The sequence below is a fragment of the Pseudomonas sp. PSPC2-3 genome (assembly GCF_049898265.1).
Taxonomy (GTDB): Bacteria; Pseudomonadota; Gammaproteobacteria; order Pseudomonadales; family Pseudomonadaceae; genus Aquipseudomonas; species Aquipseudomonas veronii.
The window spans coordinates 57,672-112,835 of record NZ_JAFCXJ010000013.1 but is presented as its reverse complement, the minus strand read 5'-3'; the positions used below and the strand labels follow the sequence as shown (position 1 = coordinate 112,835).

The window sequence follows — 55,164 nt, the reverse complement described above, 5'->3', positions numbered from 1 at the left end:
CCCCCCACGCGAAAAGACAGATCGGTTTGCACCCGCGCCTGGATATCGCCGGTCAGCGTAACGGCCACCGCGTAGTCCGTCGGCTGCACGGCCTGCACGAACACCCGCGCATGCTGCTTGGGCTCGGCTTTTTCCTGGCCGCAGCCGCTCAGCAGCGCCAACAGGCCAAGTGCGAAAATAACTGTCGAAGGGTGACCGCCCATGCAGGCTCCTTTACGTGATGCCAACTTGCCGGAGTGTAGGCGACTACGACCTTTTAGCAGGGTTCCATGTGCATGGATGGCGCCCAACGCCAATGGTTCCGAAGCTAAACGAACGCCCACGCTCAAGACGCCGGATCGCCCGGCCTTTATTGGCATAAACCGTCGATTTTTGATACCGAAATATCACATTGATATCGCCCAACACGATAGCTACCAGATTCGCGGGGTTGGCGAGTGACGGCTATGGTTGTGGGGTCTGTGATTCGAGGGAATGAACAATGAACGAAGCGAAACCGATTGATCCGCAGGAGCTGGTGAAATGGTTGGTGGCATTGCGCAGGGCGATCAACGCCCGAGTGCGGTGAAACGCTGAAAATCCACGGTGAGATAAAAATCAAATGTGGGAGGGGGCTTGCCCCCGATAGCGGTATGACAGTCACCGATGCATTGACTGAACCACTGCTATCGGGGGCAAGCCCCCTCCCACAATTCTGAGCGCATTCCAAATTCCACCCATAAAAAAACGCCGACGCTATGCAAGCCGTCGGCGTTTAAACCTTGAAAGGTTTTACCGCTCGATCAGAACGCCGGCACAACCGCGCCGTTGTATTTCTTCTCGATGAACGCTTTGACTTCCGGGCTGGTCAGGGCCTTGGCCAGTTTCTGGATAGCAGCGCTGTCCTTGTTGTCCGGGCGCGCCACCAGGAAGTTCACATACGGCGATTTGGCGTCTTCGATGATCAACGCGTCCCTGGCCGGGTTGAGGCCGGCTTCCAGGGCGTAGTTGGTGTTGATCAGGTCCAGGTCAACCTGGTCCAGCACACGTGGCAGCAGGGCTGATTCCAGCTCTTTGAACTTCAGGTTCTTCGGGTTGCTGGCAATGTCTTTTGGCGTCGCCAGCGCATTGGTCGGGTCTTTCAGGGTGATCACACCGGCCTTCTGCAGCAGCAACAGGGCACGGCCGCTGTTGGAGCCTTCGTTCGGAATGGCCACGGTGGCGCCATCTTTGAGCTCCGAGATGTTTTTGATTTTCTTCGAGTAACCGCCGAAGGGTTCAACGTGTACGCCCACCACGGTGACCAGGTTGGTGCCTTTACCTTTGTTGAAGTTTTCCAGGTACGGCAGGGTCTGGAAGTAGTTGGCGTCCAGACGCTTCTCGGCCACCTGCACGTTGGGCTGTACGTAGTCGGTGAAGACTTTGATTTCCAGATCCACGCCTTCTTTGGCGAGGGTCGGCTTGACCAGCTCGAGGATCTCGGCGTGCGGGATCGGGGTAGCGGCCACTATCAGTTTTTCGTTGGCCTGGGCGAAGCCCGCAGTCAGGGCAGCCGCCAGTGCGGTAAACAACAGAACCTTTTTCATGAGTGTCCTTATCGACATTCCGGGGCGTCTCTGACGACCGTATTGGGGTGGAGTGCCAGCGAAGTGCTATCGCGGCGTGAGAGTGACAATACCTAGATTTTTTATTCCCGAACAATACCTTTTATTCAGGTTGATATTCCATTTTGCTCATGTAGGAATTTGCGCAAGGTTTCCCGTTCGGCCGCACTGGCGCTTTCGAATATCCGTTGCACCTGCTCCAGCGGCGAACCGGCGGTCGGCAGGTTCAAATGCTCCGGCAAGATTTCGTCGCCGCTGCTGACCAGCAAGGCAAAGTGGATGACGTTCTCCAGCTCGCGGGTATTGCCCGGCCAGCTGTGGTGTTCCAGCACGCGCTGGGCCGCGTCGCTGATCAGCGGCACCGGCAGGTCCAGGCGCTGGCTGTAGATGCCGAGGAAGTATTCGGCCAGGGACAGGATGTCGCCGACCCGCTCGCGCAAGGCCGGCAGGTCCAGTTGGCCTTCGCTGAGGTAATGGAACAGGCGCTCATTGAACTTGCCTGCGGCCACGGCCTGGGCCAGGTCGATGCTGGTCGCCGCCACCAGGCGCACGTCCACCGGGCTTGGTTGCTGCGCGCCGACGCGGGTGACTTCGTGGTTTTCCAGGGCGGCGAGCAATTTGACCTGGATCGGCAACGGCAAGTCGCCGATCTCATCCAGGTACAAGGTGCCGCCGTTGGCCGAGCCGAACCAGCCGGCCCGGCTGCTCGCCGCGCCACTGTGGGCGCCGGCGGCGTAGCCGAACAGCTCGGCATCGGCATAGGTCGGGCTGATCGCGCCGCAATTGACCGAGACAAACAGCCCGGCGCGGTCGCTGCCCCGATGGATATGCCGCGCCAGCAACTCTTTGCCGCTGCCGGTCTCGCCACGGATCAACACCGGCAAGGCGCGGGGCGCGAGGTGTTCCAGCGCTTCGCGCAGTTGCCGCGAACGCGGGTCGACGAACACCAGTGCCTTGGCGCGGATGCTCAGCGGGCTTTTTTCGGCGTCGGGGAAGGTCAGCAGCGGCTGACCGAAGGTTTCATGCAGACTCATGGCAGGCTCCCGCCCCCAATCCGCTCAGGGACGGGGCGTTGAAAAAGGTTCAGGCCGTGCGCCGGGCGTGATGCTCCAGGCGGCTTTGCAGGCGATAGAGATACGCGAAACCCTGCTCCCAGCGCTGGTGGCCGGACTTCACATTGATATGCCCGGCACCGGACAAAATGCCGGCTTCAGCGCCCCAGTCGCGCGCCAGCTCCATGGCCCTGGGGGCGCTGACGGCACTGTCGTTGTCGGAGCTGACCACCTGGCTGGGAAACGGCAGCAGGTCGCGTGGAATCGGCGCGAAGTTACGCAGCGCGGGGGCACAGGCCGGGCGTTCGACATCCGCCGGCGCCACCAGCAACGCCCCGCGCACCTGCCGCAAAAACTGCAGCGGGGCAGTGGCAGCCCAGTGGGCCACGGTGATGCAGCCCAGGCTATGGGCGATCAGAATCACTGGCGTGCTGTCGGCGGCGATCGCCTCGGCCAGCGCGGCCACCCAGTCTTCGCGACGCGGCGTCAGCCAATCGGCCTGCTCCACCCGGGCGCTGTTGGGCAGGCTGTTCTGCCAATGCGTTTGCCAATGATCTTCTGGCGATCCTTGCCAGCCCGGCACGATCAGGTAACGAATCGATTCGCTGTGCATGGGTGTGCCCTCCTGCAGCGTTTAACGTTGCTGGACAGTATAGGGACGGGGTTTATATTCGTTAAGGAATAAGAAGCTATTTATTAATAACTAAAAAATCAAACTATGGGAGGGGCGGTGTATCAGCTAGCGCATTCATCAATTGATCCACCGTCATCGGGGCAAGCTCCCTCCCACATTTAACAGCCGGGCTTGCCCGCGATCGCGAGAGCCCAGGCCACACATCTATCAGCGCCCGCGATCGCGACGCAGTAGTTTTTTCACGCGCATGACCAGCGCCTTGTCTTCAAACGGCTTGAGTAAATAATCATCCTCATGCAATTCCAAGTCGCGCAGACGGTCTTCGATCCCACCCGGGCTGGTCAGAAACAACACCGGCGTCTCGCCCTTGTGCCGAATCGCCTGCTGCAGTGTCCAGGCATTCAGCCCCGGCAGCATCACGTCCAGAATCACCAGGTCGTACTCGTTGCCCTCGACAAGCCGCTGGGCGGCCATGCCGTTGGCCGCGACTTCCACGGAATAACCGGCCTCGTTCAAACCCTGGGCCATCCGCTGTGCTTCTTCGGATTCATGTTCCACTAACAGCACGCGCATAACACACCTCGATTGATCAGACCTGCAGGCTAACACCCTCAGGTGTGCGCCGCCTCACGCAGGCGCTGTGCATCGAGGATTTCGATCTCGCCATAGCCCAGGCGCACGATGCCCTGGGCTTGCAGGTCCTTGAGCAAGGCGTTGGTGGTCTGGCGCGACAGGCTCAACATCGCCGCCAGGTCTTCCTGGGGTAACTGCAGCCGGCGTTTTGAGGGCTCGATGTCGCCGTACCCTTCAATGATCATCAACAAACGATGGGCCAGCCGCACCGAGGCGGGCATCAGGCTGAGCTGTTCGAGGCCGATGAAACTCAGGCGCAACTTTTGGCTCATCAACAAGGCCAAGTCGCGCCAGTACTGCGGGGTTTCATCGAGAATGTCGAGCAATGCCTGCTGGGGCACCTGCAACAGCTTGCACGGCCCGACCGCACAGGCGTCGTGGGTGCGCGGCAGGCCGTCGAACAGGCAGATTTCACCGAACCAGTAGGGCGACTCCACCAGGCTGAGCAGCGCTTCCTTGCCCTGCTCGTTCACCGCGCTGATCCGCAAACTGCCGTCGAGCACCGCATACAAGCCGCAGGGCTGGTCACCGCGCTTGAACAGGTATTGCCCCGCCGTCAGCAGCCGCAGCCGCGCGTGGGCCAGCAGACTATGCTGAAAAGCGCCGGGCAAGTGGCTGAACCAGTGCCCGGCAGCCAGCCGGGGTCGCCATTGCTCTGCGTTCATGAGAACTCCGAAGATTGTCGCCCAACTGACAGTTAGGCGAAGGCTGACAGGGCATGATCAAACATCCTACAGGAGGAATAACAATGAAAAGCCTCGTCGACCACCTCAGTCAATACGCCGCCTACCACCGCGACCCGCGCAATATCGCCAGCCACTTTATCGGCATCCCGCTGATCGTGGTCGCCGTCGCCGCGTTGCTTTCACGCCCGGAGTGGCCGCTGGCCGGGCTCTGGCTGTCGCCGGCGCTGATCGTTGCGCTGCTTGCGGCGTGGTTCTACCTGCGCCTGGAACTCGTGCTGGGCGTGCTGATGAGCGTGCTGATGGGCTTGTCGGTGTGGGCCGGGCATGTACTGGCGGCGCAAAGCACGCCGGTCTGGCTCAGCGGCGGTATCGGTATGTTCGTGGTGGGTTGGGTGATTCAGTTTGTCGGGCATTACTACGAAGGCAAGAAGCCGGCGTTTGTGGATGACGTGTCGGGGCTGATCGTCGGGCCGTTGTTTGTGGTGGCGGAGTTGGCGTTTTTGCTGGGGTTGCGGCACGAGCTCAAAGAGCAGATTGAACGCCGCTCCGGGCCAGTCGCTCGCCGCGATCTGAAGCCGAGAGAAGTCTGAATGTGGGAGGGGGCTTGCCCCCGATTGCAGTGGGTCAGTCACTGAAGATATTGACTGATACACCGCTATCGGGGGCAAGCCCCCTCCCACATTTGTTATTGCAGTGTGTTCAGGCTTTTTGCCAGACCTTGGGTTTGAAGAACAAGGTCTCGCCCCGCGCCAGGCCGATCAGGCTGTCGTGGTCTTTCACCACTTCGGCTTCGATCAGTTCGCTCTGGCCTTCGACTTTCAACGTCACCCGCGTGGTCGCCCCCAGCGGCCGGATATCGCGCACTTCGGCGGCATGGTGGTCTTCCAGTTCATGGCGCGACAGCGACACTTCGTGGGGGCGGAACAGCACGTGTTGGTCGCCCCCCAGGTGCAGGCGGTTGGAGTCGCCGAGGAAGTGGTAGACGAAATCGCTGGCCGGGTTTTCGTAGACGTCGCCCGGTGAGCCGATCTGCTCGATCACGCCCTTGTTCATCACCACGATACGGTCGGCAACTTCCATCGCCTCTTCCTGGTCGTGGGTCACGAACACCGAGGTCAGGTTGATATCTTCGTGCAGGCGCGCCAGCCAGCGGCGCAGCTCTTTGCGCACCTTGGCGTCGAGGGCGCCGAAGGGTTCGTCGAGCAGCAGCACTTTGGGCTCCACCGCCAGGGCGCGGGCCAGGGCGATGCGCTGGCGTTGGCCGCCGGAGAGTTGTTCCGGGTAGCGGTCGGACAGCCAGTCCAGTTGCACCATGTTCAACAGTTCGTGGACTTTGACCGCGATCTGGCTTTCGTTCGGGCGCTGGTTTTTCGGCTTCATGCGCAGGCCGAAGGCGACGTTATCGAACACGGTCATGTGGCGGAACAGCGCGTAGTGCTGGAACACAAACCCGACGTTGCGATCACGCACGTCGTGGCCGGAGACGTCTTCACCGTGGAACACGATGCTGCCGGTATCCGGGGTTTCGAGACCGGCGATGATGCGCAGCAAGGTGGTCTTGCCGCAGCCGGAGGGCCCCAGCAACGCCACCAGCTCGCCACTCTGGATGTCCAGGTTGATGCTGTTCAGGGCCTTGAAGGCGTTGAAGTTCTTGCTGACATTACGGACTTCGATGGACATGGATTATTCCTCAGCCGCAGCTGCGCGCAGGCGGTTGATACGGTTCTCGCTCCACTGCTTGAGCAGCAGGATGAAGAGCGCCAGGATCAGCAACAGACTCGCCACCGCAAACGCGGCGACGTGGTTGTATTCGTTGTAGAGAATCTCGACGTGCAGCGGCAACGTGTTGGTCACGCCGCGAATGTGGCCGGACACCACCGACACCGCGCCGAACTCACCCATCGCCCGCGCGGTACACAGCACCACGCCGTAGATCAGGCCCCATTTGATATTCGGCACGGTGACATGCCAGAACATCTGCCAGCCATTGGCGCCAAGCAGCCGCGCGGCTTCTTCTTCCTGGGTGCCTTGTTCCTGCATCAGCGGGATCAGCTCCCGGGCCACGAACGGCACGGTGACGAAGATGGTCGCCAGCACGATGCCGGGCAAGGCGAACACGATCTGGATGTCATGCGCCTGCAGCCACGGCCCAAAGAAGCCCTGGGCGCCGAACATCAGCACATAGACCAGGCCCGCGATCACCGGCGACACCGAGAACGGCAGGTCGATCAGCGTCACCAGGATGCTCTTGCCACGGAACGAGTACTTGCTCACGCACCATGCGGCGCTGACGCCGAACACCACGTTGAGCGGCACCGAGATCAGCACGGCGACCACCGTGAGCTTGAGCGCCGACAGCGCATCGGGCTCGAGGATCGCGGTGAAGAACGCGCCGAGGCCATTCTTCAAGCCCTGGGACACCACGATAAACAGCGGCAGCACCAGGAACAGGAAGAACACCAGCCAGCCCAGGCTGATCAGGATGCGCCGCGACAGCGCACTGCCACGCCGGGCAGCGTTGGCCGAGGACGCGGCGGAGATAGACGATTGGGACATGTTCCGCGCCTCCTTATGGGTGTTCGATGCGCCGCTGCAGCAAATTGATCAGCAGCAGCAACACGAAGGAAACCACCAGCATCAGCACACCGATGGAGGTGGCGCCGTGGTAGTCGTACTGGTCGAGCTTGACCATGATCAGCAGCGGCAGGATCTCGGTCTTCATCGGCATGTTGCCGGCGATGAAGATCACCGAACCGTACTCACCGACGCCACGGGCAAACGCCAGGGCGAAGCCGGTCAGCCAGGCAGGCAGCAACGCGGGCACGAGGATGTAGCGGAACACCTGCAACGGCTTGGCGCCCAGGCAGGCGGCGGCTTCTTCGATTTCCCGGGGGATATCGGCGAGGACCGGCTGCACCGTGCGGACCACGAACGGCAACGTGACGAAGGTCAGCGCCAGGGTGATGCCCAAGGGGCTGTAGGCGATCTTGAAGCCCAGGTCGGCGGCGAACTGGCCGACCAGGCCGGTCGGGGTGTACAGCGCGGTCAGCGCGATACCGGCGACGGCCGTGGGCAGGGCGAACGGCAGGTCGATCATCGCATCGATGATCTTGCGCCCGGGGAAGGTGTAGCGCACCAGCACCCAGGCCAGCAGCGTGCCGATCAGGCCATTGATCAGCGCGGCGTACAGCGCGGTGCTGAAGCTCAACTTCAATGCCGCCAGCACACGCGGTGCGGTGATGATGTTCCAGAACTGATCCCAGGTAAGTTGAGCGGCGTGTACAAACATCGCCGCGAGGGGGATGAGTACGATCAGGCTGAGGTACACCACGGTGTAGCCCAGCGTCAGCCCGAAGCCGGGTATGACGGGGGAAATACGACGCGACATAAAAGTCCTTGGTTAGCAGGTCTGACACACAAAACCCGCAGGTGAATGCGTGCTCTGTAGGAGCGGGCTTACCCGCGAAAAACGTCAACGATAACGCGCACAATCTGGGTGCACGCGGTGCCTGGACCTTCTTCGCGAGCAAGCTCGCTCCTACAGAGGGCGGTGTTTTTATTGCGCCGAGTAGATCTGGTCGAACACGCCACCGTCGTTAAAGAATTTCGGCTGCGCAGTTTTCCAGCCGCCGAAGTCTTTGTCGATAGTCACCAAATCCAGCTTCGGGAACTGCTGGGCGTATTTGGCGGCGATTTTCTCATCGCGTGGGCGGTAGAAGTTCTTCGCCGCAATCTCCTGGCCAGCCGGGCTGTACAGGTGCTTGAGGTACTCGGTAGCGATCTCGGTGTTGCCCTTTTTCTCGGCGTTCTTGTCGACCACGGCCACAGGCGGCTCGGCGAGGATCGACAGGGACGGTACGACGATGTCGAACTTGTCGGCGCCGCCGTTTTCTTTCAATGCCAGGAACGCCTCGTTTTCCCAGGCCAGCAACACGTCACCCTGACCGTTGTTGACGAAGGTGATGGTCGAACCGCGCGCCCCGGTGTCGAGGACCGGTACGTGCTTGAACAGCTCTTTGACGTATTCCTGCGCCTTGGCTTCGCTGCCACCGGCTTTCAGGCCATAGGCCCAGGCGGCGAGGAAGTTCCAGCGCGCACCGCCGGAGGTTTTCGGGTTCGGGGTGATGACCGCCACGTCTTTCTTGATCAGGTCGCCCCAGTCCTTGATGCCTTTGGGGTTGCCCTTGCGCACCAGGAACACGATGGTCGAGGTGTACGGGGTGCTCGCATCCGGCAGGCGGGTCTGCCAGTTTTCCGGCAGGGTCTTGCCCAACTTGGCGATTTCGTCGATATCGCCGGCCAGGGCCAGGGTCACGACGTCGGCACGCAGGCCGTCGATCACCGCACGGCCCTGTTTGCCCGAGCCGCCGTGGGATTGCTGGATCTTGACGCTGTCGCCGGGGTGGGACTGTTTCCAGTAGCTGGTGAACTCAGCGTTGTAGTCCTGGTACAGCTCACGGGTCGGGTCATACGAGACGTTGAGCAACTCGTAGTCCTTGGCAACGGCAGACCCGGCAAACACGGCGCTGGCCAAGGCAGCCAGGGCGTAACGGCGAATCGACGACATAGAAAGCTCCTGAAATTCCGGGGTGTTGGCTGACGACTGCAGGAGCGAGCTGGCTCGCGAAAAACGTCAACGATAACGCTGCACATCAGGTGCAACGCGTTGCCTTCAAGCTTTTCGCGAGCAAGCTCGCGCCTACAGGGGCATTTTTTATAGTGATGGGTCTATCGCCGCTCTTGCTCAGGCCGGTTTGTTACCCGGGTTCTGCAGGCGGAATTTTTCTTTGCGTTCGATCTGTACTACTTGAGCGTTGTGTACAGTGATTTCCACCGCGCCAAAGCGCAGATCGCGCAACGCGCTCTGGATCTCACGCAAAATGGCTGCTTCGTCCTGGCCGTCGACGCTACGTAGAGATGCGCTCATGATCTCGCTCCTGAAATGAAAAGTGCCGCGCAGTGGCGGCACTGCTTGCGGCGTGAGGGCGATAGTAGATAAGCGCGGATATTCTTAAAAATACTATTTAAGAATGTTTATATAACCAGAAAGAATTTTCTGGCCGGACGTGGGGTTACGACGGCGTTTTGTGGCCAAGTGCCAAAATCGAGCCTGGCGAATATCCAACTGTGGGAGGGGGCTTGCTCCCTCCCACAGTTGACTGCATTTCAACTCTGGATGGCGGGTGCCCGGTCCCAGTCGATTTCACACGCTGGCATCGGGCGGCCAAACCAATAGCCCTGGCCCATGTCGCATTTTTGCTCCAGCAGGAACCGCGCCTGTTCCACCTGTTCGATCCCTTCGGCGTGTACCTGCATGCCCATGCTTTTCGCCAGGGCGATCACCACGCGCACGATGGCGGCGTCGTCTTCATCCCACGGCACCCCGGCGACAAAGCCCTGGTCGATCTTGAGCTTCTGCACCGGCAGGCGCTTGAGACGCAGCAGCGACGAATAGCCGGTGCCAAAGTCGTCAATGGCCAGGCGCAGGCCCAGCTCGCGCAGGCGGTGCAGTTGTTCCAGGGCCACTTCGGGGTCTTCCATCACCGCGCTTTCGGTGACTTCCAGCTCCAGGTAAGCCGGGTCCAGGCCAGTGTCGTGCAGCACCTTGGCGACTTGCTCATACAACTCGCGTCGCGCAAACAAGCGACTGGACACGTTGATCGCGATAAACCTCAACGGCACGCCGTCCTCCAGCCACTGGCACATCTGGGCGCAAGCCTCGTGCATGACCCAGGCGTCGATATCGGCAATCAACCCGGTGCGTTCGGCGATGGGGATGAACTCGACCGGCGGCACCAGGCCGCGCTCCGGGTGTTGCCAGCGCACCAGGGCTTCGACGCCGATCAGGCGGCTGGTGTGCAGGTCGTGAACCGGCTGGTAGTAGACACGCAGCTCCTGCTGGTCGAGGGCGCGGCGCAGTTCGCCGGCAATTTCCACGCGGTTCTGCGCGTGGGCAGTCAACTCTTCGGTGTACAACGCGTAGCCTTCACGGCCGACGCTCTTGGCCTTGAACAACGCGGAATCGGCGTTACGCAACAACTGCTGGGCACTCAGCGCGTCGCTGGGAAACAGGCTGATGCCAACGCTCGCACTGATAAACAATTGGTGGCCGTCGAAATTGAACGGAAGTTTCATCGCATCGAGCATGCGTTGCGCGAGCGCGGCGGCCTGCACCACCTGTGGACAGTTTTCCGCCAACACCGCGAATTCGTCCCCGCCCAGCCGCGCCAGCGTCACGCCGGTGCCGAATTGGCTTCTCAGGCGTTCACCGACCAATTTGAGCAACTGGTCGCCGACGTTATGGCCCAGGCTGTCGTTGATGATCTTGAAGTGGTCCAGGTCGAGCAGCAGCAACGCACAGCCGCGTTTATGCACTTGCGCCGAAGCCAGGGCCTGCTCGGCGCGGTCGGTGAACAGCAGGCGGTTGGGCAGGTCGGTCAGCGGGTCGTGGTGCGCGAGGTGCGCCAGTTCGTGCTCGGAATCCTTGATGGCGCTGATATCGGAAAACACCGCGACGTAATGGCTGACATGGCCGAGGTCGTCGTGAATCACCCGGATGGTTTGCCACTGTGGATAAATCTCGCCGCTTTTGCGCCGGTTCCAGATTTCCCCGCTCCACTCGCCGGTTTGCTCCAGGGCCAGGAACATCTGCTGGTAAAAACTCGACGAATGGCGGCCTGACTTGAACAAGCTGGGTTGCTCGCCCATGACATCTTCGCGCCGATAGCCGGTGATCGCCATAAAGGCCCGGTTCACATGGACGATCTGCCCCTTGGCATCGGTGACCAGCACCCCTTCACGGGTGCAATCGAACACGGCAGCGGCCTGGCGCAGGCGCTCACGACTCTCTTTGAGCGGTTGCTGCAATTCGTTGACGCGCGCAAAGCGCGCGCACATCAGGTAAATCACCAGGGCGCTGAGGGCCACCCACACATAGCCGCGCAGCTGCAGCCACTGATTTAACTCAACCGGGTCATCGAGGAACTTGATCAATACCCGGTGAGTAAGCACAACCCACAGCAGCGAAACCAGCAGATATACCAACCCCGCACGCCGGGCACCTCGGTATGAGAACAACATATGGCCAGTAATCCTTACTAAAAAGCTAGATTCGCCCTACAAAGGTTACGGATTATAGAATAAGAAACATCCCGTCACTCCTATCTGAAAGGTCGGCTGGTTTTCTCTGTGAGCTTAGTGATAATGCGTGAGCTGTTTTTTTCTTTTTCTGAGGGCCATACAGCCTATGTGGTACAACGGTTTTCTTGACCTGTCAGCCTGGCAACTGGTGGCAGTCACCCTGTTGATGACCCACGTGACCATTATTGGGGTCACCGTCTATCTGCACCGCTATTCAGCCCATCGCTCCCTGGAGCTCAATGCCGGCCTGAAACACTTCTTCCGCTTCTGGCTGTGGCTGACCACGGCGCAGAACACCCGCGAGTGGACCGCCATCCACCGTAAGCATCACGCCAAATGCGAAACCGTCGACGACCCGCACAGCCCCGTCATTAAAGGCCTGTCTACCGTATTGCGCAAAGGTGCCGAGCTCTATCGCGCCGAAGCGGAGAACCCCGAGACCCTGCGCATCTACGGCAAGAACTGCCCGGACGACTGGATCGAACGCAAACTCTACACGCCCTACCCGCTCTTGGGTGTGGCAATCATGGGTGTGATCGACCTTCTGCTGTTCGGCACCATCGGCATCACCATCTGGGCGATCCAGATGATGTGGATTCCATTCTGGGCCGCCGGTGTGATCAACGGCCTCGGCCACGCCGTGGGCTATCGCAACTTCGAATGCCGGGACGCGGCGACCAACCTGGTGCCGTGGGGCATCATCGTGGGCGGCGAAGAGCTGCACAACAACCACCACACCTACCCCAACTCCGCCAAACTGTCGGTGAAGAAATGGGAGTTCGACCTCGGCTGGGCGTGGATCAAGCTGTTCAGCCTGCTGCGCCTGGCCAAGGTGCAGCGCGTCGCGCCGATCGCCCACCGTGTCGAAGGCAAGGGCCACCTGGACATGGACACCGCCATGGCGATCCTCAACAACCGTTTCCAGATCATGGCCCAGTACCGCAAGCTGGTGATCGGCCCGCTGGTCAAGCAGGAACTGGAGAAGGTCGATCACTCGGTGCGCCATCAGTTCCACCGTGCCAAGCGCCTGCTGTCGCGGGAAACCAGCCTGCTGGATGACCGCCACCACCTGCGTATCCAGAGCATGCTGGAACACAGCCAAGCCCTGAAAGTGATCTACGAAAAGCGTCTGGCCCTGCAGCAGATCTGGCTCAAGACCAGCTCCAACGGCCACGATATGCTGGCCGCGATCAAGGAATGGGTGCATGAGGCCGAGGCCAGCGGCATCCAGTCCCTGCGCGATTTTGCCCACCAATTGAAGACCTACTCGTTGCGCCCTGCAACGGTGTGAACACGCGGAGGGGGAAGGCTTGCCTTCCCCTTTGATCGCTTTTTTGACGCCATTCTCCAGACACCCATAAATCCGTCACAATCGCCCCCAATGACGGAACTTAGACGCAATTCGCCCCTCTCAAACAACACTTCGCCATCATGGTGGCCCCTTGTTGTGACCGCTGCTGAACCCTGCGGCGCGCCCAGAGAGAGTTGTGCCGATGGTCCAAGAAAAAACGCACCTGCCCGATCCCCCCACCGCTGAACCCCCACGCCCCGCAGCCGCAGCAACCTTGCTGGCGTTGATGCACGCCCAGGGCGAGGTCGAGCGGCTGAGTGAGCGTGAGCAACTACTCAGTTCCCTGCTGGTCAGCGTGAATGCGGTGCTATGGGCCATCGACTGGGCGTCGCGACGCGTGCTGTATGTGAGCCCGGCGTATGAGCGGGTGTTTGGCCGTTCCGCCGGCATGCTGCTGGCCGACCACCGGGAATGGCGCAACAGCATTCACCCCGAAGACCTCGACTACGCCGAACACAGCCTGGCCCGCGTACTCGAACAAGGCGCCGTGGAAGACCGCGAGTACCGCATCATCACGGCCGGCGGGCAGATTCGCTGGCTCAGCGACAAGTGCTACATCAACCAGCAGGCCGAACCGGGCGAGCCGTTGATCGTGGTCGGCATGGCCGAGGACATCACCGACAAGAAACAGTTGGAGCTGGAGTTGCACCGCCTGGCCACCACCGACGTGCTGACCCAGAGCAGCAACCGCCGACACTTTTTCGAATGCGCCAACCAGGCCTTCGACAGCGCCCGCGCCCAGGCTGCGCCGCTGGCATTCCTGCTGCTGGACATCGATGACTTCAAGGACGTCAACGACACCTACGGCCACTTGGAGGGCGATCAGGTGTTGCGGCGCATTGCCGAGAGCGGTCGTGGCGTACTGCGCCGTGGCGACCTGTTCGGGCGCATTGGCGGCGAAGAGTTCGCCGCCGTGCTGCCCGGTTGCGCGCCGGAGATGGCGCTGCAAGTCGCTGAGCGGCTTGGCAAGGAAATCCAGGCGTTGAGCTTCAGCTATGAAGGCCACGCATTCACCGTGACGGTCAGCCAGGGCCTGGCCAACCTCAACGAGCAAGACTCGACCCTGAACAACCTGTTCGCCCGCGCGGATGGCGCCATGTACGAAGCCAAGCGCCTGGGCAAAAACCGCGTGGTTGCTGGCTAGAGAATCAACACAGAGCAAATGTGGGAGGGAACCTGCCCCCTCCCACATCTGAATTTCATAGCCTTTAGGCCTTGCGCAACCTCATCAGCTCCGACAGCCCCATTTTCAACAAGCGCGCGGTCTTGCTCCTGGCCAGCGCTTCCAGCCCTTCATGCTCGGTCAACCGCGCCATCTGCGCCGCCAGGTTCATCACCAGCGCCTCCCGCGAATACACCCCGCCTTCCAGGGAGTAGATCGCCGCGATCAACTGACGCAGTTCCAGCGGCAAGCGCCAACGCGTGCGCAACGCCGAACCGTAGGCGGCACCAAAGGCGTGCAGCGACTCGCCAATCGCTTCGTCATCCAGCGCCCCGCCACCCTGGCGCCAGTCTTCCAGGCAGCGCAACAACGCCAGGTCGCCGAGCCGATGCAGGATGCCCGCGCTGTAACAGCGCTCGTGGTCCAGCTCCAGCATGCGCGCCAGGCGGCGGGCGTAGTCGGCGGTGTCCTGGGACAACTGCCAGTGACGCTCGGCATACGCCACCAGGCCTGGATCACCCAATACCACGTTGTGCTTGAGCGCCAGGCCGAGTATCAGGTTCATGCTTTGCCCGGCCTGCAGCTTGTGCAACGCCGCCGACAGGGTCTGCACCGGCGTGCCGTGATGGCCGGCGCTGTTGGCGGCGGCGATCAGCACGGCGGTGATCTGCGGGTCCATACACACGCGGTCTTCCAGGCACTTGAGGTCCAGGCCCTCCGGCCCGAGGCTGTCTTGCACGGCGGCCTTCACATCGACCCACAGCGGCGCGCCATCGCAGGCGTCGCGGCGGCGCTCGAGGAACACCGACAAGGTCATGCCCGGCGCCAGTCGCGGCACTTCGCAGTACACGCTTTCGCCTTCGTTGAGCAGCAGGTCTTGCAGGCGCTGGGTCAGGCCGTCCATGTTCAGCGGTTTGGTCAGATACGCCGTGGGCGCCAAGGGCAAGGCCTCACGCACACTGGCGCTGTCATTGCGACTGCTCAAGAGGATGAACGGCAACGCGGGCGAGCGACGCTGCTGACGCACATTGCGCAACAGGCTCAGGCCATCGATGCCCGGCAGTTCCCAATCCGCCACGATCAGGTCGTAGGCTTTGTCGCGCAGCAGCGTAGCCGCTTGCCGGCCATCGCCACACATATCCAGCCGTGCGTCGCAACGCACATTCAACAACACCTGCTTGAGCAGGTCCCGCGACCAAGGGTCTGCCTCAGCAATCAACACCCGGGGTACAGCGGGTAAATCCACAGCACTCATCCTGCACGCTCCATCTGCAATGCCTGCACCTTAGACAATGCGGCGGCCTACGTACAATGAACAACCACTGAATGTGCTGCATCAGGTAAAAAAAAACCCGCCGAAGCGGGTTTTTTCTATCGATCGGTTCAGCCCGGGCTTACAGCTCGGAGAAGCACTCTTCGATGATTGCCAAGCCTTTGTCCAGTTGCTCGTCCGGCGCGGTCAGCGGCACCAGGATGCGCAACACGTTGCCGTAAGGGCCGCAGGACAGCAGGATCAAGCCTTTCTCACGCGCCTTGGCCACTACAGCGGCAACGGCAGCAGCGTTTGGCTTGTGGGTGTCGCCACCTTCGAACAGCTCGATCGCGATCATCGCGCCCAGGGCACGCACGTCGCCGATCACCGGGTACTTGGCCTGGATGGCCTTGAGGCCGGAAACCAGACGCTCGCCGACGGCTTTGCAGCGATCCAGCAGGTGCTCTTCTTCGAACACTTCCAGCACGGCCAGGGCCGCGGCGCAAGCGATCGGGCTACCGGCGTAGGTGCCGCCGAGGCCGCCTGGCGCGATGGCATCCATGTATTCGGCCTTGCCGCACACACCGGCCAACGGGAAACCGCCGGCGATGGATTTGGCGAAGGTGGTCAGGTCGGCAGTCACGCCCATCTGTTCCATGGCGAAGAACGTACCGGTACGGCCGGCACCGGTTTGCACTTCGTCGGCGATCAGCAGGATGCCGTGCTTGTCGCACAGTTCGCGCAGGCGCTTCATGAAAGGTTTAGGCGCGACGTAGAAACCGCCTTCGCCCTGCACCGGCTCGATGATGATGGCAGCGATATCACGCGGCTCGGCATCGTTCTTGAAGATGCGTTCGATGCTGGCAATGGAGTCGTCGACGCTCACGCCATGCAGTTCGTTCGGGTACAGCGCGCGGAAGATGCCGCCTGGCATCAGGCCCATGCCGGCCGAGTAAGGCACGACTTTACCGGTGAGGCCCAAGGTCATCATGGTGCGACCGTGGTACGCGCCGGTGAACGCGATGATGCCGGCACGGCCAGTGGCAGCGCGGGCGATTTTCACGGCGTTCTCAACCGCTTCGGAACCGGTGGTGACCAGCAGGGTTTTCTTGGCGAAATCACCTGGGACCTTGGCGTTGATTTTTTCGCACAGTTCCACGTAAGGCTCGTAGGCCAGTACCTGGAAGCAGGTGTGGGTCAGCTTGTTCAGTTGCTCGGTCACAGCCGCGATGATTTTCGGGTGTACGTGGCCGGTGTTCAGCACGGCGATACCGCCGGCGAAGTCGATGAACTCGCGACCTTCAACGTCGGTCACGGTGGCGTTCTTCGCGGACTCGGCGAAGATCGGGTGAATCTGGCCAACACCGCGCGGTACAGCGGCTTCACGGCGTTTCATCAGGGAAGCGTTGGTCTTGCTCATAAAGTCCTCATTCGCCACTCATCGGGTGGCGTTGTTCAAGGAATACGTGGCGGGGGGCAACTACGGCAGCATGCGATGATCGACTGACACAGCGTTCCCGGCCACTACGAATAACGGTGTAAAACACGCAAAGGGTCAGCGCTCTCGTGCCCTTTGCGTTTGCAGCAATGCCTTGCCGGGCTTAGATGCCCAGGCAGAGGTATTTGATTTCCAGGTAATCCTCGATCCCGTACTTGGAACCTTCACGGCCCAGGCCCGAAGCCTTGATACCGCCGAACGGCGCCACTTCGTTGGAGATCAACCCGGTGTTGACGCCGACCATGCCGTATTCCAGGGCTTCGGCCACACGGAACACACGGCTCAGGTCACGCGCATAGAAGTAGGACGCGAGGCCGAACTCGGTGTCGTTGGACATCGCGATCACTTCGGCTTCGTCCTTGAAACGGAACAGCGGCGCCAGTGGGCCGAAGGTTTCTTCCTTCGCCACAGCGGCATTTTTCGGCACGTTGGTCAGGATGGTCGGCTCGAAGAAGTTACCTTCCATGACCTTGCCGCCCGCCAGCAGCGTGGCGCCTTTGGCCAGCGCGTCCGCAATGTGTTCCTGGACCTTGGCCACGGCTTTGCCGTCGATCAGCGGGCCGGTGGTGGTGCCGTCTTCCAGACCGTTGCCGATCTTGAGCTTGGCCACCGCCACTTTGAGTTTTTCCGCGAACGCGTCGTACACCGCGTCTTGAACGTACAGACGGTTGGCGCAGACGCAGGTCTGGCCGTTGTTGCGGTACTTGGAGATGATCGCGCCTTCGACGGCCTTATCCAGGTCAGCGTCGTCGAACACGATGAACGGAGCGTTGCCGCCCAGCTCCAGGGACACTTTCTTGATGTCCTTGGCGCATTCGGCCATCAACTGGCGACCGATTTCGGTCGAGCCGGTGAAGGACAATTTACGCACGATCGGGTTGCTGGTCAGCTCGCTGCCGATATCGCCGGCGCTGCCGGAGACCACGCTGAACACGCCTTTCGGAATGCCGGCACGCTGCGCCAGTTCAGCCAGGGCGAACGCCGAGAACGGCGTTTGCGAGGCAGGCTTGAGCACCATGGTGCAACCGGCGGCCAGGGCCGGGCCGGCTTTACGCGTGATCATCGCGGCGGGGAAGTTCCACGGCGTGATCGCAGCGGTCACGCCGATCGGTTGCTTGATCACGATCAGACGCTTGTCCGGCTGGTGGCCGGGAATCACATCACCGTAGATGCGCTTGGCTTCTTCGGCGAACCACTCGATAAAGGAGGCGGCGTAGACAATTTCGCCCTTGGCTTCGGCCAGCGGCTTGCCCTGTTCCAGGGTCATCAGGCGCGCCAGGTCTTCCTGGTTCTCGATGATCAGCTCGAACCAGCGGCGCAGCTTGTTGGCGCGCTCCTTGGCGGTCAGCGCACGCCAGGCCGGCAGCGCTTTGTCCGCCGCTTCGATGGCGCGGCGGGTTTCAGCGGCGCCCATCTTCGGCACGGTGCCGAGAATCTCGCCCGTGGCGGGGTTGTTGACCTTGATGGTCTGACCGTTGTCCGCATCGACCCAAGCCCCATCGATAAAGGCTTGCTGGCGGAACAACTGGGCATCTTTAAGCTGCATGTCGGCTTTCCTTAACAGCACCGCGCGCGCGCGGAGCGAATTAGAGTTGTTGAAAGGCGCCTTTGGGGGCTGCCGTCAGGGAAATCAGCCCCTGCGTGCAAGCAAGTGGAGAGCGCACGGGAGACAGAGCGTTTGAAATCTCAAACGAATCCTAGGATCAAAGGGGGTACAGGGCAATAGGATGTTCGAAAAAAAGAACAAAAACCGCTTATTTGCCGGATTTATCAGATCAACGACCTCAAGCCCCGCACCCCACCACCGAGCCACAGCGCCCGACGCAAGGCCCCAACACAGACAATTCCCACCCGCCAGCAGCCAAAAACCAGCATGGACGCCCAAGGTCGACATGGGTATGATGTCGCCCGCACAAGCATCCGTAGCTCAGCTGGATAGAGTACTGCCCTCCGAAGGCAGGGGTCGTGGGTTCGAATCCCGCCGGGTGCACCACTGAATTCAAGGCTTACAGCCTATTACGCCCAGCAGCAGAAACCCCCGTGACAGCAGGGTGACAGCAGCAGGCGAATAAAAAGCCCCGCCGGGCGATGCTCTGGCGGGGCTTTTTTGTTTGCGGCCGGGTTCGATTCGATAACCCAGAAGTAACCGGCTGGGTTCTGCAGGTCAGGCGGTGGCCAGGTCTCTGATCCTAAGTACGGTGGTGGTGGAGCAGTTGGCGTGCCGGGCCGTCGCGCGAATGCCCAGGCCGGCGCCGAGTAGTTCGGTCACGCGCTTGTGCAGATCGGCGTCCACCGGGCGCCCCTGGTACTTGCCGGCGGCCTTGGCCTTCTCGATGCCCTGGGCCTGACGGTCGCGGCGCTGCTCGTAATCCTTGCGCGCGATCGCGGCCATCATTTCCACCAGCATTGAGTTGATGGCTCCCAGCATCCGCCCGGTGAACTCGTCGCCCTTGGTGTCCTGCATTCCCTGGTGACTGGTAGGCAGGTCGAGCGCGACGATGCGCAGCCCCTTGGAGTCGATCGCGGCCTTGAGCTTTTGCCAATCCTCCACCGGGAGACGGGATAGCCGGTCAATGGATTCCACCAGCAGCACGTCACCCTTGCGCGCATCTTTCAGCAGACGCAGCAGTTCCGGCCGGTCGGCGGTGGCGCCGCTGGCGTTCTCCAAGTACACGCTGGCGATGACCTTGTTATGGTCGCTGGCGAACTGCTCGAGCGAGGCGCGGGCGCGGCCGGCGTCTTGCTCTTCGGTGGATGCTCGGAGGTATGCGCGGATGAACATGATGGGTGCCTGTATCAGTTAGGGCGTTCTACTAATACTGTTGCACTTTGGATGTTACTTATCAAGCGAAAAGCCCGAGTAAGGCAAAATAAGCCTGTATCTGGATAGGCATACCCAATAAACGTGTAGTCTCAAGAATCTTGCCATCACCCAGAGAGAAAGCTTTTGGCTCCTAAATTTATTGCCCCTGGCTACAAGCTTGAAGCGTTTACTTGCCTTCATCCCGATTGCTCGACTATCGCAACAATGGAGTGGTCGTCTATGAGCGGGTATCAGGACGGCGGGCATCTCACTTTCCCCTTTCTAGTGTGCAGGTGCAGTCACTGCAAAAAAGACAGCTTATGGGCGGAAAGGAGGGTTGGGCCCGGCTTTTTAATTTTCCCGCCAACTCTCCCTGCGGTAGAGGCGCATGAGGCGCTACCGGAAGACTGCAGGCTTGACTTTGAAGAGGCCCGTGCAATTTGTGAACTGTCTCCTCGCGGCGCGGCGGCAATACTCCGGCTGTGCCTACAAAAGCTCTTGAGACACCTTGGTGGAAGCGGTGATCATATCGACACCGACATTAAACTCCTGGTCTCGCAGGGGCTGGATTCTCATATTCAGCAGGCTTTGGATGTTATTCGAGTAACCGGAAATAACGCTGTCCACCCCTTGGAAATGAATCTTGAGGACGACCATGACAGCGTGACGGTTCTGTTTGAAATGATTAATTTCATCGTCGAGGAGCGCATCAGTCGGCCTCTCAGGACGCAGGATCGATTCGCTAACCTTCCCGAGAAAGCACGTTTGGCAATCGAGAAGCGGGATAAGCCGAAGGCTTAGATGCGAGCAAGTTCGCGCGCATTAGATATCACGAAATTGTGGGACATCTCGGATGGCTCAAATCCGAGCCATCGCCGGGCGAGTGGTGGAAACGCCACAGCGTGTAGGTTTCAACACACTGTGTTGTTTTCGACACGGTGGCGGTTCAAAGAGTGGTCGGTAGGATGTCTACGTCTGCTTCGCTGCTGATGAAGGCACGGTAATTTTTCACCTGGCCAGCGCCGAGAGAAACCTCTCGCTCCCGACGATCCGCGGCGGTACCACAGAGGCCTCCACCGATCACACCGGCGCCCAGCACGATGTTGCCGGCCGGGATCTTGAAGGTGGCCTTCTCCTTGGTCGCCAGCCTGGCCACCAGCTTGCCGTCGACATAGATCCCCATGTCACAACCCGAACTGACAAAGCCGGAATCTCTCACCACAGTGAGTGTGGCGTAGGGCGTAGCGGGGAGCGTCTGATACGAATAAACGCTGCTGGCACTGGCCTGCTTTGCTTGATCGACAGGGACGGCAGATGTCGAGCAGCCCACCAGCAAGGCGGTTAATACGAGAGGGGCAATTGTCCTTTGCATGGGGTTCTTCTCCGTAAAATGAGGAATGTACCATTCCCGGGTTGAAGCCGCCTTAAGGGCGGCTTCGGTGCTTCAGGTATTGGCTACATCTGGTCTTCGGCGTAGATCGCGGCACTGATGATCGCGCCTCCTACCCGCCGCTTGCCGTAGCAGAGCGGTACCGGGTTACCGGATGCCGTGGTGTTCTTGGCGCTACCGAAGGCGTAGCCAGGTGTGTTCTCTGGTGCCGCGCTGGTCTTTAGGCCGCCGGCCTGGGGGCTGAGCATTTGGATAACGCCGCCGATGGCCACAACCGCTCCCATCTTCATCATCGGTACGCCCACGGCACCGCCACCCATTGCTGTTACGACCGCACCCACAACGATTAGCACGGCGCCGACTATCGTCTGCAATGATCCGGCACGCTTACTCCCCGTAATCACCGGGACAATCCGAATTTCTCTATTCCCGCCCAGGCCAAGTTCATCTTCGCCGACATTCCTCCTATTGCGAAAAATAGCGAATTCAAGCCCTTTGGATTTGGCCCTGCACAGATCGTCGGCGAACCCGGGGTGGTTTACATCTATGGCCCTCACCGACTCTCGAACATCTCCATGACTGGAAAGGACAAAGGTATGCTTTCGCCCGTATTTCTTTGCAAGTGACCCGCCCAAAAAGATAGTGGTCCGCGGCGAATAATCGATTGCTGTAGCGGCCATGAGGCCTCCTATGGATTGGTCGAAGGAGCTGGAAGCCCAAGGCGGATGGCGAGCACTGCGCGCGACATACGCGCCTGATCGATGGTCAATTGCTCCTGGCGCGGGTCGTAGTTCCATACCCGGTTGTGAATCGTCTCGCTGGCCCGGGCGCCGCGGAATGTTCCTCTTAGCAGATCGGCCGAAACCCTGGCCTCTTCCTCGGTGAAGAAGGGGCCGTCGATGGTCACTTGCTGCCCACCACTGACGTGCTGTACCTCCCACACCGTGTAACCAGCCTCTGGCCCCTGGATCAGCTCGTAGGGTTTGAATTTCTGTGTGCTGCAGGCCTCTGTGAAGCGCTCTTGAAAAGTCACTTGCTGGTGCTCCGGATCGTTGGTGCGGTCGTTTTTTCGTCAAAAACGGCACTGAGTGTGTCTTCTTTGCGGGCCTCGCCTCCGCCGGCGGCCTCCGCGACTAGCTCATCCATAAGGTCACTGATTGCGCGCACGTCCCTGTTGAATTGGGTGGTCCCGGTCTGCTGGCGCAGCTTGGCCACCTGGCTACGGATGCTCATCGCTGCATACCCTCCATCTGCTGGCGGAGCTCTTCGACGGCCTTCTGTAGCTCCGCTACCTCGATCACTCGCGCGACGGCGCCCAGGCCCTCAATGAGAGAGCGGCCTTGATCGGGAGGAAGGTTGCCGGCCGCCACCGCCCGCAAGATCGACTTGGCGGCGCTGGGCAGGTCGGTGTCGTCAAGGTCGAAGCTGACCACCTCGGCGGTGGCCTTCACTGGCGGTACCAGTCGCTCAAGGATCAGGCGGCACGCCTGCATATCGCCCTTCTTGGCGGCGGCCAGGATCTTTTTCGTTACTGCGTCGGCACCCGCCGCGAGCTTCTCCCGGATGGCCTGGGTTTGGCCTGAGCGCCCCCCCGGGTTGCCGGAATGGCCGGGTGCGAATCTCCCCCCGGCAACTCGGCCCGGCACCGCCTCTGCTGGTGGCAACGGCTTGGCCAATGATTAAGCCCCTTCGCCTTGGATCTGCTTTTTGAGCGCTTCGTCCGCAGCGTCCTCTTCTTGCTTGAGCCGCTCCAGGCGGTCCTGGATGCGCTCAATGGTCGACTCAGCAGGGCCTTGCACAAGCTCCTTTGCAGCTTCTCCAGCCGCATCAACACGGTCGTCGAGACTGATCCCAGCGTCGGCGCTGATCAGGCCGAAGGCTGTCTTGAGCGCGTCTTGTGCGGCGTCTGCTGCTTCGGTCAGGTCGGCGATCTCTTGCGCTTCACGGGGATTGGCGCGTACCAGGGCCTCCTTGGTGATTCGGGCGTACCACTCGCTACTGACGCCGCTCAGTTCGCGAGGCAGGCGAAGTGCGGCATCCACGTAAGCCTTGTCAGTGCCAGCCAGAAGTGTGGCGTTGCGCTCTGCTGGCTCCATGGCGCGCAACTGAGCAGCCAAGGCCAGGTCGATTTGGACGGCGACAGGGTCGTTATCCCGGTACGGTTTAACGGCGGTCAACTTGTCGGCGCGCTCTTTGACCTTTTCCTTGTACTTCTGAAAGTCGCGCTGCAACTGCCCCAGGAAGTACAGCCGATCCTTCGCGGTTGCGCGGATGTCTTCCTGCTTCGCACTATCTGAGCGGCGGTCGTCGTTGATGATGCCCATAGCCGCGATCTGCAGGCCATCGACGTGATTTCGGGCCTCGCGAGCGACTGCGTACAGGTCTGCAAATGGGCCGGTTTCGGGGAATTTCCACATCCCTACAAGGCGGCTTTTACCACCAGATTCAGCGCGAAGTGTTTTCATTTGGGTTTGTCTCTCTAATTGAGGTGGCGGGCTTTGCGCCCGAGTGGAGGCTAGGCCGCTTCGGATTTATCAGGAGATGCTTTTGCGGTGGTGCGAGTGGGCATTTTCGCAAGCCATTCGCGAAGCGCTTCGGAGCCTTCGCAGCCCGATCGCCACTTCTCAAAGCGACCGGTGTACCCATTCGAATTGGCGACCATACCGCTCAGTGCGACACCGGCATTGGAGGCGGTGGCCAGCACGTCATCGTAGATCGCCAGCATCTGCTTGAGCCCTTCGATGTCTTCGGCGCGCGAGGCGGCAATGCCTGCGCGCGAAAGGCTGTCAGCCGCCTCTGGCGATAGCCCGGAGAGCATTGGGTTTGCCCTGAGCACCGCCTCTACAACGTCGGGGTGACTGCCTGCGCGTGCCTCCGCGACTAGTCGCTGGCGCTCTTCCGGCTTAAGGCTCCGCACGATGGCTCGTAGCTCCTGATCAGCCAGGAAGCCAACAACGTCCGAGCTTGCGCGAGGCGTGACCGGAGCAAAGCCGTTGACCACTGTTTGGGCCAGCGTCAGCATATCCTTTGCCGCCTTTTCCATAGCCGGCATCAAGGCAGGAACGATCCCGTCAATCTGCTCCTTGCCCTTGCGCTCGATGGCCGCGGCGTTCAGGTCTTTATTTCCGCGAATCGAGAGAATTTCTTCTCCAAGGTCCTTGAAAGTCTCCAGCGCCAAGCCCTGCAAATGGCGAACCGACTTCAGCAAGCCGCCGGCCTGCCAGGTGCCTTTCGTGCCATCGGATCGCCGAATATTGAATGTTCGGGCCTCTACCTGAGAGTGCTCGTATTCGGAGTAATGGAGGTTGGCCAAGCCAACTTTGAGGACGGAGCGTTTGCCGATTTTCATTGAGTTACCTTTGATGTGTGGGCCGATTAAGCGGCGTCGACGTGAAGCGGGCGGTTCTCAACAAGCGCGATCAGCAGAGCGCTTGCCTGGACGCTTCCTTGTTCGGCGGCCGAACGTAGGCGGCCCCACGCGGCATTGATTTCGGCGCGGGTGGGTTTGGTTTGTGGGCCACGGGGTTTGGTAGTGCTGGCGCTGACTGACATGATCAATCCTCTGTGAGCTGTTGAAAGCCTTGCAAAGCTCACATTAGGCAGTATCTGGCCGCATATCCAGTGCTTTTAGGGTGCACCTCAGGTGCTACACAGAACGGGATTGAATGGGACTGAAATAGTTGGTTTTGGCAGGATTGGAGAGGGGGATTTTGTTGCATTAAGTCGGCATCAGCCAAAATGATACAGGGCCGGGTTTCCGGCTCAGTCCGAACTCAGATTGAGGATGGAGCGGGGAGGGCTGACATCCCATTTCGGTAGGTCAGGCTCTCGCGCCACGTTTTGCAAGATATGAAAACGTGGCGCGGATTTGATGTGTCCAGATTTGGACGCATCTCGGTATTCGCTGATCGGTCGTCGAGCAGTCGTCGAATGGTCGTCGATTTGTGTTCATCCCCCATTGGGGTTGGGCTTTCATGGGGTGTTTCCCCAATGGGGGAATACCTGCTCCGACCTGCTGTCAGGCGTCCTTGTGCGGCGCCAGGACGAATTCAACCTCAACACGGCCGGCTGGCTCGGATTTTTCCGCGTCGGTCCTGGCCCTGCGACTGGTGTAGATGTCGCCACACTCTTTGGCAGCCTGCTCCAGTAGCTTCATGGCCATCACAATGTGTCCGCGCGCCTCGGCCTCTTCATGCATCCGCCCAAGCGCACGCAACCTCATGGACCGGTTAGCGATCGGCTCCTTGACCACCTCAGACCTGAAACCGTTCCTGGTGTCTTCAAACAGCGTCACCCAGCGCTTTGCCAGGCCCTTGCTGCTCTTGCGGGTTGGGTCGTGGGCTTCGACGTGCTGCCGCGACACGACCACGCCGAAACCCTCCATGACGGCCGTTGCGACCTGTGAGGGTGAGTCGAAGCACGCCAGGGACTGGACGATAAAGGCTTTGATTTCGTTGTTAAGCGCGGCCATGGGCTGGAATCTGTCTAGGGTCTGTCAAGAATCCTCATGGTTGCCCAGGCGGCGCGCAAAGGCAATGCCGGTGAGCGCACGTTAGATAACGGTGAAGTAACGTTAGAAGCGTTACCTGGATCTGTCGGGATATCCGACACTTCTGGCTCCTCACTTTTGAGGAGTCGCCGTTTTTGGATCGTCCTGCAGTCAGACGATACGGTCCGACTCGGCCCAAACGGTCTGTCACGCAACGCTGGGGCTGAGTACCGAGAAAATCGGAACCACCCCCGATCTGCCAGATAGACCAAACCGTCTCACTGAGACCAAATCGTCACACGGCGAGATAATTCACTGCATTTTTGCGTGTATGTAGAGTTTTCACCTGGCACTGCGTCGAGATACCCTGAGAAGTCAGGATATCTCTGGAGCCCCTATGTCAGTCATCGATTGCGATTACCTGCCAGACCCATCCAAGACCACGTTCCCGCCAGAACTGGCGCTGCTGATCGTGCGCAAGGCTGCATCCATGGCCGAGGCGTTCGAACAGCAGGCCCTGGACCAACTGACCAAGGACGCTATCTCAGCAATATCCGCCGGTGCTGATCCGCGCCAGGTCATCCGGCAGATGCGGTTGTAACTTCCCCCAGTGGGGAGTGTCGTTTCCAGGAACGAACCCCTTTTACGACTTGCTCGCGAAACTACCGGCATTACGGTAGATGCCACGCAAACCCGTGTTATCTCGGCTAGGCAGATCCCCCAGATTTGGGGGCTGCAATTATTTTGCACACACCCATTGCGTAACTAGTAACGCTGGTATATCTTTACCCCATCGTAACTAGTAACAGGGAGGCAAGATGACAGACGAAGCCAAACCCCCGCGGTCAGCAGCAGCCAGGCAGCGGGACTACAAAGAACGCCAGCGGGCGGCCGGCTACAAGCTGACAGCAGTGTGGATTCACGAAGAGACGGAGCAGGAGGGCAAGCAGGCGGCACGCGACGGGAAGCCACTCAAGCCGATGGAGTCGAAAGACCCCTTGAGCTGGGCGGCGGGTTGGATCAGCGAGAAGGGTAAGCAGTAACTGGCGGAATGTTTCGCCGATTGATCGGCTGAGAAATTAGCCGATCGATTGGCAAAGGATTTTGCCGATCTTGAAGAGGTGCCAACCCGGTGTGCAACCACCGGGCCGGCTATCACACGACGCAACTTCAAAGGTAATCGTCATGCAATTTAAACAGAATACCATCCAAATTCTGGATGCGCGCGGCCAGATCATCGCCACCATGGCGCTGCCGGCCAACATCAAGCTCACTGAGCTGGCCCCGTTGAAGATCCTGGGCGACATCAGCTTCAAGGTTCTGCCGGGCGCCGCCCCATCACGCGGGATCTGCTTAGGGGGTGTCGTATGAGCAACCTCCCGGCTGTTTTGGTGCTTGAAGGCGAGGTCGTGCGCGACGTGTTCATCAGCTCCGAAGAAATGGCGCGTATGAATAAGGCTCGCGCCACTTTCAAAGAACTGCACGCAATACTCATGGGTCATGTGATCCCGGCACTTGGCGGTTTCGATAACCCGGTCGCCACTGAGATCGAGCGCCGTCTCGAAACTATCACTTTTGCCAGCCGTAACTTCCTCTACCCGTATCGTTACTCTGGCGCTGCGCACGATGCTGTAAGTGTTGGGGGTGACCTATGAGCGTCCAGGCCCGCACCATCCAAGAAGTTGCACATGACGCGTTGGAGGACCTAGAAGTCGCCCAGATCGCCCTACGCCAGGTCGAGGCCGTCCTCTACGCCGCATTGGCGGATAAGGGTATCAGTCAGCACGTCCGCAACTTGGTAGACGTCGCTTGGAAATTGGCCGCCGACGGCGCCAACACCGCCGACTGCAACCGCGAGGAAATCACGGCCGCGCTGGCCGGGTGTGCCGCCTTGGGCGCTGGGGGTGCCGAATGAACACGCCAATCAAAACCCGCGAGGACCTTAGTTTCACAATGCGCGATCCAGAAGGTCGACTGATCAACTGGCCTCGGAACAATCCAGGTGTCGCGGCGGACTGGCAGAAGGGAATCGATTTCTTTGACGTGGAGGTCGCAACGCTGGCTGCGCACGATGAAACCGAGGCGTTCCACGCGATTCAATTTGCACTCATCGGGATGGGAGGGCGATCGACAATGCTGGAGATCGGATTCATTGATCGCGTGACCAAGGCGGCGATGATTGGGCTCAGGGCGATGCGCGAAGGCGCACTGCAGTTCGCTCCCACAGACGACGACTGAAACAACGAAACTTTCGCGGTATCGAGGGCACTACCCCGTCACAGGGTGGTGCCCTTTTTCATTGGCGGGCGGGTGCTGCCATCTCAGCACAGTGGATCAGGTGGAGCCGTATGCCTCCAACCACTCATCCACGCTCTGGTCCTGTGGTGGCTTAGGGGTGTGTATAGGGGAGTAAGTGATTACCTTGTTATCGTCCTTTCTTGTTAACTTGTTTTCGTGGTTTGAATCACACGTAGTTGAAATCGGCTGTAGCCCACGTACTGCCTGGGCTGTAGCGGTTTCCTTGTGTCCTGACCTTGTGCCCTCATTGTGCCCTAGTTGTGCCTCAGTTGTGCCCAAGTTGTGCCCTAGAACTGCGCGGCGCACCTGGTCTTCGGTGATGGTCACAGGTTGGAGCGACTGCACATTAATCCGATCCTTCCTCACCTCCCCGGCCAGCAAGATGCTGGACAGCTTTCCCATGCATTTGTGGAATCGCTGCATCCGCTCAGGAAGTGGTAGACCGGTGCCCCGCCAGAACTTGTAAAACTGACTTCGCTCTCCGACACGGAACTCACCGGCCGGAAGAGGTGCGCCAGCTTTGCCACCGATCGTTGTGCGCTTGCGGGTCAGTTCCACATTGAAAATGGCGTAGGCAGTTTCGCCAGTCAGTACCGATGTGAAGCGCAGGGTCACGCCGGCCGATTTGTGCTGTCCGTACCGGCCCGCGCTATAGCCTTCATACCTGAATGCATCGACTCCAATTGCCACCAATACCGATCGGCAAATCTCCCGTTCTTTTTGATCCAGCCATTCAGCGGGCACAGGCTTGCCGCTCGCCGGTTGAATGACGAGCTGCCCACGCTCAATGCTCACCGCGTCACCGCGGTTAAGTAGTTTTGTCGCTAGGCATTCCACTGAATCGACCTCAGCGTAATTCGGCTGGATTACCAGCGGGCCGAAGCCCATCGGCATCTCGCAGGCAGGCGCAAGGGGTCGCCTCAAAACTGAGGAGACCCCTGCGAACTCTGGATTACGACGCTTCGCGCATCAGGATGTACTTGGCGACGCGGTGAGGTGGGCGGCCTGGCTCGGTGGACTGGTGCGTCCAGAAGGTTCGGATTTCGTGCCCCTTCTTCCTGAGTCGGCGAATGGTGTTTGGTGGCTGGACTATATCCAGGTCCTTGGCGGCTTCGATGGTAGATACCGGCCCGTTTCGCAGGGCCTCCATCATCTTGCGGTCTTGCTCAGTTGAAGAATGGCGTGTCATAGTTTGCCCTTCACGTTGGTGCTACCCAGTGTGTTTTTGCCAAGGCGGTGCTCGAACACCGTCTTGGCAACCTCTCGCGCAGTCCTGCGCAATTCCTGCCCCTTGTTCTTTGTGCCCTTCACCGTGCGCCGGCCTGCGCTGCGCGCTCGATCCATGCCTTGAGCTCTGCCATCAAGATCAGGCGGCGCTTGCCGAGCTTGAATGCCTTGAGTTCGCCTTGAGCAATGACCTCATAGATTCCCGACCGAGAGTGCCCGACCAGGCGGGCGGCTTCTTCGACGCTGACCGAAAGAGGGGGAATGGTTGCAATTTGCGACATAGATTTTCTCCTCCTGGCATTAAGGAGTTTTGCCAGATGATGAAAGGCTACCTATGGAAATGCTGCACGTCAAATTATGTGCAGTAATATTCGGATTGAACAGGACTCATCAAGGCGTATACTTCGCGGCAAGGAGAACCTGATGACGATTAAAAAAACGCCGAAGAAGACCGATGCACTGACGTTGAGGCTCGACCCTCGCGTTAAGTTTCTTATCGAGCTTTTGTCTAGAGTCGGTCACCAGAGCATTACAGGTGTGATCGAATCTGCCGTGTCACGCCTTGCCCATGACCGCAGGGTCGTGATGGCCAGTTCTGAGCTGTCACTCGCATATGCGTCCGAACGAATTTGGTCGCCGGTTGAAAGTGATCGGGTGGTTAATATGGCTATGTTCACCCCCTCGCTGCTAAATCACGAAGAGGGTTGTATTCGTTCCGTGCTTGAGGGGGCCAGCCATATTTTCTTTACAACATATGAGGTCCGTAATAAGGCAGACGCTGATTACAGAAGCCACGCCTTCGAGCGCATGGGTGGTGCTTTCCAGCAGAGCGAAAACGGTCAAACTGTTTTTGTAACCCCGAAGCGGAAAACCATAAAACTTGCCTGGGGGCTGATCAAGGAGAGGGCGGCGGAGCTTGCTGACAAAGGATTTTGTGCTGACTTATCTGCGGAAGAGGTGGAATCTTACATAGGTAAGCCGCTCTCTTCTGTATCGCCAGATATCAAAATCCCAGGAGAGATATTCCGTGATGACGATGGGATTGGTTATATGGGCGCAGAGAGAGAGCCTGACGATTTGATTGAAAGCTTGGGTATAAAGCGCTAAATCAACTCCACCGCCGCCGCCTTGGTCCCTGGCGCCAAGTGCGCGTAACGCAGCGTCATTTTGATATCAGCGTGCCCCAGCAGATCCCGTACCGTATTGAGCGGTACGCCGGCCATCACCAGCTTGGATGCGAACGTGTGGCGCAGATCGTGCCACCGGAACCGCTCCACCTTGGCCAGCGTGAGCAGGCCAGACCAAGACTTCTTGACGTTATCAAGACGGCCCCCGCCTTGGCTCGGAAAGACGAAACCTTTACCGCCGCCCTGCTCTTTCCACCTGGTGAGCGTTTCCAGCGCTTCACGATTGAGCGGGATATGCCGAGTCTGTCCTGACTTCGACGTATCACCCTCTACGGTGATCAGCTTGTTCTTGAGGTCGACATCCGCCCAGGTCAAATTGAATGCCTCCCCGCGCCGCACGCCGGTATTGATCGACAGCATCACCAGCGGCTCAAGGTGGTCAGCGAAGCGAACGGCACGAAGGTCTGCCAGGGGCTCTTTCTGGCGCTCTATCCGCCACCTGTTCGCACTGTCGCGAGCAGCGCGCATTTCGCCGCTGCGGGCCTCCAGGGCCTCACGTAGGGCTGTCTCTTCCTCCGTACTGAGGTAGCGCACCCGACTGCGATCGTCGACCTTGAGTTTCCGCACTTTCAGCGGGTTATCTTGCAACACTCCCCACTCAACGGCGCGGCTGAGCACGCCCCTTAGTCGAGTGACGTTACGGTTTGCCGTGGCAGGGGACCGCCCGGCGCGCAGCCAGGCTGTTCTGATCTGTTCCACGCGCCGGGTGTCGATGCTGGCAAGGGGGAGGCCCAGCAGCTCATCAAAGCTGTGCCGGATAGCCCGATTACCATTCTTGGCATCCCGGTGATGCTCGACGGCCCAGGGCTCGAAGGTGCCGGTGAGGAACTGGTCGAGCGTAGGCATTGCGGCGCCGGCCCGCTTTTCTGTGACAGCCAAAGGCTCGCCAGTAGCGTGGGCGTCCGCCAGATACTTTGAGGCATCCGTCCTGGCTTGCTCGAGCGTAATGACGCCGACTCGGCCGAGAGTGGCCGCCTTGTTACGTGCCCAGGTGACCATATAACTGGCGTGGCCACTGGGCAAAACACGGATCGACAGTCCGGGCTGCAGCGTATCGTGGATGCGATAGGGCTTCGCCGCTGGAACAATGCGGGTTATCGTTTTGCCAGTGATTTTTGTCTTCATGCTCGGTCCGTGACAGCAGGGTGACAGCAAAAACAACTATACGGTCATGATTCGGCAGACACAACCGGACTAACGAGCCCTAGTGAACTGGGCAAAGGCAATACCCAGGCTGCTTTGATTTTGCCCTCCGAAGGCAGGGGTCGTGGGTTCGAATCCCGCCGGGGGGCTGTCTCAGACAGTCTACGAAACACCCCAAGAAGCCCACCCCGTGCGGGCTTTCTTATTTCTGGCAATCCATCTCTCTCCAACCCGATAACTTCCCACAATGCATGCCTTGAGACTCCTATAACTGGAGGCATACAGAAAGCGGCCCCTTAGCAAACACCACGCTCGCCGGCCTGGAACCTGACCACGCTACCTATCGCGAGCAAGACGGGAACGGCCTCTACTTCACGGTCTTGGCTGGGTCTCGGCAGCCAACGCGCAGCTGCGCTGATGAGCCTGATCCAGCCGACTAAGCTCAATGGGCATGATCCATCTGGTTATCTCAAGGATGTACTAACCAGCGCGCCAGTAAGATCCCCGGGTTGTTGCCGCATAACGGGTTACCGTTACGCAACCTGTAATGCCCATTCGGTTACCGCGCAACTCGCATGAAAGTCCTTGTGCATGACGGCTTCGGGAGCTGGCTCCCCCCGCAGATTGAAGCAAGGCAAGCTCCACCGGCCAGGCGTTCGCCAACCACATCGCCTTTCGACGACATCCTTAAAGTTTCCGGCTTTGAGTCGATAGCCTGTTGAACATATCAACAACCGTTGGAAAACAGGAATCTTGTATGCACCTTAGAAATCTCAACGTAGCGCCACGCGCTGCCCTGTTTTTCGCGTTGATTATTGCGTTGGTTTTTGTGCTCGGCGCATTCGCAGTCGTGCAAATGGGCAAGCTGAGGGACTCCGAAAAAGACGTCGAACTCAATTGGATGGCTAGCATCCGACAAACGGAGCTGATGAACAGTACAGCCCTTCGCTTGAGGCTCGAAACACAGCGTGGCCTTGCTGACCCTCAGTCGATACAAAAGACGATTGATAGCTTCGCCAGCTACCGTAAGGCGTTCAACGATGCGGTGGCGAATTACGAGCCTCTGATAGCGAGTGATAAGGAGCGTTCGTTTTATACACCGGTAAAAAACAGCGCCGATGCCTACTCCAAACTAATGGATAGTCTTGAACCGTTGATGAGGCAGGGTGACGTAGCGGCGGCGGTCAGCCTGGTGAAGACCGGCATCCGCCCTCTGACGAACACGATGGAAATGCAGATCAAAGACTTGACCAACTTTAACAACGACGGCGCGGCGCAGGCTGGGCAAAACGCAACCGATCTTTATAACAATGGGTTGTGGTTGGTTGTCGGCCTTATTGCTGCCGTTGTCGCCCTGACAGTTGGTTTGGCATTGCTGTTGACGAAAAGTATTACCTCTCCGATTAAAGATGCCCTGTCTGTCGCGGAGCGTATCGCGGCCAGCGACCTCTCCAAAGAGGTATTGGTCAGCGGGACTGATGAAGCCGGACGACTGTTGAAAGCCCTCGCGCAGATGCAGACAAACCTGCGAACTACAATTATGCAGATATCCGATTCGTCCACCCAACTGGCCTCTGCGTCAGAAGAGATGACAGCGGTCACTGAGGAGTCGAGTCGGAGTCTTGTCGCCCAAAATGACGAGGTCAATCAGGCTGCCACAGCGGTCACAGAAATGAGCGCAGCTGTTGATGAGGTCGCTCGTAACGCGGAGTCGGCTTCCGAAGAGTCAAAGCGTACCCAGGGCTATACCGAAATAGGTTTGGAGCGAGTGGCTCAGACATTGAAGTCCATTCAAAAGCTGAACGGGAACGTTGAGAACACGAGTGAACAGATTCAGGGGTTGTCAGATCGTGCCCAGAGCATCACTAAAGTTGTCGAGGTGATTCGGGCCATTGCAGAACAAACCAACCTGCTGGCTTTGAACGCGGCTATCGAGGCAGCACGCGCAGGCGAGCAAGGCCGTGGGTTTGCGGTAGTTGCTGACGAAGTAAGGGCGTTGGCCCATCGCACTCAGGTGTCGACACAAGAAATCGAGCAGATGATCGCTGCCATCCAGAACGATTCTGATCTCGCCGTGAAGGCGATGAATACGAGCAGAGACCTAGCGACCGAATCACTTGGTGTCGCCCAAGAGGCCAGTACCTCGCTGGATCAAATAGCCACCGCCATTGTTCAGATCAATGAGCGTAACCTCATGATCGCCACGGCGTCTGAAGAGCAGTCGCATGTTGCGCGTGAGGTTGATCGTAATCTGGTCAGTATTCGCGAGCTGGCAACTCAGAGTGCTGCGGGTGCCAGCCAGACGGCCAGTGCAAGCGGTGAGATGTCAAAACTGGCGGTTAACCTGAATCAGTTGGTTAACCGATTCGCGGTGTGAAAAAGGCGCCGAGCGAAATTCATGCTTGGGGCATATCACGCCTCGATAGATGACTTGACCAAACGCGTGCTGATGTCGGCACGCCTGTCTGGCAGATGTGCTGATGCGGCGCTTACCCACAAGCCCAGGCCGGACGGGTGATCTGTGGCGACTCGCTACTCGTCGGCAAATTCCGGCAATACGGCATGAGAGGCCGTCGATAGACTCCATCAGCCGCACGCCACCCTTGCCACTCACAACGAAGTGGCAAGGGTGGCGTACTGCTCATCGCTCGCTTCAGACCCGAGCAGGCGACACAATGATTTTCACGTTGTGCTCCTTATTCTTGACCAACTCCTCAAAGCCCTGCCCCACGATCTGTTCCAACTGGATACGCCCCGTCACCAGCGGCGTAATGTCCAGCCGTCCATCGGCGATAAACGCGATCACGTCAGCGAACTCGCCGTTATAGGCCAGCGCGCCGAGTACTTGTTTTTCCGTCGCCACCAACTCGAAAAAGTTGAACTCGCTGGGCTCCTCGAAGATCCCCACCAGGACGCACTTGCCGGCCTTGCGGATCAGGTCGATTGCGAGCTTGGCCGTGTGTTTGTTACCGATGCATTCGAAGCTGACATCCGCGCCGAGCCCGCCCGTGAGGCGGCGGACTTCGGCCAGGGCATCGCACTCATTGGGATCGAGCACATGGGTCGCGCCCACTTCCCGGGCCTTGGTCTTGCGGGCGCCGGACATTTCCAGCGCGATCACCTGCGCCGCACCGGCCGCCTTGGCGCACATGATGGTACACAGGCCGATGGTGCCGGCACCGACCACCACTACGTTTTGCCCGAGCAGGCTTCCGGCTTTTTTCACTGCGTGCATGCCCACCGCCAGCGGCTCGATCAGTGCCCCGGCTTCAGCGGGAAAATTCGCCGGCAATTTGTACAGCAGGTTGGCGGGCACGTTGACCAGTTCGGCGAAGGCACCATTGTTCATCAGCCCGGTGAAGGCCAGGTTCTCACAGATGTTGTACATCCCGTGGGTGCAGTAGTAGCACGTGCCGCAATGCTGGCACGCATCGGCCGCCACCGGCTCGCCGACGCTGAAGCCCTGCACGCCGGCGCCGAGTTCGACGATCTCGCCACAAAACTCATGCCCGAGGATGCACTGCCCCTTTATCCCGGTCAGCGGGTGCGGGGCGTCGACCGGTATGAACACCGGCCCGGCCACGTACTCATGCAAATCGGACCCGCAGATTCCGCACCACTGCACGCGGATCTGCACCCAACCGGCCGGCGGCGAAATGGGCAGCGGGACGTCTTCGACGCGGATATCGTGACGGCCGTGCCAGACAGCGGCGCGCATGCTGCGTTGCGGATTGATCGAAAGGGTCATAGCGAAATCTCCTTGGAACGATTGGCCCTGGCGCCCCGCAAGAGTCCGCCAGGAGGGGCGTCAGCGCGGTAGCACAAGGTCCAGAACCAGTCGATTGAGCTGTTGCGGCATGCGACTCATGACGCCGCCACGGGCAGAACCGGGAAAGGGAGTTGGGCAGGACATCGGGCACCTGTTTTTATTATTGGGTCACCAGTCGGGCTGGTTACCAGTGCCAGAGCAAGGCCGGTGCCAGATCCGCAAAAGCACCTGAACAGGCCTTGCTTAGAGCGGTCCGCTGGAACCCCAGGGGCGGCCGCGATCGCGTTCGAATGAGACGCGCCATGTCGGGCCGTACCCGGTGGCGATGAGACGGCGAGACGTTGCGTCTCACCGCCCGCCCCGCGTTCAGCGCTTGCGCAACACCTCCAGGCGCGCCGGCAAGTCCTCCTGGGGAAAACGCGCGTGCAACGCCAGCAACTTCTCATCCGCCGCTTGGCTGTCTCCGGCCGCCCGCAGGTTGACGATTTCCTGCAAGCCCTCTTCCAATGAAGGCAGTGCAACCGGTGCGCGCTTGCTGAGCCTGGCCGGCGATTGATCCGACAACGCACCGGCAATTTCGGCTTGGACCGGCGCGCTTTCGGCTCTGGGCGCGACGGCCATCCGGGCCATCGGCGCGGGGGCCGGACGGGCGCTTTCTGGGTGGAGCGCGGAGAACGTCGCCGGAGAGATGTCGGGTTGAGGCACGGGCGAGCGCATGACCACGCCGATCATCAGCGCTAACCCTGCGACGGTGGCGAATGCCATCTGCCAGCGTGGGCGTTGGCAGGCGTGCAGCCAGCGTTGCCAGCGGCTGGGTTGCGGCGCTGGGGTTTCGCGGCGGGCGGTGGCGAGGATGAAGGCGTCGAGGGACGCCGGTGGCTCGCCGCGGCTGTGTTGACGCACGTGCTGGATGAGCAGGTCGTCGGGGTCGGGGGTGTATCGGGAGTCGGTCATGCGGGTATCTCCTCGGCCAGCAGGCGGCGCAGTTTCTGCTGGGCGTAACGCAGGCGGCTTTTCACGGTTTCCAGCGGGGCGCCGGTGAGGGCGGCGATCTGCGGCACGTCGAGGTCGCCATGCAGGCGCAGCAGGAAGACTTCGCGCTGGTCTTCGGGCAAGTCTTGCAACGCGGCGTCGAGACGCGCCTGGTCGCGGCTCAGGCTCAGATGCTGCTCGGGGCCGGCGCTGGTGTCGGGCTGGGCGTGCAGTTGTTCATCGTAACTGTCGTGCAACGGGTTGTGGATGCCGTGCTTGCGCCAATAGTCGATCAGGCGGTTGCGGGCGATCTGGAACAGCCAGGTACGAAAACTCGCCCGGCCTTGTGGCTGGGTGGCGCTGCGGATCAGGCTGAGCCAGGTCTCCTGATAAATTTCCTCGGCCAGTTCGGCCTTGTTGCTCAGGGACACCAGGAAGCGGTAGAGACCTTGGCGGTGCCGCGCGTATAAGGCCTCGAACGCGGCGCCGTCACCGCTTCGGTAGCGGGCCAGCAGCGATTCGTCGCTGGGTGAATCATCTGGAGCGGGCATGTTGGTGGCGAACTCCTTTCTGGTCGTTGTGTTCACGATCAAGGTTTGAGGCTTTGCGCCACTTCCACCAGTTGCACGAATTCATTGCGCAAGCCGAACGGGTCATCGCCCCGGGCAGAGCGGGCGAGTGCGGCGGTGTCCTGCAAACTCATGCTGCCAGTGTAGCGGCCATCGCCCTTGAGTTGCTGGGCGAAGGCGGCCACGGCGGCGCAGAAGCGCAGGTCGTCGCTGGCCTTGGCCGCGGCGTTGCTCACCGGCCGCTCGATCAAGCGGCTCGCGCCACCGGCCGCGGGCTTGTAGCGCACGCGCAACATGGCCAACTCATCGGAAGCGCCCGACACCGCAGGCGCGGCGGCATAGCGCAGCGGCTCCAGCCAGCCCTGCTGGCCCTTCGGTACAATTTCGTACAGCGCGGTCAGCGTGTGCCCGGCGCCGATCTCTCCCGCGTCGACCTTGTCGTTGTTGAAGTCCTCACGCTTCAACGCGCGGTTTTCATAACCCAGCAAGCGGTATTCGCTGACCTGGGCCGGGTTGAATTCCACCTGCACCTTCACATCCCGCGCCACCACCGCCAGGGTCGAGCTGAGTTGGTCTACCAGCACCTTGCGCGCTTCGCGCAGGGTGTCGATGTAGGCGTAGTTGCCGTCGCCCGCGTCGGCCAGCTGCTCCATCAGGTGTTCGTTGTAGTTATCCACACCGAAGCCGAGGGTGGTCAGCGACACACCGCTTTTGCGTTGTTCCACGGCCATTTGCTTGAGGCTGTCGAAATCGCTGACGCCGACATTGAAGTCGCCATCGGTGGCCAGCAGGATGCGGTTGATGCCCTGCTCGATAAAGCCTTCGCGGGCCATCTGGTAGGCCAGTTCGATACCTGAAGCACCGGCGGTGGCGCCGCCCGCGCTGAGCTGGTCGATGGCGTTGCGCAGCTTCACTTTGTCGCGCCCGGAGGTCGGAGGGAGCACCACGCGCGACTCGCCGGCGTAGACCACCAGCGACACGCGGTCCTGCTCGCGCAATTGATCCACCAGCAATTTCAGGGTGCTTTTCACCAGCGGCAAGCCTTCGCGGCGGTCCATGGAGCCGGACACATCGACCAGAAACACCAGGTTGGCCGGCGCCAGCTGCGCTACGGCGCGGTCGGAGGCCTTGATGCCGATGCGCAGCAGTTGGGTGCGCGGGTTCCACGGGGTGGCCGCCAATTCGGTGGTCACGCCAAACGGCGAACCGTCGGTGGGCAAGGCGTAGTGATAGGGGAAGTAGTTGAGCATTTCCTCCAGTCGCACAGCGCCCTCGGGTGGTAGACGGCCTTGGTTGAGGAAACGTCTCACGTTGGCGTAGCTGCCGGTGTCGACGTCGATGCTGAAGGTCGAGACCGGCGTTTCGGCGACCCGATGCACCGGGTTGTCCGGCAGGTTGGCGTACTGCTCGCGGGGTTCGCTTTGGTAATCCAGGGTTGCCGACTCCTGCATCCGCATCGGTGCAGGCTTCGCCTGGCGCTTGACCAACGCGCCCTGGACCGGGGCGCTGTGCAGCTCGGCGACGGGCTCAGCCGGTTTGGCTAAATCAGGCGGCGAAGACAGCCCACAACCGGCCAGCGCCACCAGCAAGGTAACCGCAAAGCCCTGGGCAGCAGGACGCAGGAAAAGCAGAGGATGGGACATGGACTGAACCTCGTGAAAGAATGATCCGTTCACAAGGTCAGACGCAGGGTGTGGGGTGTTCGGGTTAAACCCTGGACTAGATAACACCTCGATCAGTGTGGGAGGGGGCTTGCCCCCGATTGCCAACTGTCAGCCACTGCATCGGGCGACTGACCCACCGCCATCGGGAGCAAGCTCCCTCCCACATTTGATCTTCGGTGGTGCCAGAATCGAGACGATTAACTCAGCCCGGCGCGCTGCCCCGCCTGAATCCTGGTTTAGATAACACCTCAATCAGTGTGGGAGGGGGCTTGCCCCCGATTGCCAACTGTCAGCCACTGCATCGGGCGACTGACCCACCGCCATCGGGAGCAAGCTCCCTCCCACCTTTGACCTTCGGTGGTGCCAGAATCGAGACGGTTAACTCAGCCCGGTGCGCTGCCCCGCCTGAATCCTGGTTTAGATAACACCTCAATCAGTGTGGGAGGGGGCTTGCCCCCCACATTTGATCTTCGGTGGTGCCAGAATCGAGACGGTTAACTCAGCCCGGCGCGCTGCCCCGCCTGAATCCTGGTTTAGATAACACCTCGATCAGTGTGGGAGGGGGCTTGCCCCCGATTGCCAACTGTCAGCCACTGCATCCGGCGACTGACCCACCGCCATCGGGAGCAAGCTCCCTCCCACATTTGATCTTCGGTGGTGCCAGAATCGAGACGGTTAACTCAGCCCGGCGCGCTGCCCCGCCTGAATCCTGGTGTAGATAACACCTCAATCAGTGTGGGAGGGGGCTTGCCCCCGATTGCCAACTGTCAGCCACTGCATCGGGTGACTGACCCACCGCCATCGGGAGCAAGCTCCCTCCCACCTTTGACCTTCGGTGGTGCCAGAATCGAGACGGTTAACTCAGCCCGGTGCACTGCCCCGCCTGAATCCTGGTTTAGATAACACCTCAATCAGTGTGGGAGGGGGCTTGCCCCCGATTGCCAACTGTCAGCCACTGCATCGGGTGACTGACCCACCGCCATCGGGAGCAAGCTCCCTCCCACCTTTAATCTTCGGTGATGCCAGAATCGAGACGGTTAACTCAGTCCGGCGCGCTGCCCCGCCTGAATCCTGATTGAGGTGAGATCAGTCCGTACCGTATTTCGGGTTGCGCGGACCGTACAGCAGCCCGGTACGCTGCCCTGCCGAGAGCAGGCGCGCACTGGTGATGCCCGCGATCGGATGCGCTGCGTCGGTGGAGCTGTTGATCACCTGCTTGACCGCCGCTGTGATCAACATGCCCACCAGACCGCCGCCGTTGTTATTGTTGCCTTCCTCACTGGACGCCCGCGCCGAGCCGGTCCACAGGGTGGTGCCGGTGCGCAGGTCCACCAGTTTGGCCGAGGCGGTCACCGCGGTGTTGCTGGAGATCAGCATGTACTGGGTGCCGTACTCGCTGACGGTGATGTACAGCGCTGCATCCGCACCGAAGATGTCATGCAGCTTGGCCGGCGGCACGCCCTGGATATCGTTGGCGGTGGTCAGGCCGTTCTGGCGGAAGGTTTCGTCCACCAGGGCAATCGGCAACACGTAGTAGCCGGCTTCGGCCAACGGGTAGGTCACCTGCGAAACCATGCTGTAGGACGCCTGCACTTCCGGCGATTCATTGATCGGCGGCAGCACCAGGATCGACTTCGGCCGCGCCTGTTTGTATGCCGTGTAATCAATCGTCTTCGGTGCCGCGCAACCGCCGAGCAAGGCCAGGGCCAGCAAGACGCCGGTGAGTTTCAATAGGCTCATTTGGTGGCGACTCCAGTCTTGGCGTTTTTCAGCAGAAAGTCCATGTACGCAGCGGATTCGGGGAACAGCGCCTTCTCGGTGCGGAACTCCTGCACCATCTGGTCATCCTTGCCCATGCTCAGGTACAGCATGCCCAGGTGGGCGTGGTAACCCGGCGGTGCTTTGCGGCCACTGGCGTTGATCTTCTGCAGATCGCGCTCCAGGGCCTCGACCTGCGCTTCCTTGGGCTCGCCCTTGAAGTACTCGTAAACCTGCGGCTGGTAGCTTTCCCATTGATACAGGGGTTGAGGCGCCGTCTGGCACCCGGCGACCGTCGCGATTGCTGTCAGCATCAGCGCCAACTTCACTGCCTTGCTCATCCGTGTACTACTCCTTGAGGGGTTGCCAATCAGTTGCGCGGGTTCCAGGCGCCGGCGTTGATGCCGTCGACCAGGCGGTTGATCGCTTCACGCATGGCCAGGTCGAGCACCTTGCCATTGAGGGTGGAGTCGTAGCTGGCGGTGCCGCCGAAGCCGATCACTTCACGGTTGGACAGCGCGTACTCACCGGCACCCTGGGTGGAATACACCACTTCGGAAGTGCTGATGTTGACGATATTCAACGCGACTTTGGCGTAGGCCACTTGCGTCTTGCCACGGCCGAGGATGCCGAACAACTGGCGGTCGCCGGTTTCTTTGCGGCCGAACTCGGTCACATCGCCGGTCACCACGTAATCAGCGCCTTTGAGCTTCTGCACGGTGCCTTTGATCGCGGCTTCCTGGGAAATTTCGCCCATGTTGTCGCGGTCCAGCACGCTGAAGCGGTTGGTCTGCTGCAGGTGGGTGATCAGGATGGTCTTGGCCTGGCCGCCGAGACGGTCGACGCCGTCGGAGAAGATGCCACGCATGTAGCTGGAGCGGTTATCGAACTTGCCCACGGCAATCGGCACGCGCACGCCGGAATAGGCGACGTGGGCGCTGGCGACTTGTTCCACCGGCATCGCGCGGTTGCTCTCCGTGGCGCAACCGGCCACGGTCAGCAGCGCTGCGACGGCAACGCCGGACAGCAGGATTTGGGACAGTGTTTTCACATGTTGCTCCTAAAGTGAGGAAATCAGCAGCGTTCGGTGTAGCGAGAAACCGGGCACGAGGCGATACCCACCCCTTCGAGGTCGAAGGCGTCGGGCCAAGGGCGGCAGTTTCAGGGAGGGAGGCAGGCTGGCCTGCGCAAAGGCAAGAACACGCGCGTAACTGACTTCATCCCTGAACATGTCGGGTCGCAACGGCTGCAGCATTTTACGGGGTTGAGAGGGGTTCTCAAGGTGTTTCGTCGGAGCGCGTGCGGTGACGCACATTCCTCAAGTTTTCGGCCCGTCAGTCGAGACAGTGGCCTGGCTCATTTATTAATAGGGATATTGCGTGTTGAAAAACCTCTTCCGAGCAGCGACCCTGATCGCCGCCCTGTCGATGACCGGTTGTGTGTCCTACACCGTCACCGGCCCCATTGGCGCCCCGCTCCACCCCGCCGCCATCGCCAGCCCGCGCAGCGCACAAATCGCCGATGTGACGGTGAGCGCCGCCGACATCAACGACGCCAACAAGACCGCGATCAGCCGCTCGCTGACCGCCCAGCTCAATCAGTACGTGAGTACTGCGGGCTACTTCAAGCAGGTCACCGAATACCCCGTGCGCCTGGGTGAGCAGGACGTGTCGCTCAAGTTCAACATGACTTCCCTCAAGGGCCACCGTGGCATACACCCGGGCTATGTCCCCGGCGCCTTGCTGACGCTGACGGTCTGGATCTGGGTCAACGGCCCGATCTACGTCGACACCTTTGACGTGGCCGGCGACCTGGTGATCGTCGATCGCGATGGCAAGGAACTGGCGAGCGCCAAACACGAGGTCAAGTTCGAGCGCAACGTCGGCCTCTACGGTCGCGAATACTGGGCCCCAACCATGGGCGCCAAGCAACTGAACGAACTGGTCGCGCAACTGCTCGACACCGCTACCGCGAAGCTGGCCAAACCGTAATTTCAAGGAGCGACACATGAAAGGATTGATCAAACACAGCCTGGTCCTCGCGGCCATCTTGCTGACAGGTTGCGTGTCTTACTCGCAACACGAACTGCCGCCCGTGCAAACCTGGCCGCCGACCGCCAACGCACCGGCGCAAAAACCCACGGCGTTCGTGCGTACCACCGCGCTCCGCCAGGTCAACAGCGGCCCGGGCAACACTGCAGCCGGCGCTCCGGCGGCGTTGTGGGAAAAGGCCGTGGCGGATTCGTTTCGCCAGTCCAACCGCTTCTCGCGGGTGAGCACCGACAAGGTCGACTCGGACATCTACGCCGACGCCACCCTGTACAACAACGAACAGTTCAACATGGCCTCGGCGATCATCACTGGTGTGACGTTCTTCATCATCCCGTCCACGGCGAAGAACACCTTCACCCTGGAAACCGTGTTCAAGGACAAAGACGGCAAAGAACTCGGGCGCGTGAAAAAGAGTGAGTCGGTACGCACCTGGATGCACCTGGTGCTGATCGTGGGCATCCCGTTCCAGGCGGACACGCGGGAAGTGGTGGAGGCGTTGACGCGCAGCACGCTGGATGAGGCGGTGCAGCGCAAGTTGTTCTGAGATCAAAAGTCGCTGTGAGGGCAGGCCAGCCCTCACGCTGCTCAGTGAAAAAACACAACGCTCGAAAAGCGACCTGTGGCGCGGGAGCTTGTTCCCTCGCCACAGGTACAGTGTTTGCCCTTGACCCGACGGCGTTCTGGCTTGGAACGCGTAACGCGCCTTGAGCATTACCCCATCCACTCATGTCATTTGAAAACGCTGCAATCCATGCAACCCGACCGGGTGGGGGCGTTTTGAGGGCTGCGGGGCTTGAGGGAGTGGCGGGGTGCTATACCTTGCGTGGTTTTGGGCAGGGGGCTTATAGTCCGGCCGTCGCCCAACCGGGCGATCGGATTTGGCGATCCGTAAACGAGTGCAAAAGCGTTCTGCGTTTTTTTGCAGGCATTTTGCACCCGCAGAGTCGCTGTTATGGCGGCTGTGCGTGGGAGACCTTCGGGTCTGCCGGTTACTCGTTTCCGGTTCGCCAACCTGCGTACAGCTGCCACCTAATTCGTTTGGCGACGATTAGGTGGTAGATCTCATACCCTCTAAACGAGACTTCAAATGAATCGATACATGCCCCTAACCGGTCACGATAGCACCGTACCCGCCCTGCTCATCGACACTCAGGCCCCCCTCGACGTCCTCCACGACGCCGCCGTGTACCGGATTCGAGCCGTCACCCAACTGCTGGAAAACCTAGCCTTTCGCGAACAGCTCAGCAGCGATGCCGTGGTGCTGCAAGACTTTGCCCATCTACTGGCGATTCCGCTGCGCGATGGGTGTGATTTGTTGGATGTGATCAGCCGCAGGCTCAATGCCGATCCAACCTGAATAAAATCGGGCGGCCTTAGTGCCGCCCCGGTTTGTGCAGATAATCAACTCTAGGCCCCACCATTAAAGAGAAATAGGGGTCAGACCACCATTATAAGACTAAGAAAAAACAGCCTTCGGACGACACACCACTCCTCGGATATTGGGAGCGTCAGCATGTGCTTTTGCACCGCTCCATCAAGATGAAGTTAAAATTCACGACCTAAAATCTCTTGAAAGTCATCGACTAAATCACCAAGCTCTATATCAGGATTAAGTATCACTAGCTGGTCCGCAGTCACATCTAGCGACGCGAATACCTCTTCAAGTACGGTTGCATCGATGCTTTTCTCATAACAGTTCTCAACTAAACTCTTATAAGCTGCAATACCTCCCACAAAAAAACCTAGCAGTGGATACTCTTTCAGCCCATCCGGCGACGCACACCACGATGGCTGCTTGACACCTCGCCAAAAAAACAGACTAGCATTATCCGTAGAGAACGCTGGCTCAACTTTAAATTGCTGAAACGCCTCGGGCATAGCATTCAAACATTCAGACACATTAGGCAAAGGAGAACCACATATAACTTTCCCTGCAACACCTGCATCGGTAAAGTGCAAAAAATACTCAGCCCCGGATCCGTCCCTCATTGAGGCCATCATTTCTTTCCCCGCTCCATCCCAATTACAGTTGAATGAGAAGTATCTATACTCCCACTCGGGCATAATTATGGCATCCAACAACGCTAACCCCTGAGCCACATGTTTAACACGATCAACTGCAGGCAGTTCATTTATATTTAGAATCGAATTATTCATCTAGTAGCACCTATTTGTCAGATTTGGCTCTATTCTCTTGTCGAGATAGAATCTGAAGATTTGAGCTGCAATTTGTACCATCACAATTTTTTGGCTTTACATGGTCAAACTGCCACTCGTTAGGATCTGGAGTTACGCCGCGCTGGCTTTTTTGTGGTTTGACTAACACAGTACCACTGGCATCGGACTTGACTACACCGTCGTTGGCTGCTTTATTCAACTCCAAGAGAAATAGGGGTCAGACCACCATTATAAGACTAAGAAAAAACAGCCTTCGGACGACACACCATTCCTCGGATAACTCTCTTTTTAAAGAACAGAACAATAGCCACGAAAGCGCCTTAAATGCAAAACGTGGTCTGACCCCTATTTCCTCGCTGGGGCTTGAAACGCTGAGCTGCAAGACGCCTGGCATGGCCGTCAAAGAGTTATGGGTGTATCTGCTGGCGCACAATTTGATTCGGATGGTAATGGCCCAATCAGCGCTCTTGGCGGATTGTTTACCGCGACAACTGAGCTTCAAACATAGCCTTCAGTTGTGCCTCGCGTTGAGGCAGTACGGGACGGGTAAGCAAGGCGACGAGGTGTTGAAATTGCTCCAGCTGATTGCCCGAAAACGTGTTGGAAATCGGCCGAGTAGGATAGAGCCCCGTGCTGTAAAACGAAGGCCAAAACCTTACCCCAAGCTGATGCAGGCACGAGGAGCGGCAAGGGCCGAGGTACGCAAGAATGGGCATCCGAAGAAGGTTAAGTAAGTGCCATTCTGGTCTGCCCCCTATTTCCACTAGTATATATAGCAATTTTCATCACTGCTTCCCTCGGGCCGCCACGCTCTAATGATACCCTCCTCGGAAACCAACACAGAGTAATGGCAATCCCTGATCCACGTAATGTAAATCCGTTTATTTTTTCCTTCAGCAACAACACGATCAAACACGCGATTTTTATTCACCGGGGACCATAGCGACCCGCCACAATCTCGTTGACAAATGGAGTGATTATGCGAATCCAATGTTGTTCCCACCCAAGCATCCTTACTGTTCTTCCATCCAGAGTAAGAAGGTGCACACCCTGTGATTAAAAAGGCGAATAATACAAAGAGACTAATTCTGCGCACGTTTTTTCTCCGCTTCGATTTGAGGCCGATATTTGTCATAGATCGCACCATAGTTAACAAATAGCGCCGGGGGCATACTTCCAATATTTTCAAGAAACGACATTTCATCTCCCTTGTACGTTTCCAAATCACTCATCCATGTGTCATGCAAGGTCGCGAAAGAATTAAATCCAGGAACTTGATTTAACCCATTACTAATTGGAGTGCCATGACAAATAGAAAATATGCCACAGCCTTCGGTTAGATTGAGACCGATATTTTTACCATCTCTGTCTACCCCGTTGTAGACTCCACGAGGAACAAATCCATCAGGTAACACCTCGTATTCAGGCCCCTTCACTCTGTCGACTCCCGGTCGTGTATCCGGACCGCGCCCAGCGGAATATTGATAAATTTCAGTCAACGCTCCAGTGCCCGCGATCGTCAGCCAAGAGCTTTTATCTTTGCCGCTCAGCACGCCTTTCAACGCCGTATTCGCGGTATAGGCTTTAACCCGCTCCGCGTAACTCACCGTTTTATAGTTGCCCTCAGACGTCAACTCTCTGCCCCAACCGTCGGTGAAGGCTGCGCCAAAGCCGGCGATTACCGCACCCGTGGCATACCCTTTCAGAGCGTCTTGGCTCGTCACGTCCTTAAGCACCAGGCCAATGTTGCCTTTGTTGTTGATAGTGCTCGCCGCTGCGGTACCCGCCATGGAAGAAAGCGCGGGAGAAATAGGGGTCAGACCACCATTATAAGACTAAGAAAAAACAGCCTTCGGACGACATACCACTCCTCGGATAACTCTCTTTTTAAAGGACTGAACAATAGTCACAAAAACTCCATAAATGCAAAACGTGGTCTGACCCCTATTTCTGTTGAGATTTTGCTCCTGTTAAGGGGCGAAAAATCATGCTCAAAAAGGGCGTATTGAGCAGCTAGACCGTAGGTCGTCAGGGTGGGTGCAAAAGGGATGCAACTTGACTGCAGAAAGGAGGCAAGTAGGATGCAAAAAGAGTGCAATCAGGGTGCAAAAACACCGGCGCAAGGCCGGTGCCATATCAACTCAGACCCCTTAAAATTTATAATGGAACTCACCTGTCTTTTTCATCTGTCAGCTTTTGTTAAATTAGAGTAACAACCAAACTTGGGAAGTTTTTCATAATTTCGAGACGGCTCGAAACTTGATCTGGCCTCTTCAACCTCATGAGGATTAAATTTTTCTCGCCTAATAACAAGGCCGCCTTCCTCATTGAAAATATAGGACTCCCCACCTATGACCTCGTCTCCATCCCCTTCAAACTCACGATGAGTCGCCATAGTCAAAAATAAGTTATCCGAATCTGTTACTTGAAATTGGTAGGTCAGGTACTCACGACATTTTTTATCTAAAAAACCGACACCAACCATTCCTTTATCTATGGAGAACTCAACAAAGCAAGATGGCGCAGAGTCCGAGCCAATGAGAGCCGTATATGACTCACCCGAGAGATGCCTAGAATGTGCCAGAGATTCATCCATAGGCTCTATCGCAAACTTCTTCATCCGAAACCAAGTCTTACAATAATAAATAGGCAGCTCCATCAATACACCTTCCCATTAGTATCTCTAATTAAAACCCCTGCTTTATTGGCAGAGTCCAAGATGGCTTTTGGAATCACGCCATTCTGTGGAGGAACCTCCAGAATAACAGTACCTTGCAATTTTTGACCACCCAAAGACCCACTAGATGGAACTTTCGCAATGGTCGCACCAGAAGGGTATTTCGTAATGGCCTCACTTATGTAGCTCTTTGCTGTCGCCTCTGAAACCTCAGAAAGCTGTGTCAATTTACGAGAGACGATTTCGCCTTTTATGGGATTATACGAATCAACACGATAATAGCCATTCCCGTCAGGTCGCTGAATATAAACTTCGTTATTCGGGTAGTTTTTAGACTGTACCTTATTAAACTCATTACCCGCATCAAGCCGTTGCAACCATTCAGGTTTAGACGATGGAGCTACAACATCATCTACCTTTTCTGCAGCACCGCCAGTTGCTTTTGCACCAAGAAAAATTTATGAAATTAAGTGTTACCTAAATAAACGACCCCGTCCGAGAACTCCATAAGCCAAGGCTCAGTTGATGACGAACAAAATGCATTCAAGACGCGGCCGTCAGATAATTTAAAAAATGGATCAATTGGCTGAGCATCAATAAGCCAACCTACCTCAACAATGGATAAGCCTAAAAGCTCAGAAACATGGTCAAGGGCATCGTCATCCCAACAAGCGAACAGCAGCTCCCCCCCCTTAGACACACGCCACGCACTCTCAGTCCGAAAGCTCCAACCCGCCGAAAAAAGCATCAAAGTATCGCCATCCCAAAATACTCTTTCAATTTTCATAGGCAACAAAAGAGCCACAGCCTGCAAGAGTGTATTCATCATTTAGTCCACCTGTTCAATATGCGTACGCTCTCTAATCCACTGCTTCCGTTCAGCCTTCGATAAACCTTGCGGGGGCTGCGGCGGTTTTCCAGTAGTCGGATCAACAGGTCCGCCATTAGCGTTCTCGAATGATGCGCGCTGGGGACTTCGACCATCCGCCTGCATCACCCGAACTCGCGAACCATCAGGCAAGATGTATTGAGTTCCGACCACGTTTCCGCTGGTCGGAGAAACTACTGGTTTTGTTGGGTACCCTGCTGCTTCAAAATCAGCAATCATCTTAGACTGACTTTTAGGAAGATTCACTCCAGAGATGTGACTAATGGACCCCACATTTGCTTTTGCACCCTGCGGTACATCAGGACCCGCAGCTTCACCCTGACTACCCTTCCCTTTCCCTGCTCCAGAGCGCGAGGGTAATGTTACTCCAACTCCAGCCTTGATAGCCTCCGCCCCGAGCTTAACCAACACCCCACCGCCAGCAGAGCTGATATCTGCAGCAATTTTGCTGGAAGCGTCTAGGTTGCTCCCTATCACAAAACCTACAGCAGAAGCAGCACCACCCTGCCCCTGGGACCTAAGCTTACCTACCAGATCGACGAGTTTCTGATCATCGTTCGCCAACGAGATAGCAATACCCCTGCAGCGTTGCGGATCGCGCGCGCAGAGCGCATCCAATTCGTCATTTCTCTGCTGATCAAGGGCCGCATACCGCTCCCTAACCGCCCTTTTCTCTTGTTCCGTACTTTTGCTGTCAACCTCCCGAAGCATCTCCTCGACTTCTTTGTGGTAAAGGTAGTTAAACGTCGTCGCCTTCTGAGCAATCTGAGAGCCTTTCTCTAAATCACCATCAACCGCTGCCGCTGCTAACAACCCAGTCAGTTGTGAAAGCATCAAAGTGATGTCTTTATTGCCTTGGGCGGCCCAAGTTAATTGATTGATGAGCGCTTCATTCAACCCAGCCGCCGCAGCCCCGGTTTTGAAATCACTGCCGGTCGCTTCCGCCAGCAATCCGCCCATCAATGCATGAGCAATGATCTTTTGAGGGCTTCCATTCGGGAACGTGACGTAGTCACCCACCCAATTAAAACCGGTAGCCATCGCAACGTTGCCAGCCTCTCCCAGCAAGGCAGCATTGAAATTGTCGCCGAAACTTCCGCCCTGGATGGCCGTAGAAATCCCGCTAGAGATTACCGCCCGACCTCCAGTGCGCAGGGCGATATCACCCGCTGACGTCCAGGTGAAAATATCTTTGGAGGAGTTAGTAACCGCCAAGGTTGAGCCCGCACTCGGGTTAACACCTTGGACGGTGCTAGTACTTGCACCTGCTTTGTCGGCACCAGCGAACCAATTAGTGTCGGCATACTCCAGAGCACCCGCCGTAAAACCAGCAACCGCCGCGCTTTTAAGACTGTCGGTACTAACGGTTTCCTTCAAAGCCCTGCCGAGGTTGCCTTTGTTGTTAATGGTGCTGGTAACACCCGTAGTAGAGAAGCTCGTAGCGACCGCCAGTTGCCAGCCACCTAGACCAAAACCAGCCGGGCCCATGATCGCCGCCATCATGATCGCAATCGCAATCTTGGCACCGGCACCCAGCCCCGAGTTGTCGTACTTGAAGCTCTCGTGAATCTCCTTCACCTGGCGCCAATCAATGTCGCCATGTGCCTCAGCTTGCTTCAGCCAAGCCAGATTGGGATCAGCCTTTACCATCGCATCAACGGTCTGGCTTACGGTCTGCTGATCAACCTGTTTGACATCGATGCGAATGCCTTCGGCGGCCTTGATAACAAGCTGCCCTTGAGCAACCAGCTCGCTCTGACGCAGGGTTTCATCGGTATTGCCTTTACCTTTGGCGCTGAACCAGGAGAGGTCGCTTTTACTCTTGGTGTGGCTCTCATCGTGCAGGTCCTTGACTCCTTCAAAGACGATCGCACCGCTGCTATCGAGAATGATGTCCTTGCCGCTGTTGAGCTTGGCGACTTGGTACAACTGGTCGCCACCACTTTTCAGAGTGAGGTTTCCGCCCGCCTTGATCTCGGTGCCTACTTGAGTCGTGCGGGTTACTTCGTCCATCTGCGCCTTTTTAGCGCCCCAGCTTCCCTTCTCCTTCATGTCATACAAGGTATGCGTACTGTTCTCAGCCGCCAGCAGATTCATCTGCTCCCCGCTGTACAAATACGCTTCATTCCCCGCACTGATCTTGCTCGCCACCAGCGTCGTATCACGCCCGGCCTGACTTCTGAAATCCCCACCCGCGGTCAACACACTGGCCACTTGGGTGGTCTGCTCATCCGTCGTCTTGATGCGTTTTTTGCCGTGTTTTTCCTTACCTTCAACACTGTGCACATCGCTGACCGACGCCACGTTGAAGTCACGCCCGGCGTCGATGTTGAAGTCTTTGCCGGCGGTGGCATTACTGCCGATGATGTTGACGTCCTGCCCGGCTTTCATGTTGAGGTTGCCGCCCGCCGTGACGCTGGCGGCGAGGTTTTTGACGTCGGTGGTGATGCTGGATTTTTGCCCGCCGTCGCTGAAGGCGTGTTTCACGCTGGTGTCGCTGACGGGCAGGATGCTGATGTCGCGGCCGGCGGTTAAGGTGACGTCGGTGCCACCTGCCAGGGCGCCTCGGGTGATGAGGTCGCGCCCGGCGTTCATGGCCAGGTTTTCGCGGGCGACGATGAGGCTGGTGCCATTGTCAGTGAGGGTGCGCATGCCCGCGCCGTCACGCACCTGGATGGCGGTGTTGTCGTTGGTGATGTCGCCTCTGACCGCCGCCATGCTCACTTGCTTGCCGCGAATTTCGCCGGCCATGGCATTGCGGATGCTGTCCTGGGCCAGCAGGCTCAGGTTGTTGCCGGCTTCGATCAGGCCGCCGTTGTAGAGACTGCCGCCGGCGGCGGCGGAGAGGTTGTTGCTGGCGCGCAGGGTGCCGACGTTGATCAGGTCGCCGCCAGTGAACAGGTTGAGGTCACGGCCCTGGATCAGGCTGTTGCCGCGCACGTTGCGCGACTCCGCCTGGGCCAGGTAGAGCACCGGCACGAGGACGGTCTGGCCGTCGACCACGCGGTTTTCCATCCACACGATGTCGTGGGTCAGGGCGCCGACTTGCTGGCCGGTGAGGGTCACGCCGAGGCTCAGGCGCAGGGCGTCCTTGCTGGCCAGGGCGTTGTCCATCAGGTAGCGGAACTGGTCGGCGTCGCTGGTCAGGCCGCCGGCGAGGAAGCGTTGGCCGGTTTGCGCGAGCACCGCGTCGCGGATCAGGCGGCTTTCGTATTGGCCATCACCGAGGCGGCGCCAGGCGTTGTCGCTGGTGAAGCCGAGTTTGCCGAGCATGTAGTCGGAGCTGAAGAAGCCGGTGAGGCTGGCAAATTCCGGGTTGGTTTCGATCAGATAGTGGCTGGTGGGGTCGGCGTTTTTGACGAACAGGCCGTACTCGCCCTTGGGCAACTGGAAGTTGGGCGCGGTGGTGGGGTCGACCGGGGCGAAGGCCACGCCGGTGTAGTCAACGGGTACGAAACCGCCACCCGCTGCAGGGGTAACCACCGGCAGTACGCTGCCAGGCGCCTGGGCGCCGGGGTTGTTGGCGTGTTGGCTCAGGTTGATGTTGATGCCACCGACCGGGACACCGGTCTGGTCATCGCCGAGGGTGCCGGTCAGTTGCGCCAGGGTGTTTTCGTGCAGCGTGCCGTTTTGCGTTTTTCGGGTGACTTTGGAAAGGTCGACCGTACCACCGGCCTGAAGCGTGGCGTCGTACTCATGGCCGGCGTTGGGGGTCCAGGTGGTGACGTCGCTTATGTAGGCGAAAGGAAAGCTATTGGGTGAGCGGTTTTTCAGCTCTTCGAAGCGCGCCTTATCGAAATGCCCAGCCGCCGTGGCCGCATTGAAAGCGGGAACATCGACATATTGCATGCGTTCAAACAAATCGTCGGAAACGCGACCTGGCGTGCTGACGACAATCTTGCGCTGCCCCGTGCGCGTAGCGGCGCCCTGGTTGAGCAAGTCACCGGCGGTGATACTCAGGTCGCCATTGGCAGCCATCAGGCTGTAGCGGTTCTGCACATTGTCGCCTTGCAGCAGCATGTTTTTGCCAGCCACCAGGCGCGCCGCCACCGAATCTTTGGTCGCCGCCTCAAGGTACGTCTCGTAGATGGTGATCAGGCCTTTTTCCCAGTTGTCTTTCTCGCCGCAGTGCTGGCCACAGATCCAACTCAAGCTGCCTGTGGTAAGCGTCTGCCCGAGTTCGAACGCATCTTTGGCGTTTTCGATAAAGCCTGCATTGATACCGATCGAGCCTTCGCTTTCCACGGTGCCGGAGCGGTTGCTGAACAGCACGGCACGCCCGCCATCCTGTGCGGCGAAGCTCAAGTTGCCTTTGCTGTAGACATCGCCATAGAGGTTGCTGAAACCATTGCTGCGCAAGGTCATATCGCCGCCGCTGAACAACAGCGAATCGGCAGCGTTGGTGATGCCATTCACGGCGGTCAGGTTCACCGCGCCCTGGGCGCCCAAGGTGCCACGGTTATTGATCTGCGCCGCCGCGATATCCAGTTGCTGACGTGCGGTGAGGAAACCGAGGCTGTCGAGGGTGCCGGTCAGGCTCAGACGGGTGTCGGTGCCGGCCAGACGGCCGCCGTTCTGGCTCAGGTTATTGGCTGTAACGGTGAGCGTTTGCAGGGCCGATACGCGGCCGCTGTTGGTCATGTCGCCGGCGGTGATGCTCAGGTCACCGTCGCTCAGCAGTTCGCCGCCGTTATCCAGGCTGGCCACGTCGATGACCAGGCCCTTGCCGCTGGCCATGCGGTCACCGGCTTTCAGCGCCAGCGCCTGGCTGCTTTTATAGGTGATGACTTCGTTGAGTTGCACACGGCCCAGACCATCGACCTTGCCGAATGCCCAGTCGGCTGTGCCCATGCCGTTGATGTTGCCCTGGCTGCCGGTGAGGCTGGCGGTGTGGACGCGCATCAGGCCGCTGCCGGCGTGCTGCAATTGGCCGGACTGGTTGTTCAGGCTGGCGGCGTCGAGGCTGAAGCCCTGGCTGCCAAACTCCAGAATGCCATTCTGGTTATTGACTGCGCCGCTGACGTTGATGCTGCTGGTGATCCCTTTCAAGGCGCGCAGTTGACCACCCGCGCTGTTGTCGAGGTTGCCGCCACCGACGGTCAGGCCCTGGTTGGCCTCAATCAGGCCGCCCCGGTTGGTCAGGGTGTCGCGTGACGTGAGGTTGAGCTGATTGCCGCTGAGCTGGCCGCCCGCACTGTTGTCGAGGGTGGCGCCGCTGATGGTCACCTGCTCTTTGCCGAACAGCTTGCCGCCGCGGTTGGCCAGGGCTTCAACGGTCAGTTGCAGATTGCCGATCAGGCTCGCCATCAGGCCGTCGCTGCCGTTGTCGACCGAGTCGGCGGTGACGGTCAGGGTATCGCCCTGCACGGTGCCGCCCTGGTTGTCCAGGCTGCCGGTGGTCAATTCGGTGAGGGCGCCGCCGCTGAGGATCAGGCCTTTGCGGTTGCTCAGCTCTTGGCCGCTGTAGTTCAGGCCGAGGTTGCCGGCCAGCAGTTGGCCGTTATCGTTGTTCAGATGCTGCGCGGTGATGTCCAGGCGCTTGCCACGCAGCAGGCCGCCGCTGTTGTTGAGGGTGGTGAGCTGTTTGACCAGCACGCTGCGTTCGCCAGCGTCAATCGCGCCACCGGTGTTGGTCAGCAGGTCGCTGATGTTGAGCGTCACGTCACCGGCATCGCTGATCAACGAGCCTTTACCGCTGTTGTTGAGGGTCCCGGCGGTCACATCGACGGCGTTGCCCAGCACGGTGCCGGCGCGGTTGTCGATGTCACCGGCGGCGAGCAACAGTTGCTTGCCGACGATCACGCCGCTCTGGTTATCCAGGCTCGCGGCATGCAGTTCAATATCGCCCTTGCCTGCCTGCAAACGGCCCTGTGCGTTATTGAGCTGTTGCGCAGTCACGAGGGTAAGCTTGCCGGTGTCGGCGCTCAGCACGCCATTGGCGTTACTGCTGAGGCTGCCGGCGTTGAGGTTCAGATCCGTGCTGGCCTGGGCAAACCCCTGGCTGTTGTTGAAGGCATTGGTGACGTTGAGGGTGAGCGCGCCGGCGTCGGCCTGGATCAGGCCCTTGAGGCTGTTATCCAGGTCAGTGGCGTTCACGGTGGTGGCGCCGGCGACCACTACGCCGTTCTGGTTGTTGAGGCTGCCCGCATTCACGGTCAGATTGTTGGCGATGATTTGTCCGCCGTTGTTGTTGAGGTCGGCACTGGTGAGCACCAAGCTTCCGCCGGCCATTTCGATGCGGCCCTGGCGGTTATCCAGCGAGGCGCTGTTGAGACTTGCGGCCTGGCCGTCACCAAAACGAATCAGGCCGCCGAGGTTGACGATGGCCGGCGAGTTGAGCGCCAGGCTTTGTTCGCCAAACAGGCGTGCCGTAGCGCCCTGGTTGGTCAATTTGGCGCTGCTGACGTCGACGGTTTTGGCCTGGATGATCGCACCCTGGTTGGTCAACGCCTGCGCGGCGGTAATCGCCAGGTTGCGGCTGGCCAGAAGGTTGCCGGTGGTGGTGACGGTTTGCGCGTTAATCACCAGGTCGCCGGTGGTATTGCGGGTGTTGTCGGCGGCGACGCCGGCTTCGATGATGCCGGGATTGTTGACCGTGGCCGCATTGATGTCGATGCGTTGGCCGGCGGCCACACTCTTCTGGTTGACCAGGGCCTGGGCGCTGGTCACTTGCACGTTGCCGGCGGCGTAGACCTTGTCGGTGAGGTCGACGTTCTGCGCCGTGACCTTGACGTTACCGGTGGCTTGGGTTTGCGCCATGCTCAAACGCCCATTGGCATCCAACTGAATATCCCCACCACTGGCCGCCAACGTACCGTCGAGCTTCACACCCACGCCGGCTTCGGTGCCGACCAGTTTGATCGCGCCGGCGTACATGCCGCCCAAGGCGCTGGAGTCGATCGCCAGTTCCGGCTTGGCACTGCCATCGTCGGCGCGCGCGGTGGTTTTCAGGCTTTGGGCATCGACGTCATTGCGCCCGGCGATCACGGTCAACTCGCGCGCGTTGATCTGCGCGTTGATCTTGGCCGAGCGGGTGATGATTTCGAAGCGGTCGACGTTGCTCGCGTTCAGGCCCTGGCCGTCGATGGTCACCGCGCCGCCGTCGACCT

General features: G+C 59.1%; 56 protein-coding genes, 1 tRNA gene and 2 pseudogenes (2 of these 59 running past the window's edge). 18 read left to right on the top strand and 41 right to left on the bottom strand.

The genetic code is table 11. The annotated features are described in order from the left end of the window. The 6 genes from ACP7E3_RS27755 to ACP7E3_RS27730 form a co-directional block, all read right to left on the bottom strand. Positions 1-203 carry the beginning of an efflux RND transporter periplasmic adaptor subunit gene (locus ACP7E3_RS27755; protein ID WP_126587724.1) on the bottom strand. Its footprint begins 901 nt before the window's first position, so only the first 203 of its 1,104 coding nucleotides appear in the window; its start codon is at positions 201-203; its stop codon lies off the left edge, out of view. A 579-nt stretch (positions 204-782) separates the two neighbouring features. Continuing rightward, positions 783-1,565, bottom strand: a complete 783-nt coding sequence (locus ACP7E3_RS27750) for a MetQ/NlpA family ABC transporter substrate-binding protein (RefSeq protein WP_046385069.1) — start codon at positions 1,563-1,565, stop codon at positions 783-785. Positions 1,566-1,690: 125 nt separating this feature from the next. After that, positions 1,691-2,617: a sigma 54-interacting transcriptional regulator gene (locus ACP7E3_RS27745; RefSeq protein ID WP_046385070.1), complete on the bottom strand. Its 927-nt coding sequence runs from the start codon at positions 2,615-2,617 to the stop codon at positions 1,691-1,693. Between the two features lie 49 nt (positions 2,618-2,666). Beyond that, complete coding sequence (locus tag ACP7E3_RS27740) at positions 2,667-3,248, bottom strand: alpha/beta hydrolase (protein ID WP_017848603.1); 582 nt, start codon at positions 3,246-3,248, stop codon at positions 2,667-2,669. A 228-nt stretch (positions 3,249-3,476) separates the two neighbouring features. Then, a complete protein-coding gene (locus tag ACP7E3_RS27735; RefSeq protein WP_046385071.1) occupies positions 3,477-3,842 on the bottom strand; it encodes a response regulator in 366 nt (121 codons plus the stop codon). Between the two features lie 38 nt (positions 3,843-3,880). Then, positions 3,881-4,567 (bottom strand): Crp/Fnr family transcriptional regulator, encoded by a 687-nt coding sequence (locus ACP7E3_RS27730; RefSeq protein ID WP_108526194.1) that lies wholly within the window; start codon positions 4,565-4,567, stop codon positions 3,881-3,883. 83 nt (positions 4,568-4,650) lie between these two features. On the opposite strand from ACP7E3_RS27730, the gene ACP7E3_RS27725 reads away from it, so the two are divergent. After that, on the top strand, positions 4,651-5,178 hold the full coding sequence (locus tag ACP7E3_RS27725; protein ID WP_426125031.1) for a DUF962 domain-containing protein: 528 nt from the start codon (positions 4,651-4,653) through the stop codon (positions 5,176-5,178). A 109-nt stretch (positions 5,179-5,287) separates the two neighbouring features. Here the strand turns inward: ACP7E3_RS27725 and ACP7E3_RS27720 are convergent, their stop codons facing one another. The 6 genes from ACP7E3_RS27720 to dibA form a co-directional block, all read right to left on the bottom strand. Beyond that, positions 5,288-6,268, bottom strand: coding sequence for a sulfate/molybdate ABC transporter ATP-binding protein (locus ACP7E3_RS27720; protein WP_017848607.1), 981 nt, complete (start codon positions 6,266-6,268; stop codon positions 5,288-5,290). A 3-nt stretch (positions 6,269-6,271) separates the two neighbouring features. Next, positions 6,272-7,144, bottom strand: coding sequence for a sulfate ABC transporter permease subunit CysW (gene cysW, locus ACP7E3_RS27715; RefSeq protein WP_017848608.1), 873 nt, complete (start codon positions 7,142-7,144; stop codon positions 6,272-6,274). 13 nt (positions 7,145-7,157) lie between these two features. After that, positions 7,158-7,976 carry a sulfate ABC transporter permease subunit CysT gene (gene cysT, locus ACP7E3_RS27710; protein WP_017848609.1) on the bottom strand — a complete coding sequence of 273 codons (819 nt, stop codon included), beginning with the start codon at positions 7,974-7,976 and terminating at the stop codon, positions 7,158-7,160. 168 nt (positions 7,977-8,144) lie between these two features. Further along, positions 8,145-9,155 (bottom strand): sulfate ABC transporter substrate-binding protein, encoded by a 1,011-nt coding sequence (locus tag ACP7E3_RS27705; RefSeq protein WP_017848610.1) that lies wholly within the window; start codon positions 9,153-9,155, stop codon positions 8,145-8,147. A 177-nt stretch (positions 9,156-9,332) separates the two neighbouring features. Beyond that, entirely contained in the window at positions 9,333-9,515 is a 183-nt protein-coding gene (oscA, locus tag ACP7E3_RS27700; protein ID WP_010565387.1) for a sulfur starvation response protein OscA, read from the bottom strand. A gap of 239 nt (positions 9,516-9,754) precedes the next feature. Continuing rightward, positions 9,755-11,668 (bottom strand): phosphodiesterase DibA, encoded by a 1,914-nt coding sequence (gene dibA / locus ACP7E3_RS27695; protein WP_426125027.1) that lies wholly within the window; start codon positions 11,666-11,668, stop codon positions 9,755-9,757. A 166-nt stretch (positions 11,669-11,834) separates the two neighbouring features. Here dibA and desA point away from each other — a divergent pair, with 166 nt between their 5' ends. After that, positions 11,835-13,019, top strand: a complete 1,185-nt coding sequence (gene desA, locus ACP7E3_RS27690; RefSeq protein WP_046385075.1) for a delta-9 fatty acid desaturase DesA — start codon at positions 11,835-11,837, stop codon at positions 13,017-13,019. Positions 13,020-13,221: 202 nt separating this feature from the next. Further along, positions 13,222-14,223: a sensor domain-containing diguanylate cyclase gene (locus ACP7E3_RS27685; RefSeq protein WP_057005866.1), complete on the top strand. Its 1,002-nt coding sequence runs from the start codon at positions 13,222-13,224 to the stop codon at positions 14,221-14,223. 64 nt (positions 14,224-14,287) lie between these two features. Here ACP7E3_RS27685 and ACP7E3_RS27680 read toward each other — a convergent pair whose 3' ends face one another. The 3 genes from ACP7E3_RS27680 to gabD form a co-directional block, all read right to left on the bottom strand. Next, positions 14,288-15,496: an HDOD domain-containing protein gene (locus tag ACP7E3_RS27680; protein WP_426125024.1), complete on the bottom strand. Its 1,209-nt coding sequence runs from the start codon at positions 15,494-15,496 to the stop codon at positions 14,288-14,290. A gap of 139 nt (positions 15,497-15,635) precedes the next feature. Further along, complete coding sequence (gabT, locus tag ACP7E3_RS27675) at positions 15,636-16,913, bottom strand: 4-aminobutyrate--2-oxoglutarate transaminase (protein WP_017848615.1); 1,278 nt, start codon at positions 16,911-16,913, stop codon at positions 15,636-15,638. Positions 16,914-17,094: 181 nt separating this feature from the next. Beyond that, positions 17,095-18,537 (bottom strand): NADP-dependent succinate-semialdehyde dehydrogenase, encoded by a 1,443-nt coding sequence (gene gabD, locus ACP7E3_RS27670; RefSeq protein WP_046385078.1) that lies wholly within the window; start codon positions 18,535-18,537, stop codon positions 17,095-17,097. Between the two features lie 370 nt (positions 18,538-18,907). Between gabD and ACP7E3_RS27665 the strand changes: the two genes are divergently transcribed. Further along, positions 18,908-18,984 (top strand) — tRNA-Arg (locus ACP7E3_RS27665). A gap of 171 nt (positions 18,985-19,155) precedes the next feature. Here the strand turns inward: ACP7E3_RS27665 and ACP7E3_RS27660 are convergent. Further along, a complete protein-coding gene (locus ACP7E3_RS27660; protein WP_056787742.1) occupies positions 19,156-19,773 on the bottom strand; it encodes a recombinase family protein in 618 nt (205 codons plus the stop codon). A 261-nt stretch (positions 19,774-20,034) separates the two neighbouring features. Here ACP7E3_RS27660 and ACP7E3_RS27655 point away from each other — a divergent pair, with 261 nt between their 5' ends. Beyond that, on the top strand, positions 20,035-20,595 hold the full coding sequence (locus tag ACP7E3_RS27655; protein ID WP_426125021.1) for a DUF4145 domain-containing protein: 561 nt from the start codon (positions 20,035-20,037) through the stop codon (positions 20,593-20,595). 145 nt (positions 20,596-20,740) lie between these two features. Here the strand turns inward: ACP7E3_RS27655 and ACP7E3_RS27650 are convergent, their stop codons facing one another. The 8 genes from ACP7E3_RS27650 to ACP7E3_RS27615 all read right to left on the bottom strand — a co-directional run bounded on the left by ACP7E3_RS27650 (position 20,741) and on the right by ACP7E3_RS27615 (position 25,655). Then, a complete protein-coding gene (locus tag ACP7E3_RS27650) occupies positions 20,741-21,166 on the bottom strand; it encodes a hypothetical protein (RefSeq protein WP_426125019.1) in 426 nt (141 codons plus the stop codon). Between the two features lie 83 nt (positions 21,167-21,249). Then, positions 21,250-21,864, bottom strand: a complete 615-nt coding sequence (locus ACP7E3_RS27645; RefSeq protein WP_426125017.1) for a tail assembly protein — start codon at positions 21,862-21,864, stop codon at positions 21,250-21,252. 8 nt (positions 21,865-21,872) lie between these two features. Next, complete coding sequence (locus tag ACP7E3_RS27640; RefSeq protein ID WP_426125015.1) at positions 21,873-22,217, bottom strand: hypothetical protein; 345 nt, start codon at positions 22,215-22,217, stop codon at positions 21,873-21,875. Further along, complete coding sequence (locus ACP7E3_RS27635) at positions 22,214-22,417, bottom strand: hypothetical protein (RefSeq protein WP_426125013.1); 204 nt, start codon at positions 22,415-22,417, stop codon at positions 22,214-22,216. The genes ACP7E3_RS27640 and ACP7E3_RS27635 overlap by 4 nt, the downstream gene beginning before the upstream one ends. Beyond that, positions 22,414-22,860, bottom strand: coding sequence for a DUF5681 domain-containing protein (locus tag ACP7E3_RS27630; RefSeq protein ID WP_426125011.1), 447 nt, complete (start codon positions 22,858-22,860; stop codon positions 22,414-22,416). Before ACP7E3_RS27630 ends, ACP7E3_RS27635 begins: the two co-directional genes overlap by 4 nt. Before the next feature lie 3 nt (positions 22,861-22,863). Next, a complete protein-coding gene (locus ACP7E3_RS27625) occupies positions 22,864-23,649 on the bottom strand; it encodes a hypothetical protein (RefSeq protein WP_426125009.1) in 786 nt (261 codons plus the stop codon). A 50-nt stretch (positions 23,650-23,699) separates the two neighbouring features. Then, complete coding sequence (locus tag ACP7E3_RS27620) at positions 23,700-24,533, bottom strand: hypothetical protein (RefSeq protein WP_426125007.1); 834 nt, start codon at positions 24,531-24,533, stop codon at positions 23,700-23,702. Between the two features lie 669 nt (positions 24,534-25,202). After that, positions 25,203-25,655, bottom strand: a complete 453-nt coding sequence (locus ACP7E3_RS27615) for a DUF2280 domain-containing protein (RefSeq protein WP_426125005.1) — start codon at positions 25,653-25,655, stop codon at positions 25,203-25,205. A 415-nt stretch (positions 25,656-26,070) separates the two neighbouring features. Here ACP7E3_RS27615 and ACP7E3_RS27610 point away from each other — a divergent pair, with 415 nt between their 5' ends. The 6 genes from ACP7E3_RS27610 to ACP7E3_RS27585 all read left to right on the top strand — a co-directional run bounded on the left by ACP7E3_RS27610 (position 26,071) and on the right by ACP7E3_RS27585 (position 27,911). Then, positions 26,071-26,274, top strand: a complete 204-nt coding sequence (locus tag ACP7E3_RS27610; protein ID WP_044267637.1) for a hypothetical protein — start codon at positions 26,071-26,073, stop codon at positions 26,272-26,274. 217 nt (positions 26,275-26,491) lie between these two features. Continuing rightward, positions 26,492-26,716: a hypothetical protein gene (locus ACP7E3_RS27605; RefSeq protein WP_426125003.1), complete on the top strand. Its 225-nt coding sequence runs from the start codon at positions 26,492-26,494 to the stop codon at positions 26,714-26,716. Positions 26,717-26,858: 142 nt separating this feature from the next. Continuing rightward, positions 26,859-27,044, top strand: a complete 186-nt coding sequence (locus ACP7E3_RS27600) for a hypothetical protein (protein WP_017529445.1) — start codon at positions 26,859-26,861, stop codon at positions 27,042-27,044. After that, positions 27,041-27,328, top strand: a complete 288-nt coding sequence (locus ACP7E3_RS27595; RefSeq protein ID WP_426125001.1) for a hypothetical protein — start codon at positions 27,041-27,043, stop codon at positions 27,326-27,328. The genes ACP7E3_RS27600 and ACP7E3_RS27595 overlap by 4 nt, the downstream gene beginning before the upstream one ends. Beyond that, complete coding sequence (locus ACP7E3_RS27590) at positions 27,325-27,588, top strand: hypothetical protein (protein ID WP_426124999.1); 264 nt, start codon at positions 27,325-27,327, stop codon at positions 27,586-27,588. Before ACP7E3_RS27595 ends, ACP7E3_RS27590 begins: the two co-directional genes overlap by 4 nt. Beyond that, on the top strand, positions 27,585-27,911 hold the full coding sequence (locus ACP7E3_RS27585; RefSeq protein WP_426124997.1) for a hypothetical protein: 327 nt from the start codon (positions 27,585-27,587) through the stop codon (positions 27,909-27,911). The genes ACP7E3_RS27590 and ACP7E3_RS27585 overlap by 4 nt, the downstream gene beginning before the upstream one ends. A 96-nt stretch (positions 27,912-28,007) precedes the next feature. On the opposite strand, the gene ACP7E3_RS27580 is transcribed toward ACP7E3_RS27585, so the two are convergent. The 3 genes from ACP7E3_RS27580 to ACP7E3_RS27570 all read right to left on the bottom strand — a co-directional run bounded on the left by ACP7E3_RS27580 (position 28,008) and on the right by ACP7E3_RS27570 (position 29,479). Beyond that, the gene (locus ACP7E3_RS27580; RefSeq protein WP_426124995.1) at positions 28,008-28,859 is read right to left on the bottom strand and encodes a hypothetical protein; all 852 of its coding nucleotides are present in this window, start codon (positions 28,857-28,859) and stop codon (positions 28,008-28,010) included. Between the two features lie 64 nt (positions 28,860-28,923). Further along, positions 28,924-29,160, bottom strand: coding sequence for a helix-turn-helix domain-containing protein (locus tag ACP7E3_RS27575; protein WP_124304043.1), 237 nt, complete (start codon positions 29,158-29,160; stop codon positions 28,924-28,926). Between the two features lie 118 nt (positions 29,161-29,278). Then, positions 29,279-29,479 carry a helix-turn-helix domain-containing protein gene (locus ACP7E3_RS27570; protein ID WP_305493713.1) on the bottom strand — a complete coding sequence of 67 codons (201 nt, stop codon included), beginning with the start codon at positions 29,477-29,479 and terminating at the stop codon, positions 29,279-29,281. A gap of 142 nt (positions 29,480-29,621) precedes the next feature. On the opposite strand from ACP7E3_RS27570, the gene ACP7E3_RS27565 reads away from it, so the two are divergent. Further along, the gene (locus ACP7E3_RS27565; protein WP_426124992.1) at positions 29,622-30,305 is read left to right on the top strand and encodes a hypothetical protein; all 684 of its coding nucleotides are present in this window, start codon (positions 29,622-29,624) and stop codon (positions 30,303-30,305) included. On the opposite strand, the gene ACP7E3_RS27560 is transcribed toward ACP7E3_RS27565, so the two are convergent. Next, entirely contained in the window at positions 30,302-31,510 is a 1,209-nt protein-coding gene (locus tag ACP7E3_RS27560; RefSeq protein ID WP_426124990.1) for a tyrosine-type recombinase/integrase, read from the bottom strand. The genes ACP7E3_RS27565 and ACP7E3_RS27560 overlap by 4 nt on opposite strands. 408 nt (positions 31,511-31,918) lie before the next feature. Here ACP7E3_RS27560 and ACP7E3_RS27555 point away from each other — a divergent pair. Both ACP7E3_RS27555 and ACP7E3_RS27550 read left to right on the top strand, forming a co-directional pair. Further along, positions 31,919-32,107, top strand: a pseudogene (locus tag ACP7E3_RS27555) (transposase domain-containing protein); the annotation flags it as partial. A 178-nt stretch (positions 32,108-32,285) separates the two neighbouring features. Further along, on the top strand, positions 32,286-33,905 hold the full coding sequence (locus ACP7E3_RS27550) for a methyl-accepting chemotaxis protein (protein WP_046385090.1): 1,620 nt from the start codon (positions 32,286-32,288) through the stop codon (positions 33,903-33,905). Positions 33,906-34,181: 276 nt separating this feature from the next. Here the strand turns inward: ACP7E3_RS27550 and ACP7E3_RS27545 are convergent, their stop codons facing one another. The 7 genes from ACP7E3_RS27545 to ACP7E3_RS27515 all read right to left on the bottom strand — a co-directional run bounded on the left by ACP7E3_RS27545 (position 34,182) and on the right by ACP7E3_RS27515 (position 41,311). Then, entirely contained in the window at positions 34,182-35,246 is a 1,065-nt protein-coding gene (locus ACP7E3_RS27545; RefSeq protein WP_260473884.1) for a 2,3-butanediol dehydrogenase, read from the bottom strand. 417 nt (positions 35,247-35,663) lie between these two features. Beyond that, positions 35,664-36,251, bottom strand: a complete 588-nt coding sequence (locus ACP7E3_RS27540) for a hypothetical protein (RefSeq protein WP_046385092.1) — start codon at positions 36,249-36,251, stop codon at positions 35,664-35,666. Then, positions 36,248-36,820 carry an RNA polymerase sigma factor gene (locus ACP7E3_RS27535; protein WP_017848620.1) on the bottom strand — a complete coding sequence of 191 codons (573 nt, stop codon included), beginning with the start codon at positions 36,818-36,820 and terminating at the stop codon, positions 36,248-36,250. The genes ACP7E3_RS27540 and ACP7E3_RS27535 overlap by 4 nt, the downstream gene beginning before the upstream one ends. 38 nt (positions 36,821-36,858) lie before the next feature. Beyond that, positions 36,859-38,481: a vWA domain-containing protein gene (locus tag ACP7E3_RS27530; RefSeq protein WP_426124987.1), complete on the bottom strand. Its 1,623-nt coding sequence runs from the start codon at positions 38,479-38,481 to the stop codon at positions 36,859-36,861. Between the two features lie 1,107 nt (positions 38,482-39,588). Further along, the gene (locus ACP7E3_RS27525; protein WP_426124985.1) at positions 39,589-40,242 is read right to left on the bottom strand and encodes a DUF799 domain-containing protein; all 654 of its coding nucleotides are present in this window, start codon (positions 40,240-40,242) and stop codon (positions 39,589-39,591) included. Beyond that, positions 40,239-40,601: a DUF4810 domain-containing protein gene (locus tag ACP7E3_RS27520; RefSeq protein WP_017848623.1), complete on the bottom strand. Its 363-nt coding sequence runs from the start codon at positions 40,599-40,601 to the stop codon at positions 40,239-40,241. Before ACP7E3_RS27520 ends, ACP7E3_RS27525 begins: the two co-directional genes overlap by 4 nt. Before the next feature lie 29 nt (positions 40,602-40,630). Next, the gene (locus ACP7E3_RS27515; protein ID WP_017848624.1) at positions 40,631-41,311 is read right to left on the bottom strand and encodes a CsgG/HfaB family protein; all 681 of its coding nucleotides are present in this window, start codon (positions 41,309-41,311) and stop codon (positions 40,631-40,633) included. Positions 41,312-41,639: 328 nt separating this feature from the next. On the opposite strand from ACP7E3_RS27515, the gene ACP7E3_RS27510 reads away from it, so the two are divergent. The 3 genes from ACP7E3_RS27510 (at position 41,640) to ACP7E3_RS27500 (ending at position 43,668) form a co-directional block, all read left to right on the top strand. Then, positions 41,640-42,251 (top strand): hypothetical protein, encoded by a 612-nt coding sequence (locus ACP7E3_RS27510; RefSeq protein ID WP_288074996.1) that lies wholly within the window; start codon positions 41,640-41,642, stop codon positions 42,249-42,251. 16 nt (positions 42,252-42,267) lie between these two features. Beyond that, positions 42,268-42,855 (top strand): hypothetical protein, encoded by a 588-nt coding sequence (locus tag ACP7E3_RS27505; RefSeq protein WP_046385096.1) that lies wholly within the window; start codon positions 42,268-42,270, stop codon positions 42,853-42,855. Positions 42,856-43,410: 555 nt separating this feature from the next. Then, positions 43,411-43,668 (top strand): hypothetical protein, encoded by a 258-nt coding sequence (locus ACP7E3_RS27500; protein WP_046385097.1) that lies wholly within the window; start codon positions 43,411-43,413, stop codon positions 43,666-43,668. Between the two features lie 188 nt (positions 43,669-43,856). Here ACP7E3_RS27500 and ACP7E3_RS27495 read toward each other — a convergent pair whose 3' ends face one another. Further along, a complete protein-coding gene (locus ACP7E3_RS27495) occupies positions 43,857-44,468 on the bottom strand; it encodes a hypothetical protein (protein WP_126587707.1) in 612 nt (203 codons plus the stop codon). Positions 44,469-44,743: 275 nt separating this feature from the next. Here ACP7E3_RS27495 and ACP7E3_RS27490 point away from each other — a divergent pair. Then, positions 44,744-45,223 (top strand): annotated as a pseudogene (locus ACP7E3_RS27490) (IS4 family transposase); the annotation flags it as partial. A gap of 348 nt (positions 45,224-45,571) precedes the next feature. On the opposite strand, the gene ACP7E3_RS27485 reads toward ACP7E3_RS27490, so the two are convergent. From ACP7E3_RS27485 to ACP7E3_RS27465, 5 genes are all read right to left on the bottom strand, one after another. After that, positions 45,572-46,300: a DUF637 domain-containing protein gene (locus tag ACP7E3_RS27485; RefSeq protein WP_260476659.1), complete on the bottom strand. Its 729-nt coding sequence runs from the start codon at positions 46,298-46,300 to the stop codon at positions 45,572-45,574. A 371-nt stretch (positions 46,301-46,671) separates the two neighbouring features. Then, positions 46,672-47,148, bottom strand: coding sequence for a lytic transglycosylase (locus ACP7E3_RS27480; protein WP_082107815.1), 477 nt, complete (start codon positions 47,146-47,148; stop codon positions 46,672-46,674). Continuing rightward, positions 47,148-47,543 (bottom strand): hypothetical protein, encoded by a 396-nt coding sequence (locus ACP7E3_RS27475; protein WP_126587703.1) that lies wholly within the window; start codon positions 47,541-47,543, stop codon positions 47,148-47,150. The genes ACP7E3_RS27480 and ACP7E3_RS27475 overlap by 1 nt, the downstream gene beginning before the upstream one ends. An 89-nt stretch (positions 47,544-47,632) precedes the next feature. Next, complete coding sequence (locus ACP7E3_RS27470) at positions 47,633-47,995, bottom strand: hypothetical protein (protein ID WP_096131191.1); 363 nt, start codon at positions 47,993-47,995, stop codon at positions 47,633-47,635. Further along, positions 47,996-55,164, bottom strand: partial view of a DUF637 domain-containing protein gene (locus ACP7E3_RS27465; protein WP_426124980.1) — the 3' portion only. It continues 574 nt past the right edge of the window; only the last 7,169 of its 7,743 coding nucleotides appear in the window; the start codon falls outside the window, past its right edge; its stop codon occupies positions 47,996-47,998.

Bases quoted from the DNA above. Each gene is read 5' to 3' on its own strand.
- ACP7E3_RS27615 (WP_426125005.1), bottom strand. From the start codon at position 25,655: ATGGCCGCGCTTAACAACGAAATCAAAGCCTTTATCGTCCAGTCCCTG.
- ACP7E3_RS27585 (WP_426124997.1), top strand. From the start codon at position 27,585: ATGAACACGCCAATCAAAACCCGCGAGGACCTTAGTTTCACAATGCGC.
- ACP7E3_RS27600 (WP_017529445.1), top strand. From the start codon at position 26,859: ATGCAATTTAAACAGAATACCATCCAAATTCTGGATGCGCGCGGCCAG.
- ACP7E3_RS27520 (WP_017848623.1), bottom strand. From the start codon at position 40,601: ATGAGCAAGGCAGTGAAGTTGGCGCTGATGCTGACAGCAATCGCGACG.
- ACP7E3_RS27580 (WP_426124995.1), bottom strand. From the start codon at position 28,859: ATGGGCTTCGGCCCGCTGGTAATCCAGCCGAATTACGCTGAGGTCGAT.
- ACP7E3_RS27595 (WP_426125001.1), top strand. From the start codon at position 27,041: ATGAGCAACCTCCCGGCTGTTTTGGTGCTTGAAGGCGAGGTCGTGCGC.
- ACP7E3_RS27560 (WP_426124990.1), bottom strand. From the start codon at position 31,510: ATGAAGACAAAAATCACTGGCAAAACGATAACCCGCATTGTTCCAGCG.
- ACP7E3_RS27650 (WP_426125019.1), bottom strand. From the start codon at position 21,166: ATGCAAAGGACAATTGCCCCTCTCGTATTAACCGCCTTGCTGGTGGGC.
- ACP7E3_RS27570 (WP_305493713.1), bottom strand. From the start codon at position 29,479: ATGTCGCAAATTGCAACCATTCCCCCTCTTTCGGTCAGCGTCGAAGAA.
- ACP7E3_RS27705 (WP_017848610.1), bottom strand. From the start codon at position 9,155: ATGTCGTCGATTCGCCGTTACGCCCTGGCTGCCTTGGCCAGCGCCGTG.
- ACP7E3_RS27545 (WP_260473884.1), bottom strand. From the start codon at position 35,246: ATGCGCGCCGCTGTCTGGCACGGCCGTCACGATATCCGCGTCGAAGAC.
- ACP7E3_RS27605 (WP_426125003.1), top strand. From the start codon at position 26,492: ATGACAGACGAAGCCAAACCCCCGCGGTCAGCAGCAGCCAGGCAGCGG.
- ACP7E3_RS27610 (WP_044267637.1), top strand. From the start codon at position 26,071: ATGTCAGTCATCGATTGCGATTACCTGCCAGACCCATCCAAGACCACG.
- ACP7E3_RS27725 (WP_426125031.1), top strand. From the start codon at position 4,651: ATGAAAAGCCTCGTCGACCACCTCAGTCAATACGCCGCCTACCACCGC.
- ACP7E3_RS27645 (WP_426125017.1), bottom strand. From the start codon at position 21,864: ATGGCCGCTACAGCAATCGATTATTCGCCGCGGACCACTATCTTTTTG.
- ACP7E3_RS27735 (WP_046385071.1), bottom strand. From the start codon at position 3,842: ATGCGCGTGCTGTTAGTGGAACATGAATCCGAAGAAGCACAGCGGATG.
- ACP7E3_RS27680 (WP_426125024.1), bottom strand. From the start codon at position 15,496: ATGAGTGCTGTGGATTTACCCGCTGTACCCCGGGTGTTGATTGCTGAG.
- ACP7E3_RS27685 (WP_057005866.1), top strand. From the start codon at position 13,222: ATGGTCCAAGAAAAAACGCACCTGCCCGATCCCCCCACCGCTGAACCC.
- dibA (WP_426125027.1), bottom strand. From the start codon at position 11,668: ATGTTGTTCTCATACCGAGGTGCCCGGCGTGCGGGGTTGGTATATCTG.
- cysW (WP_017848608.1), bottom strand. From the start codon at position 7,144: ATGTCCCAATCGTCTATCTCCGCCGCGTCCTCGGCCAACGCTGCCCGG.
- ACP7E3_RS27720 (WP_017848607.1), bottom strand. From the start codon at position 6,268: ATGTCCATCGAAGTCCGTAATGTCAGCAAGAACTTCAACGCCTTCAAG.
- ACP7E3_RS27750 (WP_046385069.1), bottom strand. From the start codon at position 1,565: ATGAAAAAGGTTCTGTTGTTTACCGCACTGGCGGCTGCCCTGACTGCG.
- ACP7E3_RS27565 (WP_426124992.1), top strand. From the start codon at position 29,622: ATGACGATTAAAAAAACGCCGAAGAAGACCGATGCACTGACGTTGAGG.
- ACP7E3_RS27590 (WP_426124999.1), top strand. From the start codon at position 27,325: ATGAGCGTCCAGGCCCGCACCATCCAAGAAGTTGCACATGACGCGTTG.
- desA (WP_046385075.1), top strand. From the start codon at position 11,835: ATGTGGTACAACGGTTTTCTTGACCTGTCAGCCTGGCAACTGGTGGCA.
- ACP7E3_RS27730 (WP_108526194.1), bottom strand. From the start codon at position 4,567: ATGAACGCAGAGCAATGGCGACCCCGGCTGGCTGCCGGGCACTGGTTC.
- ACP7E3_RS27740 (WP_017848603.1), bottom strand. From the start codon at position 3,248: ATGCACAGCGAATCGATTCGTTACCTGATCGTGCCGGGCTGGCAAGGA.
- ACP7E3_RS27635 (WP_426125013.1), bottom strand. From the start codon at position 22,417: ATGAGCATCCGTAGCCAGGTGGCCAAGCTGCGCCAGCAGACCGGGACC.
- ACP7E3_RS27625 (WP_426125009.1), bottom strand. From the start codon at position 23,649: ATGAAAACACTTCGCGCTGAATCTGGTGGTAAAAGCCGCCTTGTAGGG.
- ACP7E3_RS27530 (WP_426124987.1), bottom strand. From the start codon at position 38,481: ATGTCCCATCCTCTGCTTTTCCTGCGTCCTGCTGCCCAGGGCTTTGCG.
- gabT (WP_017848615.1), bottom strand. From the start codon at position 16,913: ATGAGCAAGACCAACGCTTCCCTGATGAAACGCCGTGAAGCCGCTGTA.
- ACP7E3_RS27480 (WP_082107815.1), bottom strand. From the start codon at position 47,148: ATGGAGCTGCCTATTTATTATTGTAAGACTTGGTTTCGGATGAAGAAG.
- ACP7E3_RS27620 (WP_426125007.1), bottom strand. From the start codon at position 24,533: ATGAAAATCGGCAAACGCTCCGTCCTCAAAGTTGGCTTGGCCAACCTC.
- ACP7E3_RS27505 (WP_046385096.1), top strand. From the start codon at position 42,268: ATGAAAGGATTGATCAAACACAGCCTGGTCCTCGCGGCCATCTTGCTG.
- gabD (WP_046385078.1), bottom strand. From the start codon at position 18,537: ATGCAGCTTAAAGATGCCCAGTTGTTCCGCCAGCAAGCCTTTATCGAT.
- ACP7E3_RS27550 (WP_046385090.1), top strand. From the start codon at position 32,286: ATGCACCTTAGAAATCTCAACGTAGCGCCACGCGCTGCCCTGTTTTTC.
- ACP7E3_RS27535 (WP_017848620.1), bottom strand. From the start codon at position 36,820: ATGCCCGCTCCAGATGATTCACCCAGCGACGAATCGCTGCTGGCCCGC.
- ACP7E3_RS27525 (WP_426124985.1), bottom strand. From the start codon at position 40,242: ATGAGCCTATTGAAACTCACCGGCGTCTTGCTGGCCCTGGCCTTGCTC.
- cysT (WP_017848609.1), bottom strand. From the start codon at position 7,976: ATGTCGCGTCGTATTTCCCCCGTCATACCCGGCTTCGGGCTGACGCTG.
- ACP7E3_RS27745 (WP_046385070.1), bottom strand. From the start codon at position 2,617: ATGAGTCTGCATGAAACCTTCGGTCAGCCGCTGCTGACCTTCCCCGAC.
- ACP7E3_RS27495 (WP_126587707.1), bottom strand. From the start codon at position 44,468: ATGAATAATTCGATTCTAAATATAAATGAACTGCCTGCAGTTGATCGT.
- oscA (WP_010565387.1), bottom strand. From the start codon at position 9,515: ATGAGCGCATCTCTACGTAGCGTCGACGGCCAGGACGAAGCAGCCATT.
- ACP7E3_RS27575 (WP_124304043.1), bottom strand. From the start codon at position 29,160: ATGACACGCCATTCTTCAACTGAGCAAGACCGCAAGATGATGGAGGCC.
- ACP7E3_RS27660 (WP_056787742.1), bottom strand. From the start codon at position 19,773: ATGTTCATCCGCGCATACCTCCGAGCATCCACCGAAGAGCAAGACGCC.
- ACP7E3_RS27540 (WP_046385092.1), bottom strand. From the start codon at position 36,251: ATGACCGACTCCCGATACACCCCCGACCCCGACGACCTGCTCATCCAG.
- ACP7E3_RS27470 (WP_096131191.1), bottom strand. From the start codon at position 47,995: ATGATGAATACACTCTTGCAGGCTGTGGCTCTTTTGTTGCCTATGAAA.
- ACP7E3_RS27655 (WP_426125021.1), top strand. From the start codon at position 20,035: ATGAGCGGGTATCAGGACGGCGGGCATCTCACTTTCCCCTTTCTAGTG.
- ACP7E3_RS27500 (WP_046385097.1), top strand. From the start codon at position 43,411: ATGCCCCTAACCGGTCACGATAGCACCGTACCCGCCCTGCTCATCGAC.